This is a genomic window from Streptomyces sp. PKA51, assembly GCF_057552455.1.
On the sequence record NZ_BAAJPZ010000013.1, the window covers coordinates 54,824 to 112,494 of the forward strand.

Genomic DNA, 57,671 nt, shown 5'->3' on the forward strand with positions numbered 1-57,671 from the left:
CGGCGTGGTGCTCGCCATCGAGCAGGACGTGCCGCTCTCGGCGCTGCTGCTGGTGATCGTCCCCGTCCTGGCCGCCATCGTGGGGCTGATCGTCTGGCGCATGCGGCCGATCTTCCGCGGCGTCCAGGAGCGCATCGACACGGTCAACCGGGTGCTGCGCGAGCAGATCACCGGTATTCGCGTCATCCGCGCCTTCGTGCGGGACGAGCACGAGCGGAAACGATTCACGGGCGCCAACACCGAGCTGATGGACGTCTCGCTGCGCGCCGGCCGGCTGATGTCGCTGATGTTCCCGTCCGTGATGCTCGTCGTGAACCTCTCCTCCGTCGCCGTCGTGTGGTTCGGCGGACACCGCATTGCGGACAACGGCATGGAGATCGGTGCGCTGACGGCGTTCCTCAGCTACCTCATGCAGATCCTGATGGCCATCATGATGGCCACCTTCATGTTCATGATGGTGCCGCGCGCCGAGGTCTGCGCCGAGCGCGTCCAGGAGGTCCTGGCCACCGACTCCAGCGTGGTGCCCCCCGTCGCACCGGTCACCGAGCTGCACCGTCACGGCCACCTGGAACTGCGCGGCGTCGCCTTCGGCTACCCCGGCGCCGAGGAGCCCGTCCTCAAGGACGTCTCCCTCGTCGCCCGCCCCGGCGAGGTCACCGCCGTGATCGGCTCCACCGGCAGCGGCAAGTCGACGCTGCTCGGGCTCATACCCCGGCTGTTCGACGCCACGGCGGGCACGGTGTACGTCGACGGTGTCGACGTGCGCGAGCTGGACCCGGTCGTGATGAGCGAGGCCGTGGGCCTCGTCCCGCAGAAGCCGTACCTCTTCTCCGGCACCGTCGCCTCCAACCTGCGCTACGGGCGTCCCGACGCCACCGACGAGGAGCTGTGGCAGGCGCTGGAGACCGCGCAGGCCCGCGAGTTCGTCGAGGCCCTGGACGGCGGCCTGGAGGCCCCCATCGCCCAGGGCGGCACCAACGTCTCCGGCGGTCAGCGCCAGCGCCTGGCGATCGCCCGGGCCCTGGTGCGCAAGCCCGGCATCTACCTCTTCGACGACTCCTTCTCCGCCCTCGACTACGCCACCGACGCCCGGCTGCGCGCCGCGCTGGCGCGCGAGACGGAGGAGGCGACCGTGGTGATCGTCGCCCAGCGGGTGTCGACCATCCGCGACGCCGACCGCATCGTGGTCCTCGACGGCGGCCGGGTCGTCGGCACCGGCACCCACACCGAACTCATGGCGACGAACGAGACCTACCGGGAGATCGTGCTCTCCCAGCTCACCGAGGAGGAGGCGGCGTGACGTCCCTCGAGAAACCCACGCCTCCCGCAGCCGCCGGCGGCGGCGAGGACGGCGGCAAACCGGCCGCCCCCGCCGGCGCCCCGGCCCGCAGAGGCCCGGCCCCGGCCACCGGCATGGCCCGCTTCATGGGCGGCCAGCCCACCGAGAAGTCCATGAACTTCGGCCCCTCCGCCCGCCGGCTGCTGGGGCAGCTGCGGCCCGAGCGGGGCATCATCTACGTCGCGCTGGCGCTCGGCGTGGCCAGCGTGGCGCTGGCCGTCGTCGGCCCCAAGATCCTGGGCCGGGCCACCGACCTGCTCTTCGCCGGCGTCGTCGGCGCGCAGATGCAGCCGGGCGTCACCAAGGCCGAGGTCCTGGCGCACATGCGGCAGCAGGGCAACGGCAAGATCGCCGACGTGCTCTCCGCCGTCGACTTCACGCCCGGCCAGGGCATCGACTTCGGCGCGGTGGGCACCGTCCTGCTGTGGGTGGCGCTGATCTACCTCGGCTCCTCCCTCTTCGGCCTGGTGCAGGCGCGCATCGCCACCACCGTGGTGCAGCGGGCCGTCTTCCGGCTGCGCCAGCAGGTGGAGGAGAAGCTGGGCCGGCTGCCGCTGAGCTACTTCGACAAGCAGCAGCGCGGCGAGGTGCTCTCCCGTGCCACCAACGACATCGACAACATCGCCCAGACGCTCCAGCAGACCCTCAGCCAGATCATCGCCTCCCTGCTGACGATCGTCGGCGTGCTGGCGATGATGTTCTGGATCTCCTGGCTGCTGGCGCTGGTCGCGCTGGTCACCGTGCCGGTGTCGATCCTGGTCGCCACCCGGATCGGCAAGCGGGCGCAGCCGCAGTTCGTCGCGCAGTGGAAGTCCACGGGTAAGCTCAACGCCCACATCGAGGAGATGTACACCGGCCACTCGCTGGTGAAGGTCTTCGGCCGCCAGAAGGAGTCCGCGGAGGTCTTCCGCAAGGAGAACGAGAACCTCTACGAGGCCGGCTTCAAGGCACAGTTCATCTCCGGCATCATCCAGCCGGCGATGATGTTCATCGGCAACCTGAACTACGTCCTGGTCGCCGTCGTCGGCGGTCTGCGGGTGGCCACCGGCGCGCTGTCCATCGGTGACGTCCAGGCGTTCGTGCAGTACTCGCGGCAGTTCAGCCAGCCGCTCACCCAGGTGGCCTCCATGGCCAACCTCGTCCAGTCGGGCGTGGCCTCCGCCGAGCGGGTCTTCGAGCTGCTCGACGCCGAGGAGCAGCGCCCGGACGCGGCGGACGCGCCCGTGGTCGGCCCCGTGCGCGGCGAGGTCGTCTTCGAGAAGGTCTCCTTCCGCTACGAGCCGGACAAGCCCCTCATCGAGGACCTCTCGCTGACCGTGCGCCCCGGCCAGACCGTGGCCATCGTCGGCCCCACCGGCGCCGGCAAGACCACCCTGGTCAACCTGCTCATGCGCTTCTACGAGGTGGGCGGCGGCCGCATCACCCTCGACGGCACCGACATCGCCGCGATGTCCCGCGAGGAGCTGCGCTCCCACATCGGCATGGTGCTGCAGGACACCTGGCTCTTCGGCGGCACCATCGCCGAGAACATCGCCTACGGGGCGGCCGAGGGCACCTCCATGGACAAGATCGTGGAGGCGGCGAGGGCCACCCACGTCGACCGCTTCGTGCGCACGCTGCCCGACGGCTACGAGACGGTGATCGACGAGGAGGGCTCCAACGTCAGCGTCGGCGAGAAGCAGCTGATCACGATCGCCCGGGCGTTCCTGGCCGAGCCGGAGATCCTCGTCCTCGACGAGGCGACGAGCTCGGTCGACACCCGTACGGAGGTACTCATCCAGCAGGCGATGGGCCGTCTGCGGGCGGGCCGGACGAGCTTCGTGATCGCGCACCGGCTCTCCACCATCCGGGACGCGGACGTGATCCTGGTGATGGAGTCGGGGCGCATCGTGGAGCAGGGCACCCACGAGTCGCTGCTGGCCGCGGACGGCGCGTACGCCCGTCTGTACGACGCGCAGTTCGCGCAGCCGGTCGCGGAAGCCTGACGGAGCCTTGACGCAGGTTCCGGGGGCATCGCGCCCCCGGAACCCCCGTCGAGGCGGCAGACTGGTGGCGGGGTGCGGCCGGCGGCCGTCAAGGATGCGCGGCGACGACCACTCGAAGTGACCGACGAAACACAAGGTCGTGCAAAGTCATCCGGGCCCCGGAAAGTCTCGTGGGTTATTCTGCTGCGCAGGAAGGATCCGGGCAGCGTGGCCCCCGGGTCCTTTTGTGCATTCGGACGACGAGCAGTGCCCCCCACCGTCCTCGCAGGGACCGAGGAGGAACCGACGCAATGGGCGAGCGAAGCGCACGAGAGACGAGCAAGCGCGAGAGCGACACGACGACGACCGGGGCGGGTGGCGGCCGATGAGTTCCCTGCTGCTGCTGACGAACGCGCTCCAGCCGTCCACCGAGGTCCTGCCCGCGCTGGGGCTGCTGCTGCACAGCGTGCGCGTGGCCCCCGCCGAGGGGCCGGCCCTGGTGGAGACCCCCGGCGCCGACGTCATACTGATCGACGGCCGGCGCGACCTGCCCCACGTGCGCAGCCTGTGCCAGCTGCTGCGCTCCACCGGACCGGGCTGCCCGCTGCTCCTCGTCGTCACCGAGGGCGGCCTGGCCGCCGTCACCGCCGACTGGGGCGTGGACGACGTACTGCTCGACACCGCGGGCCCCGCCGAGGTCGAGGCCCGGCTGCGGCTGGCGATGGGCCGCCAGCAGATCTCCACGGACGACAGCCCCATGGAGATCCGCACCGGCGACCTCTCCGTCGACGAGGCCACCTACAGCGCCAAGCTCAAGGGCCGGGTCCTTGACCTGACCTTCAAGGAGTTCGAGCTGCTCAAGTACCTCGCCCAGCATCCGGGCCGGGTCTTCACCCGCGCCCAGCTGCTGCAAGAGGTCTGGGGCTACGACTACTTCGGCGGCACCCGCACGGTCGACGTGCACGTGCGGCGGCTGCGGGCCAAGCTGGGCCCCGAGCACGAGTCGCTGATCGGCACCGTGCGCAACGTCGGCTACCGCTTCGTCCTGCCGGAGAAGCCGGAGAAACCGGAGAAGACGGCGAAGCCGGACAGGCCCGGCACGCCCGCGGAGACGGAGGGCGCCCCGAAGGGGCGCGACGCCGGCCGGCAGCGTGGGGCGGAACACACCCAGGGCGCCGGATCCGAGGCCGCTCGCCCGGTGAAACGGTAGGTGGACCCGCGTAGACTGCCGCGCGTGGCCAAGGTGACGCGGGACGATGTGGCACGGCTTGCGGGAACGTCTACCGCGGTCGTCAGCTACGTCATCAACAATGGACCGCGCCCGGTGGCACCGGCGACGCGGGAGCGGGTGCTGGCCGCGATCAAGGAGCTGGGCTACCGGCCCGACCGGGTCGCCCAGGCCATGGCCTCCCGCCGCACCGACCTCATAGGCCTGATCGTCCCGGACGCGCGGCAGCCCTTCTTCGCCGAGATGGCGCACGCGGTCGAGCAGGCCGCGGCCGAGCGCGGCAAGATGGTCCTCGTCGGGAACTCCGACTACCTCGACGAGCGCGAAGTGCACTACCTGCGCGCCTTCTTGGGCATGCGGGTCTCCGGGCTCATCCTGATCAGCCAGGGCCCCAGCGAGACCGCTGCCCTGGAGATCGACGCGTGGGACGCCCGCGTGGTCCTGATGCACCGCAGGCCCGACGCGATCGACGACGTCGCCGTCGTCACCGACGACGTCGGCGGCGCCCAGCTCGCCACCCGGCACCTGCTGGAGCACGGCCACCCCTACGTGGCCTGCCTCGGCGGCACCGAGGAGACCCCGACCATCGGCGACCCCGTCACCGACCACGTCGAGGGCTGGCGCCGCGCCATGCGGGAGGCCGGCCGCAGCACCGAGGGCCGCCTCTTCCCGGCCCCCTACAACCGCTACGACGCCTACAAGGTCGCCCTGCAGCTGCTGGCCGGCCCCGACCGGCCGCCGGCGCTGCTGTGCGCCACCGACGACCAGGCCATCGGCGTGCTGCGGGCGGCCCGCGAGCTGGACATCGACGTGCCGGGGGAGCTGGCGGTGGCCGGCTTCGACGACGTCAAGGAGGCGGCGCTGACCGACCCGCCCCTGACCACGGTGGCCTCCGACCGGCAGGCGATGGCCCGCTCGGCCGTCGACCTCGTCCTCGACGACGGCCTGCGGGTGGCCGGCTCGCGCCGGGAGCGCCTGAAGCAGTTCCCCTCCCGTCTGGTGATCCGCCGCAGCTGCGGCTGCGGCTGACCCCAAGGCCCGCCCGGCGGATCTTCGCCATGCGGCCACCACGGCGCCCCGTAGGGGCGCAGGGGCGATCCGTCGGACACGGTTTGGCAGCGACCCGGCCGGGTTCTGTGCCGGATCTCAGCGCCTCCTCAGACTGTTCTCATCTGCGCGGAGCACAGTCATGGGCATGGACGAGCACACGAACCCGCAGCAGTACCCGGCGCCCCCCGCGACCCCGCCGTACGCGGGCTTCGACCCGGTGCCCCAGGCCCACCGCCGGCCGAAGGGCAGGCGCCCCGGTGCGCTGCTCGCCGCCTGCGCGCTCGTCGCCGCCGTCGTCGGCGGCGGCTCCGCCGCCCTCGTGGGCGAGCTGACCGGCGGCGGCGCCGGCAGCGCCGCCCGCTCCACGCCCGTGCAGAACGCCTCCCTCAAGGGCAGCGGCGTCTCGGCCGTCGCCTCCGCCGTCAGCCCCAGCATCGTGGAGATCAAGGCCAGCACCGGTGCGGGACAGTCCACCGGCTCGGGCGTGATCATCACCGGTGACGGCGAGGTCGTCACCAACAACCACGTCGTCGCGGGCGCCGACACCGTCCAGGTCTCGCTCAAGGACGGCAGCACCAGGACCGGCACCGTCGTCGGCACCGACCCCGGCAAGGACCTGGCACTGGTCAAGCTCAAGGACGCCAAGGGCCTCAAGGCCGCCACCCTCGGCGATTCCGGCAAGCTCGTCGTCGGCGACCAGGTCGTGGCCATCGGCTCCCCCGAGGGCCTGACCGGCACCGTGACCAGCGGCATCGTCTCCGCCCTCAACCGCGACGTGACCGTCTCCAAGGAACAGGGCCGCGGCCAGGGCCAGCGGCAGCAGCAGCGCGGGCTGCCGCAGTGGCCGTTCGAGTTCGGCGGCAACCAGTACAACGGCGACACCGGCTCCGACAAGACCACGTACAAGGCCATCCAGACCGACGCCGCCCTCAACCCCGGCAACTCCGGCGGCGCGCTGATCAACATGAACGGCGAGATCATCGGCATCAACTCCGCCATGTACGCCCCCGGCGGGCAGGGCGGCGGCTCCGGCGAATCCGCCGGCAGCGTCGGCCTCGGCTTCGCCATCCCGGTCAACACCCTCAAGGCCGACCTGGCCAAGCTGCGGGCGGGCGGCACCAACGCCTGAGCGCCCCCGCCACCCGGTCGCGTGGCAGGCTGGGAACGCCCCGGCCACCGCCGCCGACCGACCGAATCCATGAGGTACCGCAGATGAGCCCCGCCGAGCACGGCGAGACGCCCGCCCGCATCCTGATCGTGGACGACGAGCCCGCCGTCCGCGAGGCGCTGCGCCGCAGCCTGGTCTTCGAGGGCTACGCCACCGAGACGGCCGTCGACGGGCTGGACGCCGTGGAGAAGGTCGCCGCGTACGACCCCGAGCTGATCGTGCTCGACGTGCTGATGCCGCGCATGGACGGCCTGACCGCCGCCCGCCGCCTGCGTGCCTCCGGGGTACGGGTGCCCATCCTGATGCTGACCGCCCGCGACACCGTGGGCGACCGGGTCACCGGCCTGGACGCCGGCGCCGACGACTACCTGGTCAAGCCGTTCGAGCTCGACGAGCTGCTGGCCCGCATCCGCGCCCTGCTGCGCCGCAGCGCGTACGCCGCCCCGGCGGCCCCCGCGGCCGCCGAGGAGCAGACGCTCTCCTTCGCCGACCTGACCATGAACCTCGCCACCCGCGAGGTCACCCGCGGCAGCCGGCACGTGGAACTGACGCGCACGGAGTTCACCCTGCTGGAGCTGTTCCTGACCCACCCGCGGCAGGTGCTCACGCGCGAGCAGATCCTGAAGTCCGTGTGGGGCTTCGCCTTCGAGCCGTCCTCGAACTCCCTGGACGTGTACGTGATGTACCTGCGGCGCAAGACCGAGGCCCACGGCGAGCCCCGCCTGGTGCACACCGTCCGCGGGGTGGGGTACGTCCTGCGCAGCGGCGGCACCGAATGAAACGGCTGATCCGCCGGTTCCGCGTGCTGCCCCTGCGCTCCCGGCTCGCCCTGCTGACGGCCGCCGCCGTCGCCGTGGCCGTCGCTCTCGCGGCCGGCGCCTGCTGGGTCGTCACCAAGGAACAGCTCGGCCACCAGCGGGACACCACCCTGTCCAACCAGCAGGTGGACGAGCGGGCGGTCCTGCAGCTCGTGCGCAGTTGCGGCACCAACCCCTCCGGCCTGCCGCCGGCCCCCGGCTCGTACACCATCCAGGTCGTCACCGCGGGCGGACTGGTGTGCACCACCCCCGGCAAACCCGCGATCAAGGTCGTCGGGGCCGACCTGGCCGTCGCCGCCGGCCAGGCCGGAGAGGTCCTGCACGACGCCGTGGCCACCGACGGGCAGCACATGCGCGTGGCGACCTACCGCTTCCCCAACCAGCAGGTGCTGCCCAACACCGCCGTCTCCATCGCCCAGCCGCTGAGCGACCTCGACAAGCCCCTCGGCTCCCTGGCCGTGGTGCTCGTCCTCACCGCCGGCGTGGGCGTCGTGCTCGCGGCGACCGCCGGCCTGTGGATCGCCCGGGCCGCCCTGCGCCCCGTCGACCGGCTCACCGGCGCCGTCGAACACATCGCCCGCACCCAGGACCTCGCCGTCCGCATCCCCGTCGAGGGCGACGACGAGATCGCACGCCTGTCCAGCTCCTTCAACGCCATGACCGCCGCCCTGTCCTCCTCCCGGGACCGCCAGCAGCAGCTCATCGCCGACGCCGGACACGAGCTGCGCACCCCGCTCACCTCGCTGCGCACCAACATCGACCTCCTCGTCCGCAGCGAGGAGACCGGCCGGGCCATCCCGGCCGACGACCGCAAGGAACTCCTCGCCAGCGTCCGCGCCCAGATGGCCGAGCTCGCCGCGCTCATCGGCGACCTGCAGGAACTCTCCCGCCCCGACGGCCCCGAGGGCAGCGGACCCCTGCAGGTGGTGCCCCTCCACGAGGCCGTCGACCGCGCCCTGACCCGCGCCCGCCTGCGGGCCGCCGGCGCCGGGCTCACGATCGACGCGCACGTCGGCCCCTGGTACGTGCGCGCCGAGGCGGGCGCACTGGAACGCGCGGTGGTCAACCTCCTCGACAACGCGGTCAAGTTCAGCCCGGCGGGCGGCGTGGTCGAGGTACGGCTGGAGGACGGCGAACTGACCGTCCGCGACCACGGACCGGGCATCCCCGCCGACGAACTCCCGCACGTCTTCGACCGCTTCTGGCGCTCACCCTCCGCCCGCAGCCTGCCCGGCAGCGGCCTGGGCCTGTCGATCGTCGCCCGCACCGTGCGGCAGGCGGGCGGCGAGGTCACGCTGCGCCCGGCGGACGGCGGCGGCACGGTGGCGACCGTCCGGCTCCCGGGGGCGGCGGTGGAACCGCCGCCGCTTTAAGGCGTGGCCGGCGGATCTTCGACTGCGGGCCGTCGGTGGCCGATCGTGCAGTTCCCCGCGCCCCTACGGGGCGTCGGCCCCTACGGGCAGGGCATCCGCCGACAGGTCCGCTTGGATGCCGTCGCGCTCGACCGTGACGTCCTGCAGGCGTAGGCCGTACTCCTTCGCCTCCTTCGGCAGCCGGAAGGACAGCGACAGCCGGTCGGCGAGCTCCGGCGGTTGCAGCTCCGACAGCGCGGTGAGCAGCTTCGGGTCGACGCCGAGTTTCTCCAGCAGCCACGGGTGCTCGGCGAGGACGTCGACGAGGTTCAGCCGGGTCAGCTCCTCGACGAACCGGGGCGTGCCCGCCACCTCGTGCAGGCGCTCCTCGCTGCGCAGTGCCTGCGCCGCCACCTCCGCCGGTACGCCCAGGCGCTCGGCGATCGCGGGAACGGACAGCAGCGCCTTCACCCGCGCGGCGTCCTTGCCGATGCGTTCGGCGGCCTCGCGGTGCAGTACGAGGCGCTTGTCCGTGCCGCCGGGGTGGTAGGTCGCGACGCGCGGGATGTCCAGGCTCATGCCGTCGATCTCGGTGTTGATCCCGTCGTCGCCGGTGCGGCGCAGGTGCGCCCGGGCCCGTACGACGAGCTCCTGGCCGGCGACGGCCAGCCGGCCCCGGGCGCCGATCGCGTTGCCGCCGAGGTCGCTGAACGTGACCTGGGAGGCGCCCAGTTCGCGGTTCATGTCGTCGAACGCGAGCAGGACGTTGCCCTCCAGGCGCCCGATGACCGCGCCGCGGACGTCCGCGGGCAGATCGCCGTGCAACCGGATGTCGCGGGCACTGGCATGGACACGAGCGAGGGAGACGCGGTCGGCGGCGACGTGCGGCACGGTGACGTCCACCTGGCGCAGACGCTTGCCCACCACCTGGGTCAGGAAGGGGAAACCGCGGATGTCGACCTGCGGCTGCGCCTGCAGGTGCAACGCCTTCTGCAGCTGCTGCTGCGCCTTCTTCTCCGCGTACATCGCGGCACACCGGTCGGCCAGCAACAGGATGGCGACGCCGGCGAGCGCGGCGAACAGCAGCTTGGTCGCCGTACGGTACGGCTTGCCCGCCGGCCGGCGCCGCCTGTGCCGCATGCGGCCCCTGCGGTGCGAACGGGGCCCGCCGCGACGGTGGTTGGGGGGAGACCACGGCTCGTCGTCGGCGACGATGCGGGCGGGGGTGATGCGCAAGGAGCTTTCGGGGTCACTGGTGTCAGGGGGACTGGAAGGTATGCGTGTGGGGGTGCGCATCACCTCATCCCACCACGCGGGGACCCCTCGAACGCAAGCCCTACCGGCAGTAGTGACGCATTATTGGCGTGGCTGCCGCGCAGCGCCCCGTCAGGGGCGCGGGGAACTGCGCGACAAGCCACGGCGCGCCCGCAGATCGCCGGAACCCCGGGGCGGTGCGCCGGCTGCGGGCCGTCGCGGGCCGATCGCGCAGTTCCCCGCGCCCCTTCGGGGCGCCGTGGTGCCCCGCGACGAAAAGTGGTGTCCGCGACGAAGGTCCGCCGGAGGGGGCTAGCGCATCCAGATTGTCGACGTTGCCACGACCCGTGCCTTCTTCGGCTGGTCGGGGTTGCCGTAGCGGACCTCGAAGCGGGGGTGGGTGCGGGTGAACTCGCTGTCGACGATCCGCACCTGGGACGCCTTCTTCACCGTGCGGGTGGCGATGTCGCCGTCGAGGAAGAAGCCGAAGTCGCCCTTGGCCGGGGCGTAGACGAAGAACTCGCCGCCCGCGTAGCGCTTGTGGGCCACCTCGTCCGTCAGGACCAGCGACCAGTAGCCGACGCAGTGGCCCGCCGGGCACATGAACCGGTACTCCGCGCGCAGCCCGTCGAGGTCCATGACGGCGAACGGGTTGTCGTCGCCCTGGGTGGCCTTCGCCGTGGCGACGGCAGGGGCGCCGGCCGTGGCGGCCGTGGCGGCCGTCGCGGCCTGGGTCGCCGTCAGGGCGAGGGCGGCGGTCGCGACGGCGGTGGTGAGGGCGCGGAGGGCGGGGCGGCGTATCAAGGGGATCTCCTATCCGGCGGATGCGTGATCGCACGGTGACCATGCGTGATCTTGGTGCGTGTCCGCCGGGCCCGCAACGCCGCGGGGGGAAAACCGGCCAACCGGGTGTCAGACGATGCCTTCCAGCGGGTTGGCGAGGTGGAGTAGCCGGGTGCTCAGCGCCGATGCGTCGACGGTGCCGTTCGTATGGCCGGTCGCGGTGCCGCCCAGCAGGTTCGCGTCCACGTCCGCCTCAGCCGGGGCCGCGAGGGCCGCGCCCAGGCCGCACAGCAGAAGCGTTGCGGCGAGCGTGGTCATGGCGCGACGGCGCAGGGCCTTCATCGTGAACTCCCCTTCCATGGTGACCGTTCCGGCTCCCTGCCTACCGCCGGCCGGTCCCGCCCATGCCCGTCGCGCTCCCGCGCGCCCCCTGGTGCGCGCGGGAGCCGGGTGATCGGTTACTTCACGATCGTGATGCGGCCGGCCGCCGGCGGGGCCAGCGGGGCGGTCTTCGACGAGTGGGCCGTCAGGTAGGCGACGAAGGCGTCGAGGTCGGAGAGGCCGACGCGCTTGTTCGTGCCCTCCTTGAAGGCCGGGAAGCCGTCACCGCCGCCCATCAGGAACTCGTTGGCGGCGACGTGGTAGGTCCTGCCGGGCTCGATCGGGGCGCCGTCGAGCTTGACCGAGGAGGCGACGATGCGGTCGGCGCCCTTCTTTGTCAGGTCCAGCGTGTAGGTCAGGCCCTTGCTGACCTGCAGGATCTTCGGCTGGGCCTCGTTCGGGCCGCTGACCTGCTGCTGCAGGGCGGCGATGACCTGGGCGCCGGTGAGGTCCTTGACCTGCATCATGTTGGTGAACGGCTGGACGGTGAACGCCTCGCCGTAGGTCACCACGCCGTCGCCCTCGGCGCCGGATGCCTTGTAGGCGAGGTCGGAGCGGATGCCGCCGGGGTTCATGAACGCGATCTGGGCGCCGCCCTTGTCGGCGGGGGCGAGGGCTTCGAGCTGGGCGTCGGTGATGACGTCGCCGAGGGGCTGCTCGTACGCCTCGGAGCCGCGGCCGTTGATGTCGGCGGAGATGTAGCCGACCGGCTTGTTGGCGACCGGCGCGGCCAGCGCCTTCCAGCGGTCGATGAGCGCGGTCATGTCCGCGGCCTTGGGCTGGTTGCGGTCGACGACGTGGTTGCCGGTGCGCGGGTTCTTCGCCTCGGAGGCGGGGGCGGCGGCCTTGACCGGCTTGCGGACGATGTCCTTGGTGCGGCGGTCGTAGGTCAGCGTGGTGTCGGTGTACAGGCGGCCGAAGGAGGCGGCCGAGGTCACCGTGCGGGGCGCGCCGGAGGGGTCGGGGATGGTGCACGCGTACGCCTGGTGGGTGTGGCCCGTGACGAGGGCGTCGACCTTCGGCGTGACCTTCTTGGCGATGTCGACGATGGCGCCGGAGATGCCGGCGCCCGCACCCGGGGTGTCGCAGTTGTAGTTGTACGCCCCGGAGGCCGGCATGCCGCCCTCGTGGACGAGCGCGACGATGGACTTCACGCCCTGGCGGTCGAGCTCCTTGGCGTACTTGTTGATCGTCTCGACCTCGTCGGCGAACTTCAGGCCCTTGACGCCCTCGGCGGTGACGACGTTCGGGGTGTCCTTCGTCGTGACGCCGATGAAGCCGACCTTCACGCCCTTGTGCTGCCAGATGGTGTAGGGCTTGAGGATGGGCTTGCCGGTCTTCTCGTCGGTGACGTTGGCGGCGAGGTAGGGGAAGTCCGCGCCCTGGAACTTCTTGCCCTTCTCGTAGCAGCCCTCCTTGGGGTGGCAGCCGCCGCGCTGCATGCGCGTCAGCTCGGTGCGGCCCTCGTCGAACTCGTGGTTGCCGACGGAGGTGACGTCGAGCTTCAGCTTGTTGAGCGCCTCGATGGTGGGCTCGTCGTGGAAGAGGCCGGTCATCAGCGGACTGGCGCCGATCATGTCGCCGGCCGCGGCGGTGATGGAGTACTCGTGGCCCTTGCGGGCGGTGCGCAGGGAGTTGGCCAGGTACTCGACACCGCCCGCGGGTATGACCTTCTTCGTGCCGTCGGCCTGGGTCTCGGTGACGGTGCCGGAGGAGCCCTGCGGCGGTTCGAGGTTGCCGTGCAGGTCGTTGAAGGACAGCAGCTGGACGTCCACCGTGCGGCCGTGGTCGTGCCGCGCGGAGGCCGCCCCGGCGGGGGCGGCGGTGGACAGGACACCGGCGGTGGCGGCGAGCGCGGCTGCTGCGGTGGTCAGCCGTCGTGCGAGGCGCTTTTTCGGCGGCGTCGCGTGCATGTGTTCCCCTTTGTGCAGTTGTGCAGTGGGTGCATGGGAAGTGGTCGGCGGCAGCCTACGGTCAACGCGCGTAGCCGCACAGGAGGGGCGGAGTGACGAAAGGGTTACGCCGCTTGACCGGACGTGGCGTGCTGTGGCGTATTAAGGGCCGCAGTTTTACTTAGGGAAGCCTTCCCTTGCTGTCTGCGACCGCCCGTACGACCTACCCGTACGACCGACCCGTACGACCTACCTGCACGACCTGCCTGTACGACAAGGAACACCGCCACCGTGACCACCCCGGCCACCCCCGCCGCCGTCCCCGCCCCTCCGGTGGCCCCGGCCCTGCGCACCATCGCCGCGAGCCTGGGCGTGTGCGCGCTGTGGGCGGCCGCGGTGTGGACCGCGGTGCACCTGCGGGCGGATCCGCTGCTGCACGATGTGGCGCTGTTCGTGCACCTCGCCTGCCTGGTCGTCGGCTTCGGCGCCGTGCTGACCGTGGACTGGCTGGGGTTGCTGTGGCTGGCGGGGAAGCGGCCGCTCGACGAGGTGCTGCGCACCTCGGCGGCCGTCCACGTCCCCATCTGGCTGGGGCTGGCGGGGCTCGTGGGCAGCGGTGTCCTGCTGCAGCCGTCCCTCTCGGCGCCCCTGACCCAGGTCAAGCTCGCCCTCGTGCTCCTCGTCGCGCTCAACGGGATCCACGCCCATGTCCTGCAGGGGAGGCTGACCGCCACGGCGGTGGCCGGCCGGGCGCTGCTCGTACGCTGCGGCGTCACCGTTCTGCTCTCCCAGCTCGGTTGGTGGGGCGCCACCCTCATCGGCTTCCTCAACAGCCGCCGCTGACCCGGCCCCCGCGGGCGCCCGTCGTAGGCTCGCCCCATGAGCGACGTGGTGAATGACGCGAGCGGGCAGCGGCGCATCGAGGTGCTGGAGGAGCTCCCGGCCGAGCAGGTGACGCGGGTACGGCAACTGATCGCCGACGCGGCCGCCCTCGACGGGCAGCCGGCCGTCTCGGAGCAGGGGCGCCTGCAGCTGGAGGGGCGACGCGCGGGCGTACGGCACGTCCTGCTGCACGAGCGCGACGGCGAGCAGCGGCTGCTGGGGTACGGCCAGCTGGAGGAGGGCGACCCCGTGGAGGCGCCGGCGGGCGAGTTCGTGGTGCACCCCGATCACCGGGGGCGCGGGCACGGCCGCGTGCTGGGCGGTGCGCTGCTCGCCGAGTCCGGCAAGCGGCTGCGGGTGTGGGCGCACGGGGGTCATCCGGCGGCGCGGCACCTGGCCCAGGTGCTGGGCCTGAGCCTGTTCCGCGAACTGCGGCAGATGCGCCGCCCGCTGGGCGGCCTGCAGCTGGGGGAGCCGGTGCTGCCGGACGGTGTGAGCCTGCGGACGTTCCGGCCGGGGGCCGACGACGCGGCGTGGCTGGCGGTGAACGCGGAGGCGTTCGCGCACCACCCCGAGCAGGGGGCACTCACCCAGCGGGACCTGGACGACCGCAAGGCGCAGCCCTGGTTCGACCCGGAGGGCTTCTTCCTCGCCGAGAAGGGCGGGGAGATCGTGGGCTTCCACTGGACGAAGGTGCACGAGGAGGAGGGGGGCCTGGGCGAGGTGTACGTCCTGGGCGTCCGGCCCGGGGCGCAGGGCGGCGGGCTCGGCAAGGCCCTGACGGCCGTGGGCCTGCGCCACCTCGCGGGCCTGGGCCTGCCGACGGCGATGCTGTACGTGGACGCGGACAACACGGCGGCCGTGCGGGTGTACGAGGGCATGGGGTTCGTGACGCACGAGGTGGACCTGATGTACCGCACGGAGGCGTAGGGCGCCCCTGACGGGGCGCCCCCGGCCGGGCGCCACCCCGTCCCGGCCGTGGTGCGGATTGACAGGGCCCGGGCCCGTCCAGCACCCTTTCACTAATGAAGTAGTGAAAGGGTGGAAGGCGTGGTCGAGTTTCGTATCGACCGGCGCAGCGGCGTCGCCACGTACCTGCAGATCGTCCAGCAGGTCCGGCAGGCACTGCGGCTCGGGCTCCTCGCGCCGGGGGACAAGCTGCCCACGGCCAAGGAGGTCGTCGCGGCCACCGCCATCAACCCCAACACCGTCCTGAAGGCCTACCGCGAGCTGGACCGCGAGGGCCTGGTCGAGGCGCGCCCCGGACTGGGGACGTTCGTACGGCGGTCCCTGGCCCGGCCGGGAGCCGCCGCCGACTCGCCGCTGCGCGCCGAGCTGGCCGACTGGACGGCCCGCGCCCGCGCGGCCGGGCTGGACCGGGAGGACGTGGCGGCCCTGCTCGCGTCCGTCCTGGAGGAGACGTTCCACGACGTGCGCGAGGGGACCGCATGACCGATCTGACCTTCGCGCCCGGCGGGACCGCCCTGGAGGCGGTCGGCCTGGGCGCGCGCTATCGCCGGCACCGCTGGGCGCTGCGCGAGTGCAGCTTCCGGGTGCCCGCCGGGCGCGTGTGCGCCCTCGTCGGCCCCAACGGGGCCGGCAAGTCCACGCTGCTGTCGCTGGCGGCCGGGCTGATGCGCCCGGCCGAGGGGCGGCTGCAGGTGTTCGGCGGCGCGGCGGGCGACGCCGGGGTGCGCCCCCGGGTCGCGTACGTCGCACAGGACAAGCCGCTCTACCCCGACTTCACGGTGGCGGACACGCTGCGCATGGGCCGGCACCTCAATCCCGGCCGCTGGGACGCGGCCACCGCCGAGCGGATCGTGCGCGGCGGCGACCTGCCGTCCGGCGCCCGGGTGGGTGCGCTCTCCGGCGGCCAGCGCACCCGGGTTGCGCTCGCGCTGGCCCTGGGCAAGCGGCCCGAACTGCTGCTGCTCGACGAGCCGATGAGCGACCTCGACCCGCTGGTGCGCCACGAGATGATGGCCCTGCTGATGGCCGAGGCGGCCGAGCACGGCACGACCGTCGTCATCGCCTCGCACATCCTCGCCGAGCTGGAGGGGGCGTGCGACTACCTGCTGCTGGTGGCCGGCGGCCGGGTGCGCCTGGCCGGCGAGGTGGAGGACCTTCTCTCCGCGCACCGGCTGGTCATGGGGCGCCACGAGGAGGCGGGCACGCCGCGCGCGTTCGCCCCGCACACGGTGGTGGAGTCGCGGACGACGGGCCGTCAGCTGACCGCGCTGCTGCGGACGGACGGTCCGGTGGCCGGCGGCTGGCAGGTGAGCGAGCCGACCCTGGAGGAGCTGATCCTGGCCCACCTGCGCTCGCCCGGGGCGCCACCGCTGCTCGCGCCGAGCGCGGAGCCGCGTACGCCCTCGTACCGCACGGCATCGGGACGCAAGGAGGCGGCGTGACGACGATCGACGCAGGAACGTTCCTGCAGAAGGGCCGCACCCGCGGCGCGACCTGGCTCGTCCTGCGCCGGCACCGCGTCGCCGCCTGGTCGGCCCTCGGCCTGCTGGCCGCACTCCTGGGGACGCTGGTGTGGCTGCGCTCGGGCATCACCGGCTACACGGCCGGTCACGATGTGTCCGGTCCCGAGGCGTTCCGGCACCTCAACGATGCGTACGGCGACCCGCTGCACTACATCGGCCGGTTCCTGGAGTTCCTGCCGCTGCTGGTCGGCGCGTTCGTCGCGGGCCCGGTGATCGCCCGGGAGCTGGAGAGCGGCACGTACCGGGTGGCCTGGACGCAGTCGATCTCGCCCATGCGGTGGTTCGCGGCCAAGCTCGCCCTGCCGGCCGTGGCCCTCCTGGCCGGGGTGTCCGTGCTGTCGGCCGCCTACGCCTGGACCTGGCGCAGCCTGCCCCTGGAGCACCTGCCGGGCCAGTGGTGGTGGCGCAACACCGACATGCTCGGCCCCGTGCCCGTCGCCCACGCCCTGCTCGGGCTCGCGGTGGGCGCCCTGGCCGGCCTGCTGCTGCGGCGGGCGCTGCCCGCCCTGGGCGTGACGATCCTCGCGCTCCAGGTGCTGCTGCTGCCGGTCCAGTGGCTGCGCGACCGCCTGGTCGCCCCGGCGACCGAGCTCTCCCGGGACATGCCGGGCCTGATCAGGGGCAACAGCGACTGGATCGTCGGCCGCGGCATGGTCGACGGCTCCGGCGGCCACCTTCCCGAGCCGGACTGCGGCATCGGCGTGGGGCCCGCGGACTGCCTCGCCCGGCACCATGCGGTCGGTTGGTACCTGGAGTACCATCCCGGCTCCCACATGCAGCCCCTGCTGTGGGCCGAGGCGGGGATCTGCACGGCGCTGGCGCTGCTGGTGGCCGGCGCGGCCGTGTGGCTGATGCGCCGCACCCACCCCTGAGCCGCCGCACCCACCCCTGAGCCGGGGCGGGGCGCGGTGCCGGAGATCCCCTGGACGCCATGTGGACGTTACCCGTGCTTAAACCACGGTTGCGAGCCTTGGCGAATGCAGCCCGCCCCGACCCGCGCCCCAGGACGACGGCTCCGCGCCGCCCCCGCCCCGGCCCCGGACGCGCCCGACCGGCCCGAGGCGCGGAACAATGAAGGTATGAGCCAGCCGTCGAGGATTCCGGCCCCGGACACCACGACCGACTCGGTGGGCTTCATCGCCGCCCACCGGCCGAACGCGGCCGTCGTCGCAGGCGTGCCCCAGGTGGGGGCCGATCTCGACGCCTTCGGGATCAAGGAGCTGGCGGCCACCGGCGAGGACGGCGCCGAGCCGCTGCCCGAGGGCCGCTTCCTGGACCGCGAGCGCAGCTGGCTCGCCTTCAACGAACGGGTGCTGGAGCTCGCCGAGGACCCGGCCACGCCCCTGCTGGAACGCGCCAACTTCCTGGCGATCTTCGCCGGCAACCTCGACGAGTTCTTCATGGTGCGCGTCGCCGGCCTCAAGCGCCGCATCGCCACCGGCGTGGCCACCCGCTCCGCCTCCGGGCTGCAGCCGCGCGAGGTGCTGGAGCTGATCTGGACCCGCTCGCGCGAGCTCATGGCCCGGCACGCCGCCTGCTTCCAGCAGGACGTCGCCCCCGAGCTCGCCGACCAGGGCATCCACCTCATCCGCTGGCCCGACCTGACCGACAAGGAGCAGGGCCGGCTCTTCACCCTCTTCCGGCAGCAGATCTTCCCCGTTCTCACCCCGCTCGCCGTCGACCCCGCGCACCCCTTCCCGTACATCTCCGGGCTCTCGCTCAACCTCGCCGTCGTCGTGCGCAACCCCGTCAGCGGCCACGACCACTTCGCCCGCGTGAAGGTGCCGCCGCTGCTGCCGCGCTTCCTGGAGGCGTCCCCGCAGCGGTTCGTGCCGCTGGAGGACGTCATCGCGGCCCACCTGGAGGAGCTCTTCCCCGGCATGGAGGTGCTCGCGCACCACATGTTCCGGGTCACGCGCAACGAGGACCTGGAGGTCGAGGAGGACGACGCCGAGAACCTGCTGCAGGCGCTGGAGAAGGAGCTCATGCGCCGCCGCTTCGGCCCGCCGGTGCGCCTGGAGGTCGAGGAGACCATCGACCCCTACGTCCTCGACCTGCTGGTGCGCGAGCTGAAGATCTCCGACGCCGAGGTCTACCCGCTGCCCGGCCCGCTCGACCTGACCGCGCTGTTCGCCATCGGCGCCCTGGACCGACCGGAGCTGAAGTACCCCAAGTTCGTCGCCGGCACCCACCGCGACCTCGCCGAGGTGGAGTCCGCCTCCCCACCCGACATCTTCGCCGCCCTGCGCGAGCGCGACGTCCTGCTGCACCACCCGTACGACTCCTTCTCCACCTCCGTCCAGGCGTTCCTGGAACAGGCCGCCGCCGACCCCGACGTGCTCGCCATCAAGCAGACGCTCTACCGCACCTCCGGCGACTCGCCCATCGTCGACGCCCTCATAGACGCCGCCGAATCCGGCAAGCAGGTGCTCGTCCTCGTCGAGATCAAGGCCCGCTTCGACGAGCAGGCCAACATCAAATGGGCCCGCAAGCTCGAAGAGGCCGGCTGCCACGTCGTCTACGGCCTCGTGGGCCTCAAGACCCACTGCAAGCTCTCCCTCGTCGTCCGGCAGGAGGGCGACACGCTGCGCCGCTACTCCCACGTCGGCACCGGCAACTACCACCCCAAGACCGCCCGGCTCTACGAGGACTTCGGCCTGCTGACCGCCGACCCCCAGGTCGGCGCCGACCTGTCCGACCTGTTCAACCGGCTCTCCGGCTACTCGCGCCGCGAGACCTACCGGCGCCTGCTCGTCGCCCCCCGCTCCCTGCGCGACGGGCTGGTCCAGCGCATCGCCAGAGAAGTCGCCCACCACCGCGCCGGCCGGCCCGCCTCCATCCGCATCAAGGTCAACTCCATGGTCGACGAGGCCGTCATCGACGCCCTCTACCGCGCCTCGCGCGCCGGTGTCCCCGTCGACATCTGGGTACGCGGCATCTGCGCCCTGCGCCCCGGCGTCCCCGGACTGTCCGAGAACATCCGCGTCCGCAGCGTCCTCGGCCGCTTCCTCGAACACTCCCGCGTCTTCGCCTTCGCCAACGCCGGCGACACCGAAGTCTGGCTCGGCAGCGCCGACATGATGCACCGCAACCTCGACCGGCGCATCGAGGCCCTGGTCCGCGTCACCGACCCCGCCCACCGGACCTCCCTCGGCAAACTGCTGGAACTCGGCGTCTCCGACCACACCGCCTCCTGGCACCTGGGCCCCGACGGCGAATGGACGCGGCACGCCACCGACACCGACGGCCGGCCGCTGCGCAGCGTGCAGGAGATCCTCATCGACGCACGGAGGCGCCGGCGTGGCTCAGCTACCGCATGACGCACCGGCGCCCCTCGCGGCAGGCGCCGACACGACGACGAGCGCGGGCGAGGTCCTCTCCGGCTACCTCCAGGCCCAGGCCGTGGAATTCCTGCGCAGCCTGCGCCTGCACGCCGACAGCGGCGTCGACGCCGAGGACGCCGGCGAAGCCGCCCGCCTGCTGCGCCGCTCCGCCCGGCGCATCGCCGGCACCCTGCACGTCTACCGGCCCCTGACCGACCCCACCTGGACCGACCAGCTGCGCGGCGAACTCGGCTGGCTCTGCGACGTCATCGGCCGCGAACACACCCACGCCGCACGGCTCGCCCGGCTGCGCGGCGCACTGCACCGGCTCGCCGGCGCCGGCGGCCCCGCCACCGTCGGCGCCGCCCGCGCCGGGGCGCTCCTCGACCGGCAACTCACCCTCGCCCGCACCCGCGCCCACTCCGCCGCCCTCCAGGCGCTCGGCTCCGCCCGCTTCCACGCCGTCGCCGACGCGGTCGCCGTCCTCGCCTCCGAAGTGCCGCTCGACGCCGTCGCGCGCGAGACACCCGCCGCGGCCGTTCTGCCACGCCTGGCCGACCAGGCCCACCGGCGGCTCACCGACGCCGTCGAAGCCCTGCCGCTCGCCACCGCCGGCCGCCCCTACAACGCCGAAGCCCTGCTGCACGGCCTCGCCGCCACCACCGCCGCGGACGCACCACCCGCCGAGACCCGGCAGGACGCGCCCTGGCACCAGGTACGGCGCCTGGTGCGGCTGCGGCGGTACGCGCAGGAAGTCCTCGACGAACAGGAACAGACCGAGGCCGAACCCTCCCTGTCCGTACGGCTCCTCGGCGCCGGCCAGGCCCTCGACCGGCACCGCGACGCCGCCGACGCCGCGGCGGCCGCCGCGTCCGCCGCCCGCACGCCGCGCATCGCCCCCGCCACGGCGTACGCGCTCGGCGTCCTCCACGCCGACCAGCGGCACGAGGTGGAAGCCGCGCGCTACGCCTTCGGACGCATGTGGCAGAGGATCGTGCCGTGACGGCGCCCGTGGTGCGGGCGGCGGGATGCGTGCTGTGGCGGCGCGCGACCTCGCCCGGACCGGTGGAACTGGCTCTGGTGCACCGGCCCAAGTACGACGACTGGTCACTGCCCAAGGGCAAGCTCAAGCGCGGCGAGGACCCGCTGAGCGGTGCGCTGCGGGAAGTACTGGAGGAAACCGGGATGCGGTGCGAGCCGGGGGCCCGGCTGCCGGTGTCCCGCTACCTGGTCGACGGGCGGCCCAAGGAAGTCCACTGGTGGGCGGCGGAGGCGGTGGGGGGCCGCTTCGTGCCGAGCCGCGAGGTCGACCGGCTGCTGTGGCTGGGGCCGGAGGCCGCGCGCTGGCGCCTGACGCACGACCGCGACAGGCCGCTGGTGGATGCGCTGCTGTCCGTGCTGGGGCTGCGGCCCTGAGCGCTACCGCGCCGGGGCCAGCGCGTCCCAGCGCAGCGTGAGCTCGCCCTGGCGCCAGCGCACCGGGCCGTCCGTCACCGGCCAGTCGGCCCGTAGCGTGGTCGCCGTGCGGATCCAGCGCTGGCGGGCGCTGAGCGCGCCGTAGGGGGCCGCCGCCGCCCACGCGCGGTCGAAGTCGCGCAGGAAGGCGTACACCGCCTCCCCCGGCACGTTGCGGTGGATGAGCGCCTTCGGCAGGCGTTCGGCCAGGTCGGAGGGTGTGCCGAGGGATCCGAGGCGGGCCGCGAAGGTGATGGTGCGGGGCCCTTCGGGCCCGAGGGCCACCCATACGTGCCGGCGTCCGATCTCGTCGCACGTGCCCTCGACGAGCAGTCCGTCCGGTGCGAGCCGCCCGCACAGGCGTTGCCAGACGGCGGTGACCTCGTCCTCGTCGTACTGCCGCAGCACGTTGGCCGCGCGGATGAGGAGGGCGCGCCGGCCGGCGGGCAGGGGGACTTCGAAGCCGCCGTGGGCGAAGCCGAGGCCGTCGCGTTCGTAGGGTTTGGCCGCGGCGACGCGGGCGGGGTCGATCTCGATGCCGACGACTTCCGCGTCGGGGCGGACGGTGCGCAGGCGTCCGAGGAGTTCGACGGCGGTCCAGGGGGCGGCGCCGTAGCCGAGGTCGACGGCGACGGGGTCGGTGCTGCGGCGCAGTGCGGGGGCGTGGGCGGCGGTGATCCAGCGGTCCATGCGGCGCAGCCGGTTGGGGTTGGTGGTGCCGCGGGTGGCGGAGCCGACGGGGCGGGTGGGCCTAGCCATGGCAGGTACCGCCGTCCAGGGCCCGGCGGCCGGCCTCGGCGGGGTCGCCGGCGCGCAGGGCGGCGAGCAGGGTTTCGTGGCCGGCGGGGTCGGCGCCGTGGAAGCCGGGGGCGGCCCAGGCGTCGGCCGCGGCGGTGCGCAGGGGGCCGGTGAGGTTGCGGTGGAGTTCTGCGAGGAGGGGGTTGCCGGAGGCGTCGGCGATGCCGCAGTGGAAGGCCCGGTCGGCGTCGCACCAGGCATCGAAGTCGCGGGCGTGCCAGGCGGCGGCGCGTCGGCCGAGGGCGTCGTGCAGGGCGTCGAGGGCCGGTCCGTCGGCACGTACGGCGGCGAGGCGGGCGGCCTGGGCGTGGAGGCCCGCGCGGACTTCGCGGAGCTGGCCGAGGTCGCCGTCGCCGTAGAGGCGGGCGACGGCGCCGGAGAGTTCGCTGGTGGCGCGCACGTACGTGCCGTCGCCGCGCCGGACCTCCAGGAGCCCGGTGTGGGTCAGGGCGCGCACGGCCTCGCGGACGGTGCCGCGGGCGACCTGGAGCCGGCGCATCAGTTCGGGCTCGGGCGGGATGCGGGTGCCGACGGGCCAGTCGCCGGAGGCGATGCGGGCCCGGATGCGGTGGATGACCTCGTCGGAGAGGGCGGGGCGGCGCACCGGTCGGAGGGCCGGTTCCTTGCTCATGCGGTCACGGTACCTTGACATCGGACGTCGGATGTTTGGTGGCCCGTGGATCGTGAGGCGGCGAGCCGCTTACGTCACTCTTTGGTAAACCGGGAAGGGGAACCTGCCTTCGGGACGTTGCCACCAGTCGACGGGGCGAGCAGCCGCAGGGGGAAAGAACCCCGCGGCGGACGGAGGAACACACGGTGAGCCAGTACGCAGCCAGGCTCGGTGCGCGGCGCGGACGTACGCTCGGTTCCTTCGCGAAGCCGCCGCTGCGCCGCCTCGGCGGGCGGCGCCCGCGGCGGGTGGCCATGCTGAGTGTGCACACCTCGCCCCTGCACCAGCCCGGGACGGGCGATGCGGGCGGCATGAACGTGTACATCGTCGAGCTGGCCAAGCGGCTGGCCGACCAGGGCATCGAGGTCGAGGTCTTCACCCGGGCCACCACCGCGGCCCTGCCGCCCACCGTGGAGCTCGCGCCCGGCGTGCTCGTCCGGCACATCGACGCCGGGCCGTACGAGGGTCTGGCCAAGGAGGAGCTGCCCGCCCAGCTGTGCGCCTTCACCCACGGGGTGATGCAGGCGTGGGCCGGGCACCGGCCCGGTTACTACGACCTCGTCCACTCGCACTACTGGCTCTCCGGCCACGTCGGCTGGCTCGCCGCCCAGCGCTGGGGCGTCCCGCTCGTGCACGCCATGCACACCATGGCCAAGGTCAAGAACGCCGCCCTCGCCGAGGGGGACACCCCCGAGCCCGCCGCCCGTGTGATCGGCGAGACGCAGATCGTGCGGGCCGCGGACCGGCTGATCGCCAACACCGAGGGCGAGGCCGGCGAGCTCGTCCACCACTACGACGCCGATCCCGCGAAGGTCGCCGTCGTGCACCCCGGCGTGAATCTCGAACGCTTCCGTCCCGCCCCGGGCGGCCGGGCCGCCGCCCGCGAGCGCCTGGGGCTGCCCGCCGACGCCCTCGTGCCGCTGTTCGCCGGCCGCATCCAGCCGCTGAAGGCCCCGGACGTCCTGCTGCGGGCGGTGGCCGAGCTGCTGGACCGGGCGCCGGGGCTGCGCCGCCGGATCGTCGTGCCCGTCGTCGGCGGGCCCAGCGGCAGCGGCCTGGCCAAGCCGGAGGGCCTGCAGAAGCTCGCGGCCCGGCTCGGCATCGCCGACGTCGTCCGCTTCCACCCGCCGGTCGGCCAGGACAGCCTCGCCGACTGGTACCGGGCCGCCTCCGTCCTCGTCATGCCGTCCTACAGCGAGTCCTTCGGGCTGGTGGCCGTCGAGGCTCAGGCGTGCGGCACGCCGGTGGTCGCGGCCGCGGTCGGCGGCCTGCCGGTGGCCGTCGCGGACGGCCGCAGCGGCATCCTCGTCGAGGGCCACGACCCGGCCGACTACGCCAGTGCGCTCGCCCGCTTCGCCGACGACCCGGGGCTGACCGAGCGGATGGGGCAGGCCGCGGCCCGCCATGCGCAGTCCTTCGGCTGGGACGCGGCGGCCGCCGCCACGGCCGAGGTGTACACCGCGGCGATGGGCGAGCGCAGGCGTCGCCTACGCTCGGCACATGTCTGATCGGACCACGCCCGCAGCGAAGGCCGTCATCGAGCGCACGCTGCGCGAGGCGGACCTGGAGTGGGAGAGCCCTGCCGACGGCACGTACGTCGTCAAGCTCCCCGGTACGCGCAAGCTGTCGACGACCGTCTCGCTGAAGGTCGGCCGGCACTCCCTGTCGGTCAACGCCTTCGTCGTGCGCTGCCCCGACGAGAACCACGCGGCCGTGCACCGGTGGCTGCTGGAGCGCAACACCCGGCTGTACGGGGTCGCCTACGCGATCGACCGGCTCGGCGACGTCTACCTGGTGGGCCGGCTGCCGCTGGCGGCGGTGACCCCGGAGGAGATCGACCGGATCCTGGGCACCGTCCTGGAGCACGCGGACGGCAGCTTCAACACGCTGCTGGAGATGGGGTTCGCGGAGGCGATCCGCAAGGAGTACGCGTGGCGCACGGCGCGCGGGGAGTCCACGCGCAACCTGGAGGCGTTCTCGCGCCTGACGCGGGACGAGCCGACGTCAGGCTGACGCCGCCTCCGTCTCCGTCTTCGTGTCCGTCTCCGCCTTCGCCTTCGGTGCCTGCCGGGTGGCCGGCTCCGGCGCGGCCGCACCGGCGGCGGTGTCCTGCGCCGGCAGCCCGCACATCAGCAGCCAGTACCCGGCGGCGGCGAGCGCGCCGACCACCGCGCAGACCCCCCACAGCACGTCCGCCCCGTAGTGGTCGATCAGCGTGCCGCCCACCAGCGGGGCGACCAGCGCGGCCACCGACCACGACAGCGAGTAGACGCCCTGGTAGCGCCCGCGCCCCTGGGCGGGGGAGAGCCGCACGACGAGGCCCATCTGGGTCGGCGAGTTGATGATCTCGGCGAACGTCCAGACGACGACGGTCAGCATGTAGACGCCGACCGAGCCGGCGAAGGCGGTCAGCCCGAAGCCGCAGCCGGCGAGCAGCGCGGAGACGGTCAGCAGCCGCCGCGGGTCGCCGTGCTCGATGAAGCGGGTGACGGGGATCTGCAGGGCCACGATCAGGACGCCGTTGACCGCGATGACCGCGCCGTAGTCGCCGGGGGAGAAGCCGTCGGCGCCCATGGCCACCGGCAGGGCGACCGAGTGCTGCATGAAGATGAAAGCCATCAGGAAGGACAGCCCGACCACTCCCATGAACCGGCCGTCGCGCAGCACGGTGCCCAGGCTCACCGGGCGCTCGTCCGGCGCGGCGCCGGTGCCGGCGGCGGCCTGCTCGGGCCGGGACTCGGGCAGCTTCCAGAACACCAGCAGGGCGCACACGAGGGTCAGCGCGGCCTCGCCCAGGAAGCCGATGAGGTAGCTGTAGGAGGCGACGACGCCGGCGGCCAGCGAGGAGAAGGCGAAGCCGAGGTTGATGGCCCAGTAGTTGAGCGCGAAGGCGCGGACGCGGTCCTCGGCCGGGACGATGTCGGCCATCATCGCCTGCACCGCCGGGCGGGAGGCGTTGGAGGCCATGCCGACGAGGAAGGCGACGGCGGCGATGGCCAGCGGGTGCTGCACGAAGCCGAGCAGGGCGACGGAGGCGGCGGTGGACAGCTGGGCCACCAGCAGGGTGGGGCGCCGGCCGAGCCGGTCGGCCATCACGCCGGCGACGAGGGAGGAGATCACCCCGCCGAGGCCGTGCAGGGCGGCGACGAGGCCGGCGTACGAGGCGGAGTAGCCGCGGTCGATCGTCAGATACAGGGACAAAAAGGTCGCGACGAAGGCGCCCAGCCGGTTGATCAGGGTCGACGTCCACAGCCACCAGAACTGCCGCGGCAGCCCCGAGACGCTCCTGCGAGCGGCCCTTCCGATCCGTGCTACCGACATGCGCGCCCCCGATGTAAGTGGTATCAACCGGGCTCGCACGTTACTGAAATGATCGTGTCCACGCCATTCAATTGACGATCGGCGTCAAACGTCCGGGGCGCGAGGCGCTCGGCCCGTCGATTACGCTCAAGGGCATGGCCGACGCACCGTACAAGCTGATCCTCCTCCGCCACGGCGAGAGCGAGTGGAACGCGAAGAACCTGTTCACCGGCTGGGTGGACGTCAACCTCAACGAGAAGGGCGAGAAGGAGGCACTCCGCGGCGGTGAGCTGCTGAAGGACGCCGGCCTGCTGCCCGACGTGGTCCACACCTCCCTGCAGAAGCGCGCCATCCGCACCGCGCAGATCGCCCTGGAGGCCGCCGACCGCCACTGGATCCCCGTGCACCGCTCCTGGCGGCTGAACGAGCGCCACTACGGCGCGCTGCAGGGCAAGGACAAGGCCCAGACCCTGGCGGAGTTCGGCGAGGAGCAGTTCATGCTCTGGCGCCGCTCCTACGACACCCCGCCGCCGGCCCTCAAGGACGGCTCGGAGTTCTCCCAGAGCGACGACCCGCGCTACGCCTCCATCCCCGGCGAGCTGCGCCCGCGCACCGAGTGCCTCAAGGACGTCGTCACCCGCATGCTGCCGTACTGGTACGACGGCATCGTCCCGGACCTGATCGCCGGCCGCACCGTCCTGGTCGCCGCGCACGGCAACTCGCTGCGCGCCCTGGTCAAGCACCTGGACGGCATCTCCGACGCCGACATCGCGGGCCTGAACATCCCCACCGGCATCCCGCTCGCCTACGAGCTCGACGCCGACTTCCGCCCGGTCACCCCCGGTGGCCGCTACCTCGACCCGGAGGCCGCCAAGGCCGCCATCGAGGCCGTGAAGAACCAGGGCAAGAAGAAGTAGCCCGCAGGATCACGCACGCACACGGCCACCGGTGAGCCCCTGCGGGGGGCTCACCGGTGGCCGAGTTCGTGCAGCAGGTAGCCGGCGCGCACCCGGGTGCGGGCGCCCAGGCGGTTCATGATCTCGGTGATGTGCCGCTGACAGGTCCGCACCGACATGCCCATGCGGCGGGCGATGGCCTTGTCGTCCTCCCCGGCGATCAGCAGCCGGACGATGTCGGACTTCACGGCGTCCGACGCGGCGATGGCCGGGCCGCGGCCCAGCTTCGCCGGGAAGGGCGTGGCCTGCGGCCACAGCCGTTCGAAGGTGCCGGTCATGAAGTCGACGGTGCTGAGGTCCCGGACGAGCACCGCGCCGCGCGGGTCGTCGCGCAGCGGGATGACGGCGGTGTTCCGGTCGACGACCAGGACCGGTTCGATCCGGTCGCCCACGGTGCGCACCTCGGCGCCCAGGGCGGTCACCCGCTCGACGCGGGCGACCGCCGGCAGGCTGAACTGCGCGGTGTGCTGGCAGATGACCCGCAGCCGCACGCCGCGCGCGAGCGCCGCCTCGACGCGCTCGGGGCACTCCCACGGCACGTCCTCCTGGCGTGCCCCGCCCGGCCGGGCGACGAGGATCTCCCCGGTCGCCCGGTCGATGAGGTGCTCGACGCGGCCGCGGACGTCCGCCGGGCCGGTGACGATCTCCGTGCTCTCCCCGCGCAGCCGGTGCACGATCCCGTCGTGGTACAGCTCGGAGAGGGCGGAGAGCTCGCCGCGGACCTGGACCAGCGCCTCCTGCAGTTCGGCGACCTTCCGTGCGGCGGGCTCCAGGACGTGCAGCTCGGCACTGTCCGGGGAGATGGCGGTCAGCCGGGTGGGCTCGCCCTCCGCCCACCGCAGCAGGCGCAGCCGCAGCAGGACCCGGACGGATTCCGCGACGGCGTCCTCCGGGCGGCCGGTCAGCCGGACCAGGTCGCCCAGCGAGACGCTCGTGGTGCGCGTGGTGTGCTCGTAGATCTCCACGGCGCCCGGGTCCAGGGGCGCGAGCGCCGCGAGCTGCTGGATGTCCATCCTGGGGACCAGCACGTCGATGTCCTGCGGATTGGTCGTCACCCCTGTCCCTCCTGCCGTTGTTCCTGCCCGGCGGGCTACCAGCGCCTGGTCTCGCCGATGAAGTCCGGGATCTCGACGGCGGTCCCCCGGCGGCGGGCCTCGTGCAGGACGTGGTGGCCGACGGCGAGGTCGAGGATGCCCAGACCGAACGGGGAGAAGACGGTCGGCCTGTCCGCATCGAGGGTGACGTTCCCCCGGAGCAGCGCGCCGAGGGTGCCGGTGATGAAGTCGCGGCCACCGGTGAGCTGTTCGGCCAGGTGGGGCGAGGTCTGCGCCTTGAGGCAGTGGTCGACGTCGTCGACGACGTTGTTGGCGCGCAGCAGCAGTTCGGGGGCGAGGTCGCGCAGGGAGACGTTCAGCAGGACCTGCCCGGGCCGCAGGGGGGTGTCCGCGGGCACGTAGGGCGTCGCCGCCGTGGTGGCGAAGACCACCAGGTCGCGGGCGAGGACCTCGTCGAGCGTGCCGGTGCCGGCGGGCACGCCCATGCGGGCCGTCGCGTGGGCGCTCAGGTGGCCGGCGCTGGTGGGGTCCAGGTCGTGCACCAGCACGTCGGCGACCTTCACGCCGCGGGCGTGGAGGTAGTCGACGATGGTGCGGGCGATGACGCCGGCGCCCACGACACCGAGCCGTACGGGCCCGGTCGCGGGGAGCAGTTCGGCGGCCGCGACGGCGGCGGAGGCGGCGGTGCGCACGGCGCTGATGCCGGCCGCCTCCAGGCAGGCGACCGGGTAGCCGGTGGCGTAGTCGTTGATCAGCAGCGTCGCGGAGGCACGCGGCAGCCCCTGCAGGGTGTTGTCGGGGAAGCTGGCGATCCACTTCATGCCGATGGCGTCCACGTCGCCGCCGAGGTAGGAGGGCAGGGCGATGACGCGGGCGTTGGGCTTGTCCGGGAAGCGCAGGAAGTAGCTGTCGGGGTTCACCGAGAGCCCCTGCTCGTGGGCGACGTAGGTGTCGGCGACGATGCGCAGGACGTCCTGGTGGGCGTCGGCGAGGATCGCGGAGACGGCCGCGCCGGGCACGACGGAGAAGTCGGGCATGGGGCTCATTTCTTTCATCGAGTGCAGTTTTCTCGGGTGGTGCTTTATCGGCTGCTGCTGGTGGTGGTGGGGCCGAGGCCGGCCAGTTCGGGGATGCCGGTGTAGCGCTCGGCGACCCAGGCGTCGGAGTAGACGGTGTCGATGTACTTGTCGCCCAGGTCCGGGGAGATGACGGCCACGCGGGAGCCGGTGGCCAGGGTGGGCGCGAGCTGCTGCACGGCGGCGAGCACGGTTCCGGTGGAGCCGCCCACCAGCAGGCCGTACGTCTCGGCGACGCGCCGGCACATCGCCACCGTGTCGGGCTCCGCGACGAGCAGCTTCTCGAAGCCGCCGTCGTCGGTGAACAGCTCGGGCCGCCGGCTGGTGCCGAGGCCGGGGATGAAGCGGGGCGCGGCGGGGCCGCCGAAGGTGACCGAGCCGACGGCGTCCACGGCGACGACCCGGGTGCCGGGGCTGTGCTCGGCGAAGTACTCGACGCAGCCCATCAGCGTGCCCGTGGTCCCGGCGCCGACGAACAGCGCGTCCACCGTGCCCAGCCCCTTGTGGACGGAGGCGGCGGTGCGGTCGCGGTGGGCCCGTACGCCGGCGGGGTTGGCGTACTGGTTGAGCCACACCAGCGTCGGGTCCTCGGCGATGCGGCGGTGGATGTAGGTGATCCGGGTGTTCAGGAAGCCGCCCTGCGCGTCCCGGGTGGTCACCTCGACCACCTCGGTGCTCAGGCTGCGCATGACGCGCAGCGAGTGGCGGGAGGCGTTGGGGTCCGTCACCACCGTCAGCGGGTAGCCCTTGGCCGCGCACACCACCGACAGGGCGACGCCGAGGTTGCCGGAGGAGGACTCGATGACGCGGGAGCCGGGGCGCAGGGTGCCGTCCCGTTCCATCGACTCGACGAGGGCGACGGCGGTCTTGAGCTTCACGGAGCCGGCGGGGTTGAGCCCCTCCAGCTTCAGGAACACCTCGCCGCCGGGCAGGAAGCCGGGCAGCCGCAGGAAGATGTCGTCGAGGACGACGTCGGACGCCTTCTCGTAGATCACTGCGCCGGCCCCTCTCCGCTGCCGGCGAGGCGTTCGGCGAGGACGGCCGCGATCGCGCCGAGCGGCCCGGGAGCGAGCATCTCCAGGTGCCGGCAGTCGACGACGTGCTCCTCGACCCGGCCGGTCACGTACGGCTTCCACAGCTCGGCCAGGGAGGACGCCTGCGGTGCGTCGCGCCCCGCGGCGAAGAACAGCACGTCCCCGTCGTAGGGCTCCGCGGGCGGCTCCAGGCCGATGCGGGCCTCGTTGCGGAAGGTGTCGTACACCGCCCGGAGCGTGTCCTCCTCCAGGCCGGCGAGCGGCCCGGCCCCCGGGCCCGCCGCGTCGAGGGCCCGCCGCAGCCCGGCGAGCGTCGGCGGACCCTCCCCGAGCGCCCCGCGGTCGAGGTCCGCCTCGTGCACCAGGTGGGAGACGAACTCCTCCTCGCCGGGCACCCGGACGTCCGTGGTGGACGGCTCGGAGTCCAGGACGGCCAGCAGGGCCACCTCGTGGCCGAGCCCCCGCAGCCGCACCGCCACCTCGTGGGCGAGGCGCCCGCCCCACGACCAGCCGAGCAGGTGGAAGGGGCCCTGCGCCTGGACGGTGAGGATCTGCGCCACGTAGTCCGCGGCCATCTCCCCGGTCGTGGCGGGGGCCCGATCGGGCCGGGTGAGGGCGCGCGCCTGCAGGCCGTACACGGGCCGCCCGGGCTCCAGCAGCCCCACCAGCCGGGCGTACGTCCAGGCCAGGCCGCTGGCCGGGTGGACGCAGAACAGCGGGGGCAGCTCGCCGGTGCGGCGCAGCGGCAGCAGGACGCCCAGGCCCGCCGCGCGGTCCTCGGTGCCCAGCCGGGCGGCCAGGGCGGCGACCGTCGGGGCCTCGAAGAGCAGCCGGACCGGCAGCCGGGTCCCCAGCTCCGTGCGGACCCGGGTGGCCACCCGGGTGGCCAGCAGCGAGTGGCCGCCGAGCTGGAAGAAGTCGTCGTCCACGCCGACGGACGGCACGCCGAGCACGTCGGCGAAGATGCCGCACAGCACCTTCTCCCGCTCGGTGGCGGGCGGGCGTCCGGCGCCCGCGGCTGGCAGCTCGGGTTCCGGCAGCCGCTTGCGGTCGACCTTGCCGTTGTCGCTCAGCGGCAGGGCGGCCATCGGCACCAGCACCGAGGGCACCATGGCCGGGGTGAGGACGCCGGTGAGCAGCGCCGCCACCTCGTCCGCCACGGCGGTGCCGGTGTAGTAGCCGACCAGGCGGTCGTGCCCGGCGGCGTCCGCGCGGACGACCACGACGGCGTCCCGGACGCCGTCCACCGCGCGCAGGGCGCTCTCCACCTCGGCGAGCTCGATGCGCTGGCCGCGGATCTTGACCTGGTGGTCGTTGCGGCCGAGGAACTCCAGCTGCCCGTCCGGCCGGTACCGCGCCTGGTCCCCGGTCCGGTACAGCCGCGCGCCGGGCACCTCGGAGAACGGGTCGGGCACGAACGCGTCCGCCGTCCTCGCGGGGTCGCCGAGATAGCCGTAGCCGACGCCGGTGCCGCCCACGTACAGCTCGCCGACGGCGCCCAGCGGGACCGGCCGCATCGCCTCGTCCAGCACGTACAGCCGCGTGTTGCGGATGACGCGGCCGATCGGCACGCGCTGCCCGGCCCCGGGCGCGGTCCGCGGGGTCAGCCACGCGTGCGTGACGTCGTCCGAACACTCCGTCGGGCCGTAGGCGTTGACCAGCGGGATGTCCGGGTAGCGGGCGAACCAGCGGGCGCACAGGTCTGGCGGCAGGGCCTCGCCGGTGACCATCAGCCAGCGCAGGGCGGGGAGTTCCGGCGCGTCGCCGGTGACGTCCCAGCCGTCGAGGGCGGTGCGCAGCAGCGAGGGCACCACCTCGACGCCGGTGAGCCGCTCGGCGGCGACCATGCCGAACAGCAGGTCGGGGTCGGCCGCCAGGTCGTCGCCGGCGACGCGGGTGCGCCCGCCGGTCACGAAGGCGGCCAGCATCTGCCACACCGAGATGTCGAAGCTCAGCGGCGCGTTCTGCAGCACGCTGTCGTCGGCGGTCAGTTCCAGGTCCTCCACCTTGGCGAGCAGGTGGTTGACCATGCCCCGGCGGTGCACCATCGCGCCCTTGGGGCGGCCGGTGGTCCCGGAGGTGAACAGGACGTACGCCAGGTCGTCCGGCTGTCCGACGGGCGCGGCCAGCTCGTCCGGGGCGTCGCACTCCTCGCCGAGCACCAGCACCAGCACCGCTGCCGCGTCGGCGCCCGCCGCAGCGGCGAGCTCCCCGGCCCGTTCCGCGTGCGCGGCGTCGGCGAGCACGACGCGGGCGCCGCTGCGGGCGAGCATGTCGGCGTTGCGGGCGACGGGGCCCGAGGGGTCCAGCGGGAGGTACGCGGCGCCCGCGCCGAGGATGCCGAGCAGCGCGACGGGCACCGCCACCGAGCGGGCCGCGCACACGGCCACCACGGTGCCCGGGCCGGCTCCGGCGGCGGTCAGCCGGCGGGAGAGCGCGGAGGCCCGGCCCGCCAGGGTGGCGTAGTCGAGCTCCGTGCGGCCGTCGCCGAGTGCGACCGCCCGCGGCCGCTCGGCGGCGATCCGCTGGACGTGGGCCACCAGGTCGTCGAGGTCCGTTTCCCGCTCGCTGCGGTTGAACTCGGTGAGCAGCAGCTCGCGTTCGGCCTCGCCGAGGACGTCCAGCCGGCTCACCGGCAGGGAGGGGTCCGCAGCGACCTGCCGCAGCACCCCGAGCAGGCGCTCGACGAGAGCGCGCGCGGTCGCCGGGTCGAACAGCTCGGTGCTGTAGTCGAGCCGGCCGGCCACCCCGGCGGGGCCCGAGGCATCCGTCCGGGCGGTGAGCTCGAAGGACAGGTCGAAGGGGACGGCGGCGGCGCCGACCGGCAGCACCGTGGCGGTCAGCCCGGGGAGGTCGAGCTCCTCCACGGCGCTTTCCATCACGCCCAGCTCGACCTGGAACAGCGGGTTGCGGCCGGGCACGCGCGGCGGGCCCAGCACCTCCACCAGCCGTTCGAACGGCACGTCCTGGTGCGCGTACGCCGCGAGGTCGCCCTCGCGCACCCGCTCCAGCAGGTCGGCGAAGGACGGGTCGCCGGAGACGTCGGTGCGCAGCACCAGCGAGTTGACGAAGAACCCGACCAGGTCGTCCAGCGCCTCGTCGGCGCGCCCGGCGACCGGGGCCCCGATCGGTATGTCGGTCCCGGCGCCGAGCCGGTGCAGCAGGGCCGCCAGCGCGGCCTGGACCACCATGAACAGGCTGGCCCGCCGCTCCGCGGCCAGGGCGGCGAGGGCGGCGTGCAGATCGGCGTCCACCGTGAACGGCTCGACGCCGCCCCGGTGGGTGCCGGCGGCCGGGCGCGGCCGGTCGGCCGGCAGGGCCAGCTCCTCGGGCAGATCGGCCAGGGCCGAGCGCCAGAAGTCCACCTGCCGGGCCATCAGGCTGCCGGGCGTCCCCTCGGACCCGGTCGTCTCCAGCTGCCAGGCGGCGTAGTCCGTGTACTGCACGGGCAGCGGCTCCCAGCCGGGCGCCGTGCCGCGCAGGCGCGCCGCGTAGGCCCGGGACAGGTCCCGGGCCAGCGGGCCCATCGACCAGCCGTCCGCGGCGATGTGGTGCACCACGAGCAGCAGGACGTGTGCACGCTCGCCGAGCCTGAAGAGCGTCGCCCGCAGCGGCGGCTCGACCTGCAGGCGGAACGGCCGGGAGACCTCCGCCAGCAGCGCCTCGTCCAGGCCGGCCTCGGTGGTCTCCCGCACCGCGAGGGCGGGCGCGGCCTGCGCCACGGGCAGTACGTGCTGGTACGGCTCGCCGTCGCGCTCCGGGTAGACGGTGCGCAGCACCTCGTGCCGCTCCACGACGTCGGCGAGGGCGTGTTCGAGGGCGTCGCGGTCCGGCTCGCCGTCCAGCCGCACGGCCAGCGGGATCTTGTAGGGCGAGTGCTCGGGGTCCATCGTGTCGAGGAACCACAGCCGGCGCTGCCCGGACGAGGCCGGCGCCGCCGCACCGCGCGGCCGGGGCCGCAGCGGCGGGCGGGCGGCCGGGGCGCCGCCCAGGCGGCCGGCGAGACCGGCGACGGTGGACGCCTCGAAGACCGTACGGACCGGGAGCTCGACGTCCAGGACGGTGCGCACCCGGGAGGCCAGGCGCATGGCCAGCAGCGAGTTGCCGCCGAGGTCGAAGAAGCTGTCGTCGATGCCGATGCCCTCGCCGCCGAGCGTCTCGGCGAACAGGCGGCACAGGGTCTCCTCCAGCTCGGTGCGCGGCGCCCGGCCGGCCGCCCGGCCGGTCAGCTCGGGTGCCGGGAGACCGGCGCGGTCCAGCTTGCCGTTGGGGGTCAGCGGGAGCTCGTCCAGCAGGACGACGGCGACCGGCACCATGTAGTCCGGCAGCCGCTGTGCCGCGTGGGCGCGCAGCTCGGCGGGGAGCGTGCCGGCGGCAGGGTGCGCCGCCGGTACCGCGTAGGCGACCAGCTGCTTGCCGCCGCCCGCGGCGTCGCGGGCGACGACGACGGTCTGCGCCACGGCGGGGTGCTGCTGCAGCACCGCCTCGATCTCGCCGAGCTCCACCCGGAAGCCGCGGATCTTGACCTGCTCGTCGGCGCGGCCGACGTACTCGATCTCCCCGGTCGGCAGCCAGCGGGCCAGGTCGCCGGTGCGGTACATCCGCTCGCCCGTGCCGAACGGGCAGGGCAGGAACCGGTCCGCGGTCAGCCCGGGCCGCTTGAGGTAGCCCCGGGAGACGCCGGCGCCCGCGATGTACAGCTCGCCGACCACCCCCACCGGGACGGGGGCCAGATCCGCGTCCAGCACGTAGGCACGGCCGTTCCACACCGGTCGGCCAATGTTCTGCCCGCTGGTGCCGCGCAGGCGCTGCGGGCTGGTCGCGTCGGCGGTGCACTCGGTGGGGCCGTAGCAGTTGTACGTCTCCATGTCGTCCGCCGCGCCGATCTCGGCGAGCAGCGCCTCGCCGATGGCCTCGCCGCCCATGACGAGCACCGCGGGCCGGCGGCCCTCCAGCAGCCCGGCGAGCAGCAGTTGCTCGGCGAAGGAGGGGGTGACGTCCACGACGTCGATGCGGTGCTCGTCGACGAAGCGCACGAACGCCGCCGGGTCGTACCGGCACACCTCGTCGACCAGGTGCAGCTCGTGCCCGTCGAGCATCCACAGCATCCCGGCCACCGACGCGTCGAAGGAGATCGACGAGGCCAGCGCCATGCGCAGCCGCTCCGCACCGGCCCCCCGGGCGGCGGGCCCGAAGTAGGCGGCGCGGTGGTTGTGGAAGAGGTTGACGGCGTTGCGGTGCTCGACCACCACGCCCTTGGGGACGCCGGTCGAGCCGGAGGTGTAGATGACGTAGGCGGCGTGCGCCGGGTCGAGCGGGGCGGCCCGCTCGGCGTCGGTGAGGTTCGTCCCCGGGTGGGCGGCGGCCTCCTTCGCGACCTGCGGGTCGTCCAGGAGGAGCAGCTCGGTGCCCTCCGGCAGGGCCGCGGCGTGCTCGGCGGAGGTGACGACGAGCACGGGCGCCGCGTCGGACACGAGGTGGGCGATGCGGGAGGCGGGGTAGTCCGGGTCGACGGGCACATAGGCCGCGCCGGTCTTCTGGATCGCGAGGACGGCGGCCATCATCCCGGGGGAGTGCCGCAGCGAGAGGCCGACCAGGCGCTCGGCGCCGGCGCCCCGGGCGACCAGCACCCGGGCCAGCCGGTTGGCCCGCTCGTTGAGCTCGGCGAAGGTCAGCGCCTCGCCGGCGAACACGGTGGCCACGGCGTCCGGTGTGCGGGCCGCCTGCGCCTCGAACAGCTCCGGCAGCGTGGTGGCGGGCACCGGGTGGGCGGTGTCGTTCCACTCCACCAGGACGCGGTGCCGCTCGGCCGGCCCCAGCAGGTCGACGGACGACAGCGGCCGGGCGGGGTCCTCGGCGAACGCCTCCAGCAGCCGCACCAGCCAGGCCAGGATGCGTGCGGCGGTCTCCGCGTCGAACGCGTCGGTGCGGTACTCCAGCCGCAGCCGCAGGTCCGCGCCGGGGAGCACGGTCAGGCTCAGCGGGTAGTGGGTGGCGTCGATGTCGTACGCGTCGACGATCCGCAGGTCCCCGCTCGCGTCCCGGGCCCGCTCGGGGTAGTTCTGGAACACCATCAGGGTGTCGAACAGCGGGCCGGAGCCGACGAGTTGCTGGATCTCGGTCAGGCCGAGGTTGTGGTGCGGCAGCAGGTCCGCCTGCTCGTCCTGCAGGCCGCGCAGCAGCTCGGCCAGCGGGAGCGAGGAGTCGACCCGCAGGCGGGCCGGCAGGGTGTTGATCAGCAGGCCGATGATCCGGTCGACGCCCTCGACCGCCTCCGGGCGGCTGGAGACGGTGACGCCGAAGAGCACGTCGTCCCGGCCGGTGAGGCGGGAGAGCACCGTCCCCCACGCGCCCTGGACGACGGTGTTCAGGGTGAGCCTGCTGCCGCGCGCCCGGGCGGTCAGCGCCGCCGTCACCTCCTCGCCCAGGCCCGTCTCCAGGGTGCGGGGCGGCGTGGTCTGCTCTCCGGTCGCCGCGGGGGCGAGCAGGGTGGGGCCCTCCACGCCGGCGAGCGAGCGCCGCCAGGCGTCGCGCGCGACGTCGCGGTCCTGGGCGGCCAGCCAGCGCAGGTAGTTCTCGTACGGCACGACCGGGGGTAAGCCGGCGGGATCCCCCTGCTGCCGGTAGAGGGTGAGCAGCTCGTCGAGCAGCGGCGGGACGGACCAGCCGTCCAGCAGGATGTGGTGGTGCGTCATCACCAGGCGCCAGCGCGTGGCGGTGCGCCGGATCAGCGTGAACCGCAGCAGCGGCGGCCGGGCCAGGTCGAAGGGGACCGCCCGGTCCTCGGCCATCAGCCGGTCGAGCTCGGCCTCGCGCGCGTCCTTAGGCAGCCCGGACAGGTCGAACTCCCGCAGCGGCACCTCCACCGCGGGCGGGATCAGCTGCACCGGCGTGCCCTGCTTCTTCGCCGTACGGAAGCACGCGCGCAGATTGGCGTGCCGCCCGGTCAGGGCGCGGACGGCGGATTCCAGGACCGGCGTCTCGACGTGTCCTTCGAGCTCGACCACCATCTGCGGCATGTAGACACCGGCACCGGCGGCCTGCCGGTCGAACAGGGAGAGGAACAGCATCCCCTCCTGCAGCGGGGCCAGCGGCAGGATGGCCGGCTTCCGGCTGTCAGAGTTCATCTGTCCATTCCCCTGTGAGATCGTCGATGTCGTCCTGGCTCAGCTCCAGCAGCGGTGCCCCGCCGGTGGCGTCGCCCCCGGTCGCACCGGCCGGCTGCGGCTGCGGTGCCGGTACGAGGAGCCCGGCCAGCGCCTCGGCCCGCTGGTGGGTGAACACGTCCTTGGGGGAGAGCACCCAGCCCGCCTCGCGGACCTTCGCCGCGAGCCGGATGGCCAGCACGCTGTCGCCGCCCAGGTCGAAGAACGCGTCGTCGGGGCCGACCCGGTCCAGGCCCAGGACCTCGGCGAACAGGCCGCACAGCAGGTCCTCGTGGGGGGTGCGCGGCGCCCGCGCGGAGACGGTGGCGGACAGGTCGGGCGCGGGCAGGGCGGCGCGGTCCAGCTTGCCGTTGCGGTTCAGCGGGAAGGCGTCCAGGACGACGACCGCGCTGGGCACGAGGTGGTCGGGCAGCAGCCCGGCCAGGTGGCGGCGCAGCGCGGCGGGCTCCGGCGCGGCCCCCTCCCGGGGGACGACGTACGCGACCAGGCGCTTGCCGCCCGGCTGGTCCTCGCGGGCGACGACCACGCTGTCGGAGACCTCCGGGTGGGCGCCGAGCGCGGCCTCGACCTCGCCGGGCTCGATACGGAATCCGCGGATCTTGACCTGCTCGTCGACCCGGCCGCGGAACTCCAGGTTCCCGTCCGGCCGCCACACGGCCAGGTCGCCCGTGCGGTACATCCGTTCACCCGGCTCCCCGAAGGGACAGGGCACGAACCGCTCGGCGGTCAGGCCGGGTTGGCGCAGGTAGCCCCGGGCCAGCCCGGCGCCGGCGAGGAACAGCTCGCCCTCCTCACCGACCGGAACCGGCCGCAGGTCCTCGTCGAGCACGTACGCCCGGGTGTTGACCACGGGCCGGCCGATCGGCGGGACGGCAGTGCCCGCCGTGACCTCCGTGGCCACCGCGTCCACGGTGGCCTCGGTGGGACCGTAGGCGTTGAACATCCGCCGGCCCGGGGCCCATTGGTCCACGAGCCTGCCGGAGCACACGTCACCGGCGGTGGCGATGGTCCGCAGCGTCGGGTACGCGGCGGGCGGCAGGGCGGCGAGCACCTGGGGCGGGATGGTCACATGGGTGGCGCCGGCCCGGTCGATCAGCGCGCCCAGCTCCTCCCCGGACAGGCAGTCCTCCGGGCGGACGACGAGGGCCGCACCGGAGGCCAGCGCCATCAGCATGTCGCCGACCGAGCAGTCGAAGCTGAACGAGGCGAACTGCAGCACGCCGTCGCCCTCGGTGATCCCGAAGCGCTCGATGTGGTCGATCGCCAGGCTCGCCAGACCGGCATGCGTCACCACCACGCCCTTGGGCCTGCCCGTCGATCCCGAGGTGTGGATGACGTACGCCGCGTGGTCCGCGTCGAGCGGGGCGAGCCGTTCGGCGTCGGTCAGGTCGTGGGCGTCCTGCCCGGCGATCAGCGCGGCGACGTCCGGGTCGTCGAGGACGATCCGCCCGGGGCCCTCCGGCAGCCCGTCCGCCACGGCGGCGGTGGTCAGGACGAGGTGGGGCGCCGCGGAATCCAGCAGCGCGGCGATGCGGGCCGGCGGGTACTGCGGGTCGACCGGCACCCAGGCCGCGCCGGCCTTCGCCACCGCCAGGTTCGCCACGAGCGTCCCGGCGGAGCGCGGCGTCGCCACGGCCACCAGCCGCTCGGGCCCGGCGCCGCGGGCCACCAGGACCCGCGCCAGCCGGTTGGCGCGCTCGTTGAGCTCCCGGTAGGTCAGGGCCGTGCGGTCGTGGACGACGGCCGTGCGGTCGGGCACGCGCCGGACCTGCGTTTCGAAAAGCTCGGGAAGGGTCGTGCGCAGCCCCTTGCGGGCGGTGTCGTTCCATTCCGCCCGGACGGCCGTGGGCTCGGTGGCGGACATCGTGTTCACGTGTGCGTTTCCCCCGCTGTGGTGTGGTCCCCCGGCGCCCGGCGCCGGATCGTCAGCGCGCGCCGGCGCACCATTCCAGGACGGCCATCGCCGCGTACATCTTGTTCTCGGACTGGTCGAAGGCCAGGCTCTTCGGGCCGTCCAGGACCTCGGCGGTGACGTCCTCGCCGCGGTGGGCGGGCAGGTCGTGCAGGAACACCGCGTCGGGGCTCGCGTCCCACAGCGCGGTGGTCACCTGGAACGGCGCGAAGACCGCGCGCCAGCCGGGGTCCGCCTTGCTGGTGCCCGTCGTCTGCCACCGGGTCGTGTAGATGACGTCGAAGCCGGCCGGTGCGGTGTCCATGGAGTGCAGTTCGGTCACCCGCGCCCCACTGGCCTCCGCGTTCGCCAGCGCCTGCCGCATCGTCGCGGGCGCCAGGCCGTAGCCGGGCGGCGTCCGCAGCTCCAGGTGGACGCCCTTGAAGCGGCTGAGCGTCAGCGCCAGGGCGGCGGCGGTGTTGTTGCCCTCGCCCACGTAACAGACCCGCAGACCCTCCAGGCTGCCGAAGCGGCACAGCAGGGTGGTCAGGTCGGCGATCGCCTGGGTCGGGTGCTCGTCGGCGGTCATCGCGTTGATCACGGCCATCCGCGACTGCGCGGCGAACGCCCGCAGGTCGGCGGGGTCCCCCGCGCTGCGCACCACGAGCAGGTCCAGCATCCGGGAGAGCACCTCGGCGGTGTCCTCCAGGGTCTCCCCGCTGTTGGTCTGCAGGTCGTCGGGGCCGTAGGAGATGAGCTTCGCGCCGAGCCGGAGGGCCGCGGCGGAGAAGGACGTACGGGTGCGCGTCGACGTCTTCAGGAAGAGGACGCCGGCGACCAGCCCGGAGAGCTGGTCCCCCGAACGGACGGAGCCACGGGAGAACGCGGCACCCCGCTCGACGAGGGAGCGCAGATCGGAGTCGGTCAGGTCCCTCGTGGAGATCAGGTGACGCACGGCGGGGCTGCTCACAATGTCCTTTCACGACGGGACGCCGGAAGGCGGCGCTCCCGTCACTCGTGTCGCTGTCGACTCCGCGGCCGCGCGCAGGCCGGGGCCCGGGGCGCACGCTGCGGGATCAGGTGGTGCCGTAGGGGGCGGTGCGGGATCGGGCGGTGGCGTACGGGGCGGGCCGCATCAAGAGGCGGACGCCGCGGTGCGGCGGCGCAGGCTCGCCGGGCGCATGTCGGTCCACACGGTGTCGATGTGGGCCAGGCACTCCTGCTTGGGGCCCTCGAAGCCCTCGGCCCGCCAGCCCGCCGGAAGGTCGCCGTCCGCGGGCCAGACGGAGTACTGCTCCTCGTCGTTGATCACCACGCGAAAACGCCGGTCGTCGTTCATGGGGCTCCCCCGAGCGGAAGGCGGGCGGTCCCGGAGCGGGGGCCCGCTGGATGTCTCGTCGTGCGATGACCGGCGAACGCCGGTGCAGGACTTGCTCGTTGTGCTGAGGAAACAGGGCATGACGCGGCGCGGCACGCCGGAGGTGCCGCCACTGTGGCCGGGCCGGCGTCGCTGCCGCCGCGCCAGGTTGCCACGCTGTTACAGGGCCTCGATATGACACGGATCACACGCGGGACGGGTGTGTCGCGCTCGAGCGCCGCTCGATGGCCGGAATCCACTGCATCTACCAGGTATTTCTTCGCCGGGGTGCCGTTCCCCGGCCAACTCCGGTGCGCGCAAAGGAATTCGGGAGAATGGCCGGAAGGAAACACCGGCCCGGCACGGGCCGTCCGTTCAGCGATTCTCCGCCACCGGCCGGAAAGGGCAGGTCCACCCCGGTTCGGCCGTGCGCCCCGAGTACTGCCGGGCCTCCGACGACAGGCCGAACTCGTCCAGATTCGGATTGACCGACTGCTGCAGGCGCATCTCGCGCTGGCGTATGCGGCGCTGGAGGCCGCTGTATACACCGTTCTGCTTCAACCGCTCGAACTGGTGGTGGGAGTTGAAGGCCAGGGCGGTGAGCGGGGAGCGGCGCGTGATCCGCGAGGCCCCGTCGTGCATGCCGACGACGAAGAAGGGGTGTCCGGCGACGCTGAAGGCGAAGCGCGGGGACTGCGGGTCGGGGTCCGCGTCCGGCGCCCACGCGTACCGCTGCCGGTCGATCGTGTGAAGATCCGACAACTGCTGCCACAGGATGGCCTCGAACTGCTCCTCCGAGAGCCCGGCGGGCCCGTCGAAGACGGCGATGAAGGTGGCGAAGTTCTCGTCCGGCCCGAGTCGTTCGGCGACGTACTCCTCAAGTGCCCGGTGCAGCCCGGCAGTCGTCTCCTCGGCCCCCAGGGGGCCGAGCACCGCATAGGTGATCAAGTCCCTGCGCAGGGCGGCCTTTCCCGCCAGACAGCTGAACCGGTCGCTGCGTAACCAGTCGCCGATCTGCGCGCGGATCTCGTCCTCTCGTTGACCGAGGTGCTCGGACACGCCAGTCTCCCCCTGTGGTCATGACGGTGTATGCGGCCATGGTGTGCGCGTATCGCCATGCGCCCGGCCGCATGCATTCCTCGGGATGTGCCGCGACAGGATCGGTCGAGTGAACAAAGCTCGCCAAGTGGAGGGAACCGCATGCAACTTCTCGTCTCGCCGGACGCCCGCGCCCTGGGCCTGCACCACTCCCGCGCCTGGCGGCTGACCGCCGACGCGCCGCTGCTCGGCGGCGACGGGCTCACCGCCGAGCAGGTCGCCGCCGCGTACGACGCGCAGGCCCCGCTGCCCGAGGGGTACCGCAAGCTCCTCGCGGGCCTCGGCCACCCCGAGGTCGTCCCGGCCGGCGAGCGCCTGCGGACCCTGCTCGCCACGCGCGGCTGGCGCTCCCACGGCGCCGTCGTCGACGCGGTGAGCGTGGCGACGCTGCGGCACGGCGCCGGAATCGGCCTGCACCGGCTGCTGCCCGAGGACGACGGCCGCGACCTCGTCGTCGCCCGCGCCACCGGCGGCGAACGGATCGTGCCGGCCTTCTCCTCCCGCTCCCGGCCCGTCCCGGCCGGCGACCTGGTCTACGGCGTGCCGGGCCCCGGCGGGGAGCTGGAACCCTTCGCCTGGCTGGGCCGCCGCGACTGCGACTCCGCCGAACGCCAGGTCGGCGAGGGCGACCACGAGGCACTCCTCGTCGTCCTCGGCTGCCCCGGCGAGGGCGCGGAGCACACGGAGGAGATCGGCGCGACCGTCGCCACCACCCTGGCCGCGATGCGGCCCGACATCACCCTCACGCCCCTCCCGTAGGGGCGCGGGGAACTGCGCGATCGGCCACCGACGGCCCGCAGTCGACACACCACCCCGGGCGCCGGGGCGCAGCACGGCACCCCGTCTGCGGGCGCGTCGTGGCTTGTCGCGCAGTTCCCCGCGCCCCTACGGGGCGCCCCGCACGCCCACGTGGCGGCAACTGCAGGCCGGTGCGGGACCGCGCCCCCACGGGGCGCACCGCATCCGGTCGATCGGGCCGTCGTGCCTTGTGCGCCTCCGTGGGCTGTGCCTATCTTTCTGTCCGTCATACAGGGCCGCGGAGAGGCCTGCCGATCAGCCTTTGCGACCTCCGGCCGGGTGTGGGCCGGGCGGCCGCCGACGTCGTCGGCGGAGGGTGACGGGCGGGATCGACGAGCGATCCCCCTCCCCGGGTCCCGGACCGGCCGTACGCGCGCGTGCGCCCCGCCGGCGTCGTCCGGCGAGCGGGCCGCGTCCCGCCGGGCCGTGCCCGTACTCCAGCCCACCCCCGGACACCTCGCCGTGCGCGCGCCGGAACGGCGCACCGCCGAGCACCCGCGCCCGCGCGGCCCGAAGGAGCAACGTGTTAAAGGACCTGATCCCGCCCCCCGGCCCGCCCCGCGGCCTGGCCCTGGCCCAGCTGGTGTGCCGCATGGGGGACGGGGCCTACAACATCTGTGCGGCGCTGTTCTTCACCCGGATCGTCGGGCTGTCCCCGTTCCAGATGAGCCTCGGCCTGACCATCGGCTGGTCGGCGGCGCTCGTGCTGAGCGTGCCGCTGGGACACCTGGCCGACCGCATGGGCCCCCGTGGCACGGCGGTCGTGCTGTTCGTGTGCGCGGCCCTGTCCGTCGCCTCCTTCACCTTCATCACCTCCTTCGTGCCCTTCGTCATCGCCTCGTGCGCCTACGCGGTGAGCCAGCGCGGCGGTTCGGCGGCCGAACAGGCCCTGCTCGCCGGGCTGGTGCCCAAGGAGCAGGTCACGCGCGTGCGCGCGTACGTCCAGTCCAGCTTCAACGCGGGCATGACGATCGGCGCCGGCCTCGGCGGCCTCGTGCTGCTCTTCGACCGGCGCGGGGCGTACTACGCCGCGTTCGTGCTGAACGCCCTCGCTTTCCTCGTCGCCGCGTTCGTCCTGAGCCGGCTGCCGGCCGTGCCGCCCGTTCCCGCGGCCCCCCGGGCCGCCGCCGGGGCGACGGCGAAGCCGGGCGGCACCTCGGTCTTCCGGGACGGCCCGTACGTCCTGATCAGCGTGCTGAACACCGTCCTGCTGCTGTACGTCCCGCTGGTCAGCGTCGCGCTGCCGCTGTGGATCAGCGAGCACACCGCGGCCCCGGTGTCGCTGTTGTCCGTGATGCTGATGCTCAACACCGTGGTGGTGGCCCTCTTCCAGGTCCGGGTCTCGGACGGCGTCAAGGACCTCGCCTCCGCCGCGCGCTATCTGCTGCTCGGCAGCGTCCTGCTGGGCGCGGCGTGCCTGGCGTTCGCCTTCTCCGCCGCCGGGGACTCCGCCTGGACGGCGGGGGCGCTGCTCGTCCTCGCCGCCGGGCTGATGGTCGCCGGCGAGATGATGCAGGCGGCCGGGGAGTGGGAGGTCAGCTTCGGCCTTGCCCCCAAGGGCAAGACCGGCCAGTACCAGGCGTTCTTCGGCAACGGCATCACCGTCGCCGAGATGCTCGGCCCGCTGGCCCTGACGGGCCTCATCGTCTACTGGGGCGCCCCCGGCTGGATCTTCCTCGGCGTGCTGTTCGTGGTGACCTCCGCCGCGATGGCCCCCGTCATCCGCTGGGGCGGCCGGCGGCGCGCCGAGCTCGACGGGTCGGCAGCGGGCCCCGAGCCGGCCGTCGCCGACCGGGTGTGACCCCTCGGCGGACGCAGTGGAGCCCCCGTCCCACCGGACGGGGGCCCTTTCCGCTGAGTGTGAGTGACGTACGGAGCGAGAGACCTTCAGATGCCTCTCAGCTGCAGCTGCCGCCGCACTGGCAGGAGCCGCCCTGCTGGCAGCCGCACGAGCACCCGGGTCCACACTGACAGCCGCTCATTCGGAATCCTCCTCGAAGGGTGTCTGCCTTCCCCCTCAGTCAAGGGCCGTCCGTTGCGACCGTCAATGCCCGTCGCGTACGTATGTGCGGGCACGAGGGGCGCGCAGGGGCATGACGGAGCGCGCGTGATGCCGACGTGCGCCGCGCAAGAGGACTACGGTGAGCGCACTACGGCGAGCGGACTACGGCGCTTCGAGGGCGCCCTGCTGGCCGCCCGGCTGGGTGAGCTCGTCGGCGTGCTCACCGGTCACCAGGTACACCACGCGCTTGGCCACCGAGACCGCGTGGTCCGCGAAGCGCTCGTAGTAGCGGCCCAGCAGGGTGACGTCCACCGCCGTCTCGATGCCGTGCCGCCAGCGGTCGTCCATCAGGTGCTGGAAGAGCGCGCGGTGCAGCAGGTCCATCGCGTCGTCGTCGTGCTCCAGCTGCAGCGCCAGGTCCACGTCCTTGGTGATGATCACCTCGCCCGCCTTGGCCATCAGCCGCTGCGCGAGCTGGCCCATCTCCAGGATCGTCGCGTGCAGGTCGCGCGGCACGGCCGACTCCGGGAAGCGCAGCCGGGCCAGCTTGGCCACGTGCTGGGCCAGGTCGCCCGAGCGCTCCAGGTCCGCGCTCATGCGCAGCGACGTGACGACGATCCGCAGGTCCGTGGCCACCGGCTGCTGGCGGGCCAGCAGGGCGATCGCCCGGGCCTCCAGGTCCCGCTGCAGATCGTCGACCTTGGCGTCCGCCGCGATGACGGACTCCGCCAGCTTCAGGTCCGCGTCGAGGATCGCCGTGGTGGCGCGCCCGATCGCGGAGCCCACCAGCCGGGCCATCTCGACCAGGCCCTCGCCGATCGAATCCAGCTCCTCGTGGTACGCGTCCCGCATCTGTCGACCTTCTCTCGCTCGAGTACTGCCCTGACCGCCGGGAACCGCATCCGGTGCCCCTCGGACGGCCAACGCTCCCCACGGTCCGGCCGCAACGCGACGGCTGCCGTCCCCCGGAGTGAACCACTTCTGACCTGAAGGTGAACTCTCGGCAACGGGTGTTCGAGACGCCCCCCATTCGGCTGTGGGAGGGCCCTTTTTCCCGCATAACCTGGAGACATGAACCTGGACGCGGCCGTCGCCGCAGCGGCAGCGATCGCCGGAGTGTGCACCGGCGTCATCGCCATGCTGGCGTTCCGCTGGAGCGAGCGCGACCAGGCCAGGCCCACCCGCACCTCCCTGCACACCGACGCCGTCCTGCCGCCCGGCGTGGACACCGTCCTGTCCGTCCTGCGCTCCTCCGCCGTCGTCCTCGACGAGGCCGACACCGTGGTCAAGGCCAGCTCCGCCGCCTACGCCCTCGGGCTGGTGCGCGGCGGCAAGCTCGCCGTCGAACCGATGCTGCAGATGGCCCGCGACACCCGCCGCGACGGCGAGATACGCCAGGTCGAGCTCGACCTGCCGCGCCGCGGCACCGGCCGCGGCGATGCGCTGGCCGTCTCCGCCCGCGTCGCCCCGCTCGGCTCCCGGCTCGTCCTGCTCCTCGTCGAGGACCTCACCGAGGCCCGGCGCATCGAGGCTGTCCGCCGCGACTTCGTCGCCAACGTCAGCCACGAGCTCAAGACCCCCGTCGGCGCGCTGTCCCTGCTCTCGGAGGCCGTCATGGACGCGAGCGACGACCCCGAGGCCGTCACCCGCTTCGCCGGCCGCATGCAGATCGAGGCCACCCGCCTGACCAACCTCGTCCAGGAGCTCATCGACCTCTCCCGGGTCCAGAACGACGACCCGCTGGAGGACGCCGAGCCCGTCCGCGTCGACGAACTCGTCGCCGAGGCCATCGACCGCTGCCGCCACCAGGCGGGCACCAAGCAGATCACCATGGCCACCGGCGGCACCGCCGGCCTGTACGTCTGGGGCAACCGCGGCCAGCTCGCGGCCGCCCTCGGCAACCTCGTCGAGAACGCCGTCAACTACAGCCCCGCCCGCACCCGCGTCGGCATCGCCGCCCGCAAGGTGGCCGCCCCCGGCGGCGACCTGATCGAGCTCGCCGTCACCGACCAGGGCATCGGCATCTCCGAGAAGGACCGCGAACGCGTCTTCGAACGCTTCTACCGCGTCGACCCCGCCCGCTCCCGCGCCACCGGCGGCACGGGCCTGGGCCTGTCGATCGTCAAGCACGTCGCCGCCTCCCACGGCGGCGAGGTGACCGTCTGGAGCGCCGAGGGCCAGGGCTCCACGTTCACCCTGCGCCTGCCGGAGGCCGGCGCGAGCCGCGAGCGCGACCGCGCAGGTCAGGGCGCCCGGGCCACGCGTGAGCGCAACCGCCCGCTCATCGGCCCCGACGCGGCGGACTTCGTCCACCACGCGCCCCACGATCCCCTGCCCGCGCCGGGGGTGCACCGGTGACCACCGGCGCCGCCTCCCCGTTCCATCCCACGCCGTCTGGGCCGCAGGCCCGACCGGAGGTCGAACTGTGACACGAGTGCTCGTCGTAGAGGACGAGGAATCCTTCAGCGACGCGTTGTCCTACATGCTCCGCAAGGAGGGCTTCGAGGTCGCCGTCGCGGCCACGGGGCCGGACGGGCTGGACGAGTTCGAGCGCAACGGCGCCGACCTCGTCCTGCTGGACCTGATGCTGCCGGGCCTGCCCGGCACCGAGGTCTGCCGGCAGCTGCGCAGTCGCTCGAACGTTCCCGTGATCATGGTGACGGCCAAGGACAGCGAGATCGACAAGGTCGTCGGCCTGGAAATAGGCGCGGACGACTACGTCACCAAGCCGTTCTCCTCACGCGAGCTCGTCGCCCGCATCCGCGCCGTCCTGCGCCGCCGCGGAGAACCGGAGGAGGTCGCCCCGGCCGCCCTGGAGGCCGGCCCCGTCCGCATGGACGTCGACCGGCACGTGGTGACGGTCGCGGGCGCGAAGGTCGACCTGCCGCTGAAGGAGTTTGACCTCCTCGAGATGCTGCTGCGCAACGCGGGCCGCGTCCTGACCCGCATGCAGCTGATCGACCGCGTGTGGGGCGCGGACTACGTGGGCGACACGAAGACGCTCGACGTGCACGTCAAGCGCCTCCGAGCCAAGATCGAGCCGGACCCTGGCGCCCCCCGCTACCTGGTGACGGTGCGAGGCCTGGGCTACAAGTTCGAGCCGTAACCGGCCCGGCCCGCGCCGGCGGCCTGCACCCCGGGCCGGCAGCACGGCGCCCCGCCAGGGGCGCGGGGAACTGCGCGACAAGCCACCGACGGCCCGCAGTCGAACGCGCCACCCCGGGGCCCGGGGCACGGCACCGCACCTGCGGGCGCGTCGTGGCTGATCGCGCAGTTCCCCGCGCCCCTACGGGGCGCCGTGGTGCGGCGCGACGAAGGGGCGCCGGACACCCCGAGGGTGAGCTCGTACGCAACGGGCCGGGCCCGGAAGCTGGTCGCTTCCGGGCCCGGCCCGTTCGTGTCAGTGGCCCGCGTGCTGCGGCTGCGCGGCAGCGCCCGGCTTGGGCTGCCCCGAGGGGCTCGCGGAGGCGGACGCGGGCGCCGACGCGGGCGCGGACGCCGACGCCGGCGCACCCGAGGGCGCCCCGGGCTCGCCGGAGGCGCCCGGCTTGGCCTGGGCGGGGGCCTGCTCCGGGCCCCACTCCTTGAAGTAGCTCGTCGCCGGGACGACGAACGCGCCGATCTTGACGTCGCCCGTGGAGCTGAGGTTGAAGGTCAGCGGCTGGCTCGCGCCGTCCTTGATGCCTTCGCGGCCCTTGGGCAGCACCGCGGACGCGTTGCCCTTGCCGCCGAGCAGCACCGAGCCGCCGGCCGGGACGACGACGTCGCCGGCGCCCTTGGCGGGCGTGAGCTTCACGGTCACGTCCTTGCCGGGCAGCTTGATCGAGCGCAGCGTCTGGTCCTTGCGGCCGTTGTTGAAGATCTGGCCGGTGATCACGGCGGGGCCGGCCGTGTCCTGGTTGGGCTGCGTGATGACGGTGATGTTCTGCAGCTTGATGTCGCCGACCGAGGTGGCGGCGTTGTCCGGCTTGACCTCCAGCGTCTGCGCGTCGTTGCCCGCCGCGCAGGCGGAGAGCGAGGCGATCGAGAGCACGAGGGCGGAAGCGGCGAGTGCGCCGCGTCGAAGGCTGCTGCTCACGGCGGCGGCATCTCCTTGGACGAGGTACGCGTACGGGGTACGCACGAGATAAGGGTTGTGTCAGCGGGGTTAGGTTACCGAGCCGTCCGACGGCCGCTGCACCCGACCCGCCCCCATGGTCAACTCGCGCCCCGGCCGGGTGCGCGACCGAATATCGGCGGTCGGCCGATCTCGCGACATGGGTGAACGCGGGGATCACCGATGCGGGTGTTTATCGGCAATGAATGGGAGGCGTATGGGGAAGGAGTTCCGCAATTGATCAAGTTCGGTGTGATCAATTCCGGGCGGCGGAGCACAGAAGACCCGTGCGCCCCGAACGGAGTACGCGAAGTCCGCCGACCGGACCCCGGCAAAACGGGACGATCGGCTGCCCGTGGAGCCCGTCCGACGGGCGTAACGTCCGCGTTTCGCCCTGCCCGCAGATGCGCTCCCACCTGCGAATACCTGCTTCCGGAAGGGCCCCGCAGCACGTCCCGGTCTCTGTTGTCAAGCCCCGAGATATGCCCTGACCTGCGGAAACGCCATTCAGAACGGGCGGGCCCCGTGTTAGACTGGATAGCCACGGAAGGGGTACCTGTCACATGACGTTCAAGGTTGGCGACACCGTGGTCTATCCCCATCACGGGGCCGCGCTGATCGAGGCCATCGAAACTCGCCAGATCAAAGGCGTGGACAAGACCTACTTGGTGCTGAAGGTCGCCCAGGGTGACCTGACGGTTCGAGTGCCGGCGGACAATGCGGAGTTCGTCGGCGTTCGCGATGTGGTCGGCCAGGACGGGCTCGACCGGGTCTTCGAGGTGCTGCGTGCGCCCTATGCGGAAGAGCCGACCAACTGGTCCCGGCGCTACAAGGCAAATCTCGAGAAGCTCGCGTCCGGCGACGTGATCAAGGTCGCCGAGGTCGTCCGCGACCTGTGGCGGCGCGAGCGTGAGCGCGGCCTGTCCGCGGGTGAGAAGCGCATGCTCGCCAAGGCCCGCCAGATCCTGGTGAGCGAGCTCGCCCTCGCGGAGAACACCAACGAGGACAAGGCCGAGGCCCTGCTCGACGAGGTCCTCGCCTCCTGACGCACAGGTGCCGGTGGCCTCGCCGCCGCCCGGACCGGATGTGAAGAAGTGCCGCGGTGCCCGCGTGACGACGTCGTGTCGTCCGACGGGCGCTGCGGCATCTTCGGCTCCGGTCGCATCCAGTGGAACCAGTGGCTCGAAGGCGTGCCGGGCCCGGGCAGTCGACCGGCCAGTCGTCACGGAAGGGGCTGGTCGGGGCATCGTGCCCGGCAGGCACGCTGAGGCCATACCCAAATCGGCCGAGGAAGCAAACCTGAACGCCAACGCAATGTCCGAGCGACAGCCCGCGCCCGCCCCCGCCGTGCCGGGGCGTACCGCCGCCGTCATCCCCGCCGCCGGCCGTGGCGTACGCCTGGGCCCCGGCGCGCCGAAGGCCCTGCGTGCCCTGAGCGGCACGCCCATGCTCGTGCACGCGGTGCGTGCGATGGCGGCCTCCCGGGCCGTCTCGCTCGTCGTCGTGGTCGCCCCGCCGGACGGGGCCGCCGAGGTCCGCAACCTCCTGGACGCCCATCCCCTCGCCGACCGCGACAGCACCCGTACGGACGTCGTCGTCGTGCCCGGCGGCGCCACCCGCCAGGAGTCGGTGCGGCTCGGCCTGGCCGCGCTGCCCGACGACGTCACCGCCGTCCTCGTCCACGACGCCGCCCGGCCGCTGGTGCCCGTCGACACCGTCGACGCGGTGGCCGCCGCCGTGCGTGAAGGGGCGCCGGCCGTGGTGCCGGCGCTGCCGCTGGCCGACACGGTCAAGCAGGTCGAGCCGCGTACGGGCGAGCGGGCCGGGGAGCCCGAGCCCGTGGTCGGCACGCCCGAGCGCGCGCTGCTGCGGGCCGTGCAGACCCCCCAGGGCTTCGCCCGGGCCGTGCTGGCCGAGGCCCACGAGAAGGTCGCCGTGGACGGCGAGGGTGCCACCGACGACGCCGGCATGGTCGAGCGCCTCGGCGTGCCGGTCGTGGTGGTGCCCGGGCACGAGGAGGCGTTCAAGGTGACGCGGCCGCTGGACCTGGTCCTGGCCGAGGCCGTGCTGGCGCGCAGGAGGGCGAACGATGGCTTCTGAGGTGAGGCCGCTGCTGCCGCTGGTCGGCATCGGCACCGATGTGCACGCCTTCGAGGAGGGCCGCGAGCTGTGGTGCGCGGGCCTGCTGTGGGAGGGCGCGAGCCACGGGCTGGCCGGCCACTCCGACGGCGACGTGGCCGCGCACGCGGCCTGTGACGCGCTGTTCTCGGCGGCGGGCCTGGGCGACCTGGGCGCGCACTTCGGCACGGACCGGCCCGAGTGGTCGGGGGCGTCCGGGGTGACGCTGCTGGCCGAGGCGGCACGGATCGTGCGGGAGGCCGGCTTCGGCATCGGCAATGTGGCGATCCAGGTGATCGGCGTGCGGCCGAAGATCGGCAAGCGGCGCGAGGAGGCGCAGAAGGCGCTGTCGGCGGCGGTCGGCGCGCCGGTGTCCGTCTCCGGCACGACGACGGACGGGCTCGGCCTGACCGGCCGTGCGGAGGGCCTGGCGGCCGTGGCGACGGCCCTCGTGTACCGCAGCGCCCCGTAAGGGGCGCGGGGAACTGCGCGACCAGCCACGACGCGCCCGCAGACGCACTGCTCTGCTTCGCCCGGGCCTTGGGATGGCGCGTTCGGCTGCGGGCCGTCGGTGGCTGGTCGCGCAGTTCCCCGCGCCCCTGCGGTGCGCCCCCTTGCGGGGCGCGCGGTTTCGGGGAGGGGGTCGGTGGGGGAGGGATCCACGGACAAACCACCCCCACCGCACCGCCCCCCGGGAGGGCCGCCGTGTCCGCCGTACTGTCCGACGACCTCAAGAAGTACATCGACGACAACCCCGTCTTCGCCAGCATCGCCACCGTGCAGCCGGACGGCAGCCCGCAGCTGTCCGTCACCTGGATCAAGCGCGACGGCGACGATCTGCTGCTCTCCACCACCGTGGGGCGTCGCAAGGAGAAGAACCTGCGCCGCGACCCGCGGATCACGGTGCTGATCAACCCGCCGAACGCGCCGTACACCTACGCGGAGATCCGCGGCACCGTCGAGATCACGACCGAGGGCGGCGACGAGCTCATCGACGAGCTGGCGCGGAAATACACCGGTAAGGACTACGCGGACTTCAACCCCGCGGCCAAGGACGACGCCCAGCGCGTCGTCGTGCGCATCGTGCCGCGCAAGGTCGTGGGCTCGCTCTGAGCCGCGCCCGGCCCGTCCGTCAGGCGCCGTCCGCCGTGGCGGCGCCGACGGGGTCGGGCCCGGGGGCCGCCGGCCGGTCGAAGCGGCGCGGCTCCTTCAGCAGCGGCAGCCCGGCCTGCTGTGCGGGGGCGGCGGGCCGCTCGGTGCGGCGCAGTTCCTCCAGGCCGGTGCGCAGGGCGGCCCGCATCCGCCGGCCCAGCGGCTTCTCCACGAAGCGGTGCATCAGCCAGGCGGCGCCCAGCATCACCACGATCAGCCCGGCGACCAGCAGCGGTGCCGGCACCGTCGTGCGCAGCGCATAGATGACGGTCATGCCGATGTACTGGTGCAGCAGGTACAGCGGGTACGTCAGGGCTCCCGCCGTGCCCAGCCAGTTCCAGCGCACCCGGTCGAAGGCGCCCAGCGCGACGAGGGCCATGACCGCGAAGATGACGAAGACGCCGATCTGGGCGGGCAGGAGCGCCGTGGCGTGGTTGGCGTTGTCGTGCACGCGCTTGGCCACGTGGTGGTTGGCGATCAGGTAGGAGATGCCGACGATGCCCCACAGCAGGGCCGTGGGCTTGAAGCGGCGCATCAGGTAGAAGGAGATGCCGGCGACGAAGTACGGCTCGGCGAACGGCATGGCCCACATCGTGAGCAGCTTGCTGTCCGCTGTGGGGCTGACGGCGGCGGCCACCGTCCACACCCCGCAGAAGACCACGCACCGGCGGTAGGTGACCCCGCGGGCGACGACGAGGGCGAAGAGCAGGTAGAACTTCAGCTCCACCCACAGCGTCCAGTAGACGCCGTCGACGTCCCACACGCCGAGCCCGGTCTGGAGCATAGTGAAGTTGGTGAAGACCGTCTCCGGGCCCGCCACCGAGCGCACCTGCGGCCACAGCAGGACGACGCCGCCGGTGAGCACGATGGCCACCCAGTAGGCCGGGTAGATCCGCGCGGCGCGGGAGACCAGGAACTCCCCGGCGGTGCGGCCCCATGTGCTCATGCAGATGACGAAGCCGCTGATCAGGAAGAAGGTCTCGACGCCGAGCCAGCCGTAGCGGGTGAGGGGTTCGAGCGCGGGGAACAGCTGTCGCGGATCTCGGTGCCAGCCGCCGCTCAGGCTCGTGTAGTGGTACAGCACGACCATGAGGGCCGCGAGGAGCCGCAGTCCGTCCAGGATGTGGAGCCGGGGGGCGTGCCCGCGGCCCGTGCCATCCGTCCGGACGCCCGCGGTCGCGCCGCCGCTGGCGAAACGCATGTCGTCCTCTCCCGTCGGCGTGGAGCCCGTCGGTGTCTGGGTCACGCAGCATGCTGGCACAACCACGGTGCGTGCCGAGTGACTGTTGGAGGGGAGGACTCCGGGTGGACGGCGGGTTTTCGCCCGTAGGACACGCCGCGTCCGCCGAACGGACGTACCACCGGCGCGGTGCTGACAGCCGGATGCACGACGGCGCCCGGCCGCGGGGCCGGGCGCCGGTGGGGACGAGGGGTTCGGGGGTCAGATGCGCTCGCGCGCCGTGCGCATGTCGGCCAGGGCGCGGTTCATGCCGCGCTTGACCAGGCGGGCCAGCGGCCGCTCCCAGAAGCGGTGCAGCAGCCAGGCGGCGCCGAGCATGGCCGCGATCAGCGCGGGCACCAGCACGTACTGCGACACGTACGGCTCGGTGTGCTGGATGACGACCCAGCCGATCCGCTCGTGCAGCAGGTACAGCGGGTACGTCAGGGCGCCCGCGGTCGACAGCCAGCCCCAGCGGATGCGGCGCGTCCAGCCCAGGGCCACCGCGGCCATGGCCAGGAAGAAGAGGGTGAGCAGCAGGGTGGTCGGCCACTCGGGGACGTTGCGGCCGATGTACTTCTCGGCGTGCGTCTGCGCCTGCATCAGGAAGTGCTGGCTGATCAGGTAGCAGGAGGCCACGACGAGCCACAGCACCAGGTTGGGGCCGTAGCGGTACATCAGGTAGAAGGCGATGCCCGCGATGAAGTACCAGCAGTCGTCCGGCAGCAGCAGGGCGTCGAGCACCGGCACGTTCACCGTCGTCGCGAAGGCCGCGGCCAGGCCCCACACCACGCAGAAGCCCAGGGCGCGCCGGTAGGTCAGGCCCTTCCAGATCACCAGGGCGAAGAGCAGGTAGAACTTCAGCTCCACCCACAGCGTCCAGTACACGCCGTCGACGGGCGTCACCTTCAGCGGCTCGTGCAGCATGGTGAGGTTCACCGTGATGTCGCCGAGCTTGGGCACGTTGTTGATCCCCGGCCAGGTCACGGAGACCAGTGCGGTGGCGATCACGGCGAACCAGTACGCCGGGTAGAGCCGGGTCACGCGGGAGGAGGCGAATTCACCGACCGTGCGGCCCCAGGCACTCATGCAGATGACGAAGCCGCTGATCAGGAAGAACAGCTCCACGCCCGCCCAGCCGTAGGAGGCGGGCCACGACCCGATCGTGAAGATCTGGGCGACCGGTTTGGACCAGGCGCCGGCGTTGAAGGCCATGTAGTGGTAGAGGACGACCATGAGGGCCGCGAGCAGCCGCAGCCCGTCGAGGGCCGCCAGTCTTTCCTTGGCAGCTGCCGGTCGAGCGGGCGCCGGGACAGGGCGCTGTTCCTGCTGCCGTTGCTGCACCGTCACAGAGGACTGCAACGTCCCTCCTGAGTCCCGTGGCCGGGTTCCGCTGGTCGTACCACCGGTCAATGCGCCGGTGAGCTCGCCGTCCCGCCGGGTGGCGTGACGCCCGGCGAAGCTACCATGCGGCTCTTTATCATGTGCAGATAGTAAAGAGACGTCAAAGAAGGCGGGCAGGTTCCGCGGAATCTGTCCCTCCGCTGCAGCAGGCCCGCAAACCCGGGCTTTCCGGCCTTTCGGCGTGGCGAGGCACTGCCCACGGCCCACTACCCTGGTTCCGTGACCATTCGCCTGTATGACACCAGCGCCCGGCAGATCCGTGACTTCTCCCCGCTGCGGCCGGGCTGCGTCTCGATCTACCTGTGCGGCGCGACCGTGCAGGCTGCGCCCCACATCGGACACATCCGGTCGGGTCTGAACTTCGACATCATGCGCCGCTGGTTCACCTACCGCGGCTACGACGTCACCTTCGTGCGCAATGTCACGGACATCGACGACAAGATCCTCGCCAAGGGCGCCGAGCAGGGCCGCCCCTGGTGGGCGATCGGCTACGAGAACGAGCGCGCCTTCAACGACGGCTACGCCGCCCTCGGCTGCCTGCCGCCCACCGTCGAGCCCCGCGCCACCGGCCACGTCACCGAGATGGTCGAGATGATGCGCGGCCTGATCGAGCGCGGTCACGCCTACGTCGCCGACGGCAACGTCTACTTCGACGTGCGCTCCTTCCCCGGCTACCTGGAGCTGTCCAACCAGGAGCTGGACAACCTCCTGCAGCCCTCCGGCGAGGGCGAGACCGGCAAGCGCGACCCCCGCGACTTCGCCATGTGGAAGGCCGCCAAGCCCGGCGAGCCGTCCTGGGAGACCCCCTGGGGCCGCGGCCGTCCCGGCTGGCACCTGGAGTGCTCGGCGATGGCCCACAAGTACTTGGGCGAGTCCTTCGACATCCACGGCGGCGGCCTGGACCTGATCTTCCCGCACCACGAGAACGAGATCGCCCAGGCCAAGGCCTTCGGCGACGCCTTCGCCTCGTACTGGCTGCACAACGCCTGGGTCACCATGAGCGGCGAGAAGATGTCGAAGTCCCTCGGCAACTCCGTCCTCGTCTCCGAGATGGTCAAGCAGTGGCGGCCCATCGTCCTGCGCTACTACCTCGGCACCCCGCACTACCGCTCGATGATCGAGTACAGCCCGGAGGCGCTGCGCGAGGCCGAGGCGGCCTTCGCCCGCATCGAGGGCTTCATGCAGCGCGTCGTGGAGCTCGCCGGCCCGGTCGAGCCCGCCGCCGAGGTGCCCTTGGCCTTCGCCGAGGCCATGGACGACGACTTCGGCGTGCCCCAGGCCCTGGCCGTGGTCCACACCGCCGTCCGCCAGGGCAACTCCGCCCTGACCGCCGACGACAAGGACACCGCCGTCGCCCGCCTGGCCGAGGTCCGCGCCATGCTGGGCGTCCTCGGCCTCGACCCGCTGGACGCGCCCTGGGCCGGCGCCGACGGCGGCAAGGGCGAGGAGCTGCACGGCGTGGTGGACTCCCTGGTCCGCCTGGTGCTCGACCAGCGCGAGGCCGCCCGCACCCGCAAGGACTACGCCACCGCCGACGCCATCCGCGACAGCCTCAAGCAGTCCGGCCTGGTGATCGAGGACACTCCCTCCGGCCCGCGCTGGACCCTGTCCTGAGGGACACTTTCGTACGTACGTCTAGTAGGAGCCGCCTCCCACGCGGCTCCGAGCAGTGAAGAAACAGGTGACCCCCATGGCCGGCAACAGCCAGCGCAGGAACCGCCGCACGTCCAACAAGAAGGGCGCGACGGTCGGCAGCGGCGGCCAGCGGCGCCGGGGGCTGGAGGGCAAGGGCCCGACCCCGCCCGCGCACATGCGCAAGGGACACAAGAAGAACCGCGTGGCCAACGCCCAGGCCAAGCACGCCGCCCGCCGCCCGGCCCCGCGTCGCGGCGGCCCCAAGGGCACCAACGAGCTGGTCGTCGGCCGCAACTCCGTCGTCGAGGCGCTGCGCGAGGGCGTGCCGGCCAACACCCTGTACGTCCAGCAGTTCGTCGACAGCGACGAGCGCGTGCGCGAGGCGCTGCAGCTGGCCACCGAGCGCGGCATGAACCTCATGGAGGCGCCGCGCCCGGAGCTCGACCGCATGACCAACGGGCTCAACCACCAGGGCCTGGTCCTGTCGGTGCCGCCGTACGACTACGCGTACCCCGAGGACCTCTCCGCCGCCGCCCTCGACGACGGCGAGGACCCGCTGATCGTCGCCCTCGACGGCATCACCGACCCGCGCAACCTCGGCGCCGTCGTGCGCTCCGTCTCCGCCTTCGGCGGCCACGGTGTCGTCGTCCCCGAGCGCCGCGCGGCCGGCATGACCGCCAGCGCCTGGAAGACCTCCGCCGGCACCGCCGCGCGCACCCCCGTCGCCCGCGCCACCAACATGACGCGCGCCCTGGAGGGGTACCAGAAGGAGGGCCTGATGGTCGTCGGCCTCGCCGCCGACGGCGACGTCGAGCTGCACGAGCTCGACGTCCTCGACGGCCCCGTCGTGATCGTCGTGGGCAGCGAGGGCAAGGGCCTGTCCCGCCTCGTCGGCGAGACCTGCGACTACCGCGTGCGCATCCCGATGCCGGGCGGCGCCGAGTCGCTCAACGCCGGTGTCGCCGCGGGCGTGGTGCTCTACGAGGCCGCGCGCCGGCGCGCACAGCGCTGACACCCTCGTCGGCCACCACCGACGACGCACATCGACGACCTTTCGGGCGGCCGGGGACGATCTCCCCGGCCGTCGTGCGTTTGGCTGATGATGTTGACGGGTCTCGGACACATCCAACCGGTCAAGGCAGTGTCCTAACCTCCGGTCACTCGGTTAGATGAGTGTGGACACCAGAACACCCCGCACACCTACGGGGGGAAGCTCTTCCGGGTACGACGACCAGCCCGCGCTGAGTACGGTGAAGGTGCCGTCGGATCCGGCGCAGGTCATCGTCAACCACATGAGCTTCCGGGTGCAGCTCGCCCGCCCCCCACGCACCACACGGCCCTTCGCCGGGGGAGCGGATTCGGCGCTGCCCACCGCCAAGAGCGCGGCCAGGCGCCGCGCCCCCGTGGTGTGGAGCGGGCGGACGGGGCCGGGCGACGCCTCCACCCAGCTCCTGGAGGCCGTCAG

Annotated in this window: 48 protein-coding genes (2 of these 48 running past the window's edge); 29 read left to right on the forward strand and 19 right to left on the reverse strand. The window is 73.1% G+C overall.

Annotated elements, in window-relative coordinates:
* From AC27L3_RS19950 to AC27L3_RS19980, 7 genes are all read left to right on the forward strand, one after another.
* Positions 1-1,300, forward strand: partial view of an ABC transporter ATP-binding protein gene (locus AC27L3_RS19950; protein ID WP_487235399.1) — the 3' portion only. The gene continues 434 nt to the left of window position 1, outside the view; the window shows 1,300 of its 1,734 coding nt (coding positions 435-1,734); its start codon lies beyond the left edge, outside the window; its stop codon occupies positions 1,298-1,300.
* Positions 1,301-1,425: 125 nt separating this feature from the next.
* Entirely contained in the window at positions 1,426-3,324 is a 1,899-nt protein-coding gene (locus tag AC27L3_RS19955) for an ABC transporter ATP-binding protein (RefSeq protein WP_487235507.1), read from the forward strand.
* 364 nt (positions 3,325-3,688) lie between these two features.
* The gene (locus AC27L3_RS19960) at positions 3,689-4,513 is read left to right on the forward strand and encodes a response regulator transcription factor (protein ID WP_487235400.1); all 825 of its coding nucleotides are present in this window, start codon (positions 3,689-3,691) and stop codon (positions 4,511-4,513) included.
* Between the two features lie 24 nt (positions 4,514-4,537).
* Positions 4,538-5,560, forward strand: coding sequence for a LacI family DNA-binding transcriptional regulator (locus tag AC27L3_RS19965; RefSeq protein WP_487235401.1), 1,023 nt, complete (start codon positions 4,538-4,540; stop codon positions 5,558-5,560).
* Between the two features lie 166 nt (positions 5,561-5,726).
* On the forward strand, positions 5,727-6,710 hold the full coding sequence (locus AC27L3_RS19970; RefSeq protein ID WP_487235402.1) for a S1C family serine protease: 984 nt from the start codon (positions 5,727-5,729) through the stop codon (positions 6,708-6,710).
* An 83-nt stretch (positions 6,711-6,793) separates the two neighbouring features.
* A complete protein-coding gene (locus tag AC27L3_RS19975) occupies positions 6,794-7,528 on the forward strand; it encodes a response regulator transcription factor (RefSeq protein WP_487235403.1) in 735 nt (244 codons plus the stop codon).
* Positions 7,525-8,940: a sensor histidine kinase gene (locus tag AC27L3_RS19980; protein WP_487235404.1), complete on the forward strand. Its 1,416-nt coding sequence runs from the start codon at positions 7,525-7,527 to the stop codon at positions 8,938-8,940. Before AC27L3_RS19975 ends, AC27L3_RS19980 begins: the two co-directional genes overlap by 4 nt.
* A 63-nt stretch (positions 8,941-9,003) precedes the next feature.
* Here the strand turns inward: AC27L3_RS19980 and AC27L3_RS19985 are convergent, their stop codons facing one another.
* From AC27L3_RS19985 to AC27L3_RS20000, 4 genes are all read right to left on the reverse strand, one after another.
* Positions 9,004-10,059 (reverse strand): LmeA family phospholipid-binding protein, encoded by a 1,056-nt coding sequence (locus AC27L3_RS19985; protein ID WP_487235405.1) that lies wholly within the window; start codon positions 10,057-10,059, stop codon positions 9,004-9,006.
* A gap of 426 nt (positions 10,060-10,485) precedes the next feature.
* Complete coding sequence (locus AC27L3_RS19990) at positions 10,486-10,977, reverse strand: hypothetical protein (protein WP_487235406.1); 492 nt, start codon at positions 10,975-10,977, stop codon at positions 10,486-10,488.
* A 108-nt stretch (positions 10,978-11,085) separates the two neighbouring features.
* Entirely contained in the window at positions 11,086-11,316 is a 231-nt protein-coding gene (locus tag AC27L3_RS19995; RefSeq protein WP_487235407.1) for a hypothetical protein, read from the reverse strand.
* Positions 11,317-11,414: 98 nt separating this feature from the next.
* Positions 11,415-13,250 carry a bifunctional metallophosphatase/5'-nucleotidase gene (locus tag AC27L3_RS20000; protein ID WP_487235408.1) on the reverse strand — a complete coding sequence of 612 codons (1,836 nt, stop codon included), beginning with the start codon at positions 13,248-13,250 and terminating at the stop codon, positions 11,415-11,417.
* Positions 13,251-13,520: 270 nt separating this feature from the next.
* Between AC27L3_RS20000 and AC27L3_RS20005 the strand changes: the two genes are divergently transcribed.
* From AC27L3_RS20005 to AC27L3_RS20040, 8 genes are all read left to right on the forward strand, one after another.
* Positions 13,521-14,072, forward strand: coding sequence for a hypothetical protein (locus AC27L3_RS20005; RefSeq protein WP_487235409.1), 552 nt, complete (start codon positions 13,521-13,523; stop codon positions 14,070-14,072).
* Positions 14,073-14,108: 36 nt separating this feature from the next.
* Complete coding sequence (gene mshD / locus AC27L3_RS20010; protein ID WP_487235410.1) at positions 14,109-15,041, forward strand: mycothiol synthase; 933 nt, start codon at positions 14,109-14,111, stop codon at positions 15,039-15,041.
* Between the two features lie 120 nt (positions 15,042-15,161).
* Positions 15,162-15,563 carry a GntR family transcriptional regulator gene (locus AC27L3_RS20015; protein ID WP_487235411.1) on the forward strand — a complete coding sequence of 134 codons (402 nt, stop codon included), beginning with the start codon at positions 15,162-15,164 and terminating at the stop codon, positions 15,561-15,563.
* Positions 15,560-16,522 (forward strand): ABC transporter ATP-binding protein, encoded by a 963-nt coding sequence (locus AC27L3_RS20020; RefSeq protein WP_487235412.1) that lies wholly within the window; start codon positions 15,560-15,562, stop codon positions 16,520-16,522. Before AC27L3_RS20015 ends, AC27L3_RS20020 begins: the two co-directional genes overlap by 4 nt.
* Positions 16,519-17,475 (forward strand): hypothetical protein, encoded by a 957-nt coding sequence (locus tag AC27L3_RS20025; RefSeq protein WP_487235413.1) that lies wholly within the window; start codon positions 16,519-16,521, stop codon positions 17,473-17,475. Before AC27L3_RS20020 ends, AC27L3_RS20025 begins: the two co-directional genes overlap by 4 nt.
* A gap of 207 nt (positions 17,476-17,682) precedes the next feature.
* Positions 17,683-19,923 (forward strand): RNA degradosome polyphosphate kinase, encoded by a 2,241-nt coding sequence (locus AC27L3_RS20030; RefSeq protein ID WP_487235414.1) that lies wholly within the window; start codon positions 17,683-17,685, stop codon positions 19,921-19,923.
* Positions 19,904-20,929: a CHAD domain-containing protein gene (locus AC27L3_RS20035; protein WP_487235415.1), complete on the forward strand. Its 1,026-nt coding sequence runs from the start codon at positions 19,904-19,906 to the stop codon at positions 20,927-20,929. Before AC27L3_RS20030 ends, AC27L3_RS20035 begins: the two co-directional genes overlap by 20 nt.
* On the forward strand, positions 20,926-21,342 hold the full coding sequence (locus AC27L3_RS20040; protein ID WP_487235416.1) for an NUDIX hydrolase: 417 nt from the start codon (positions 20,926-20,928) through the stop codon (positions 21,340-21,342). Before AC27L3_RS20035 ends, AC27L3_RS20040 begins: the two co-directional genes overlap by 4 nt.
* A 3-nt stretch (positions 21,343-21,345) precedes the next feature.
* Here the strand turns inward: AC27L3_RS20040 and AC27L3_RS20045 are convergent, their stop codons facing one another.
* A complete protein-coding gene (locus AC27L3_RS20045; RefSeq protein WP_487235417.1) occupies positions 21,346-22,140 on the reverse strand; it encodes a class I SAM-dependent methyltransferase in 795 nt (264 codons plus the stop codon).
* Positions 22,133-22,810, reverse strand: a complete 678-nt coding sequence (locus AC27L3_RS20050; protein ID WP_487235418.1) for a FadR/GntR family transcriptional regulator — start codon at positions 22,808-22,810, stop codon at positions 22,133-22,135. Before AC27L3_RS20050 ends, AC27L3_RS20045 begins: the two co-directional genes overlap by 8 nt.
* A gap of 185 nt (positions 22,811-22,995) precedes the next feature.
* Here AC27L3_RS20050 and mshA point away from each other — a divergent pair, with 185 nt between their 5' ends.
* Entirely contained in the window at positions 22,996-24,357 is a 1,362-nt protein-coding gene (gene mshA, locus AC27L3_RS20055) for a D-inositol-3-phosphate glycosyltransferase (RefSeq protein WP_487235419.1), read from the forward strand.
* A complete protein-coding gene (locus AC27L3_RS20060; protein ID WP_487235420.1) occupies positions 24,350-24,862 on the forward strand; it encodes a type III secretion system chaperone family protein in 513 nt (170 codons plus the stop codon). Before mshA ends, AC27L3_RS20060 begins: the two co-directional genes overlap by 8 nt.
* On the opposite strand, the gene AC27L3_RS20065 is transcribed toward AC27L3_RS20060, so the two are convergent.
* On the reverse strand, positions 24,854-26,170 hold the full coding sequence (locus AC27L3_RS20065) for an MDR family MFS transporter (RefSeq protein WP_487235421.1): 1,317 nt from the start codon (positions 26,168-26,170) through the stop codon (positions 24,854-24,856). The two genes, AC27L3_RS20060 and AC27L3_RS20065, sit on opposite strands and share 9 nt — an antisense overlap.
* A 134-nt stretch (positions 26,171-26,304) precedes the next feature.
* Here AC27L3_RS20065 and AC27L3_RS20070 point away from each other — a divergent pair, with 134 nt between their 5' ends.
* The gene (locus AC27L3_RS20070; RefSeq protein ID WP_487235422.1) at positions 26,305-27,066 is read left to right on the forward strand and encodes a phosphoglyceromutase; all 762 of its coding nucleotides are present in this window, start codon (positions 26,305-26,307) and stop codon (positions 27,064-27,066) included.
* 50 nt (positions 27,067-27,116) lie between these two features.
* Here the strand turns inward: AC27L3_RS20070 and AC27L3_RS20075 are convergent, their stop codons facing one another.
* The 8 genes from AC27L3_RS20075 to gntA all read right to left on the reverse strand — a co-directional run bounded on the left by AC27L3_RS20075 (position 27,117) and on the right by gntA (position 41,743).
* Complete coding sequence (locus tag AC27L3_RS20075; RefSeq protein WP_487235423.1) at positions 27,117-28,160, reverse strand: LuxR C-terminal-related transcriptional regulator; 1,044 nt, start codon at positions 28,158-28,160, stop codon at positions 27,117-27,119.
* Positions 28,161-28,195: 35 nt separating this feature from the next.
* The gene (gene sbnB / locus AC27L3_RS20080) at positions 28,196-29,215 is read right to left on the reverse strand and encodes a 2,3-diaminopropionate biosynthesis protein SbnB (RefSeq protein ID WP_487235424.1); all 1,020 of its coding nucleotides are present in this window, start codon (positions 29,213-29,215) and stop codon (positions 28,196-28,198) included.
* 26 nt (positions 29,216-29,241) lie between these two features.
* Entirely contained in the window at positions 29,242-30,231 is a 990-nt protein-coding gene (sbnA, locus tag AC27L3_RS20085; protein WP_487235425.1) for a 2,3-diaminopropionate biosynthesis protein SbnA, read from the reverse strand.
* On the reverse strand, positions 30,228-37,397 hold the full coding sequence (locus AC27L3_RS20090) for an amino acid adenylation domain-containing protein (protein WP_487235426.1): 7,170 nt from the start codon (positions 37,395-37,397) through the stop codon (positions 30,228-30,230). The genes sbnA and AC27L3_RS20090 overlap by 4 nt, the downstream gene beginning before the upstream one ends.
* On the reverse strand, positions 37,387-39,300 hold the full coding sequence (locus tag AC27L3_RS20095) for a non-ribosomal peptide synthetase (RefSeq protein ID WP_487235508.1): 1,914 nt from the start codon (positions 39,298-39,300) through the stop codon (positions 37,387-37,389). Before AC27L3_RS20095 ends, AC27L3_RS20090 begins: the two co-directional genes overlap by 11 nt.
* A gap of 61 nt (positions 39,301-39,361) precedes the next feature.
* Positions 39,362-40,297 (reverse strand): ornithine carbamoyltransferase, encoded by a 936-nt coding sequence (locus AC27L3_RS20100; protein WP_487235427.1) that lies wholly within the window; start codon positions 40,295-40,297, stop codon positions 39,362-39,364.
* A gap of 165 nt (positions 40,298-40,462) precedes the next feature.
* Positions 40,463-40,666, reverse strand: a complete 204-nt coding sequence (locus tag AC27L3_RS20105) for an MbtH family protein (RefSeq protein WP_487235428.1) — start codon at positions 40,664-40,666, stop codon at positions 40,463-40,465.
* Between the two features lie 393 nt (positions 40,667-41,059).
* The gene (gene gntA / locus AC27L3_RS20110; RefSeq protein ID WP_487235429.1) at positions 41,060-41,743 is read right to left on the reverse strand and encodes a guanitoxin biosynthesis heme-dependent pre-guanitoxin N-hydroxylase GntA; all 684 of its coding nucleotides are present in this window, start codon (positions 41,741-41,743) and stop codon (positions 41,060-41,062) included.
* Between the two features lie 141 nt (positions 41,744-41,884).
* Here gntA and AC27L3_RS20115 point away from each other — a divergent pair, with 141 nt between their 5' ends.
* Positions 41,885-42,541: a hypothetical protein gene (locus tag AC27L3_RS20115; RefSeq protein WP_487235430.1), complete on the forward strand. Its 657-nt coding sequence runs from the start codon at positions 41,885-41,887 to the stop codon at positions 42,539-42,541.
* Between the two features lie 562 nt (positions 42,542-43,103).
* Positions 43,104-44,381: an MFS transporter gene (locus tag AC27L3_RS20120; RefSeq protein ID WP_487235431.1), complete on the forward strand. Its 1,278-nt coding sequence runs from the start codon at positions 43,104-43,106 to the stop codon at positions 44,379-44,381.
* Positions 44,382-44,744: 363 nt separating this feature from the next.
* On the opposite strand, the gene phoU is transcribed toward AC27L3_RS20120, so the two are convergent.
* Positions 44,745-45,434: a phosphate signaling complex protein PhoU gene (phoU, locus tag AC27L3_RS20125; protein WP_487235432.1), complete on the reverse strand. Its 690-nt coding sequence runs from the start codon at positions 45,432-45,434 to the stop codon at positions 44,745-44,747.
* Between the two features lie 219 nt (positions 45,435-45,653).
* Between phoU and phoR the strand changes: the two genes are divergently transcribed.
* Both phoR and phoP read left to right on the forward strand, forming a co-directional pair.
* On the forward strand, positions 45,654-46,940 hold the full coding sequence (gene phoR / locus AC27L3_RS20130; RefSeq protein ID WP_487235433.1) for a two-component system sensor histidine kinase PhoR: 1,287 nt from the start codon (positions 45,654-45,656) through the stop codon (positions 46,938-46,940).
* A 67-nt stretch (positions 46,941-47,007) separates the two neighbouring features.
* Positions 47,008-47,688, forward strand: coding sequence for a two-component system response regulator PhoP (gene phoP, locus AC27L3_RS20135; RefSeq protein WP_365966232.1), 681 nt, complete (start codon positions 47,008-47,010; stop codon positions 47,686-47,688).
* Between the two features lie 294 nt (positions 47,689-47,982).
* Here phoP and AC27L3_RS20140 read toward each other — a convergent pair whose 3' ends face one another.
* Positions 47,983-48,660, reverse strand: a complete 678-nt coding sequence (locus AC27L3_RS20140; protein WP_487235434.1) for a copper chaperone PCu(A)C domain-containing protein — start codon at positions 48,658-48,660, stop codon at positions 47,983-47,985.
* A gap of 581 nt (positions 48,661-49,241) precedes the next feature.
* Here AC27L3_RS20140 and AC27L3_RS20145 point away from each other — a divergent pair.
* The 4 genes from AC27L3_RS20145 (at position 49,242) to AC27L3_RS20160 (ending at position 51,909) form a co-directional block, all read left to right on the forward strand.
* Entirely contained in the window at positions 49,242-49,724 is a 483-nt protein-coding gene (locus tag AC27L3_RS20145) for a CarD family transcriptional regulator (protein WP_003953493.1), read from the forward strand.
* A 268-nt stretch (positions 49,725-49,992) separates the two neighbouring features.
* The gene (gene ispD, locus AC27L3_RS20150) at positions 49,993-50,778 is read left to right on the forward strand and encodes a 2-C-methyl-D-erythritol 4-phosphate cytidylyltransferase (RefSeq protein ID WP_487235435.1); all 786 of its coding nucleotides are present in this window, start codon (positions 49,993-49,995) and stop codon (positions 50,776-50,778) included.
* The gene (gene ispF, locus AC27L3_RS20155; RefSeq protein ID WP_487235436.1) at positions 50,768-51,268 is read left to right on the forward strand and encodes a 2-C-methyl-D-erythritol 2,4-cyclodiphosphate synthase; all 501 of its coding nucleotides are present in this window, start codon (positions 50,768-50,770) and stop codon (positions 51,266-51,268) included. Before ispD ends, ispF begins: the two co-directional genes overlap by 11 nt.
* Before the next feature lie 233 nt (positions 51,269-51,501).
* The gene (locus AC27L3_RS20160; protein WP_487235437.1) at positions 51,502-51,909 is read left to right on the forward strand and encodes a PPOX class F420-dependent oxidoreductase; all 408 of its coding nucleotides are present in this window, start codon (positions 51,502-51,504) and stop codon (positions 51,907-51,909) included.
* 19 nt (positions 51,910-51,928) lie between these two features.
* On the opposite strand, the gene AC27L3_RS20165 is transcribed toward AC27L3_RS20160, so the two are convergent.
* Together AC27L3_RS20165 and AC27L3_RS20170 are read right to left on the reverse strand one after the other, a co-directional pair.
* Entirely contained in the window at positions 51,929-53,149 is a 1,221-nt protein-coding gene (locus AC27L3_RS20165) for an acyltransferase family protein (protein WP_487235438.1), read from the reverse strand.
* Between the two features lie 240 nt (positions 53,150-53,389).
* Positions 53,390-54,529 (reverse strand): acyltransferase family protein, encoded by a 1,140-nt coding sequence (locus tag AC27L3_RS20170; RefSeq protein ID WP_487235439.1) that lies wholly within the window; start codon positions 54,527-54,529, stop codon positions 53,390-53,392.
* 261 nt (positions 54,530-54,790) lie between these two features.
* On the opposite strand from AC27L3_RS20170, the gene cysS reads away from it, so the two are divergent.
* The 3 genes from cysS to AC27L3_RS20185 form a co-directional block, all read left to right on the forward strand.
* Complete coding sequence (gene cysS / locus AC27L3_RS20175) at positions 54,791-56,185, forward strand: cysteine--tRNA ligase (protein ID WP_487235440.1); 1,395 nt, start codon at positions 54,791-54,793, stop codon at positions 56,183-56,185.
* Positions 56,186-56,261: 76 nt separating this feature from the next.
* Complete coding sequence (rlmB, locus tag AC27L3_RS20180) at positions 56,262-57,218, forward strand: 23S rRNA (guanosine(2251)-2'-O)-methyltransferase RlmB (protein WP_365966240.1); 957 nt, start codon at positions 56,262-56,264, stop codon at positions 57,216-57,218.
* Between the two features lie 157 nt (positions 57,219-57,375).
* On the forward strand, positions 57,376-57,671 hold the 5' portion of the coding sequence (locus tag AC27L3_RS20185) for a DoxX family protein (protein ID WP_487235441.1). 1,297 nt of this gene lie beyond the right edge of the window; 296 of the gene's 1,593 nt are visible here — the first part of the coding sequence; it begins with the start codon at positions 57,376-57,378; the stop codon falls past the right edge of the window.

Coding starts and splice junctions, on each gene's coding strand:
- AC27L3_RS19955 (WP_487235507.1), top strand. CDS start 1,426: ATGGGCGGCCAGCCCACCGAGAAGTCCATGAACTTCGGCCCCTCCGCC.
- AC27L3_RS19960 (WP_487235400.1), top strand. CDS start 3,689: ATGAGTTCCCTGCTGCTGCTGACGAACGCGCTCCAGCCGTCCACCGAG.
- AC27L3_RS19970 (WP_487235402.1), top strand. CDS start 5,727: ATGGACGAGCACACGAACCCGCAGCAGTACCCGGCGCCCCCCGCGACC.
- AC27L3_RS19975 (WP_487235403.1), top strand. CDS start 6,794: ATGAGCCCCGCCGAGCACGGCGAGACGCCCGCCCGCATCCTGATCGTG.
- AC27L3_RS19980 (WP_487235404.1), top strand. CDS start 7,525: ATGAAACGGCTGATCCGCCGGTTCCGCGTGCTGCCCCTGCGCTCCCGG.
- AC27L3_RS19985 (WP_487235405.1), bottom strand. CDS start 10,059: ATGCGGCACAGGCGGCGCCGGCCGGCGGGCAAGCCGTACCGTACGGCG.
- AC27L3_RS19995 (WP_487235407.1), bottom strand. CDS start 11,316: ATGGAAGGGGAGTTCACGATGAAGGCCCTGCGCCGTCGCGCCATGACC.
- AC27L3_RS20000 (WP_487235408.1), bottom strand. CDS start 13,250: ATGCACGCGACGCCGCCGAAAAAGCGCCTCGCACGACGGCTGACCACC.
- mshD (WP_487235410.1), top strand. CDS start 14,109: ATGAGCGACGTGGTGAATGACGCGAGCGGGCAGCGGCGCATCGAGGTG.
- AC27L3_RS20020 (WP_487235412.1), top strand. CDS start 15,560: ATGACCGATCTGACCTTCGCGCCCGGCGGGACCGCCCTGGAGGCGGTC.
- AC27L3_RS20030 (WP_487235414.1), top strand. CDS start 17,683: ATGAGCCAGCCGTCGAGGATTCCGGCCCCGGACACCACGACCGACTCG.
- AC27L3_RS20045 (WP_487235417.1), bottom strand. CDS start 22,140: ATGGCTAGGCCCACCCGCCCCGTCGGCTCCGCCACCCGCGGCACCACC.
- AC27L3_RS20050 (WP_487235418.1), bottom strand. CDS start 22,810: ATGAGCAAGGAACCGGCCCTCCGACCGGTGCGCCGCCCCGCCCTCTCC.
- AC27L3_RS20060 (WP_487235420.1), top strand. CDS start 24,350: ATGTCTGATCGGACCACGCCCGCAGCGAAGGCCGTCATCGAGCGCACG.
- AC27L3_RS20065 (WP_487235421.1), bottom strand. CDS start 26,170: ATGTCGGTAGCACGGATCGGAAGGGCCGCTCGCAGGAGCGTCTCGGGG.
- AC27L3_RS20070 (WP_487235422.1), top strand. CDS start 26,305: ATGGCCGACGCACCGTACAAGCTGATCCTCCTCCGCCACGGCGAGAGC.
- sbnB (WP_487235424.1), bottom strand. CDS start 29,215: ATGAAAGAAATGAGCCCCATGCCCGACTTCTCCGTCGTGCCCGGCGCG.
- AC27L3_RS20090 (WP_487235426.1), bottom strand. CDS start 37,397: ATGAACTCTGACAGCCGGAAGCCGGCCATCCTGCCGCTGGCCCCGCTG.
- AC27L3_RS20095 (WP_487235508.1), bottom strand. CDS start 39,300: ATGTCCGCCACCGAGCCCACGGCCGTCCGGGCGGAATGGAACGACACC.
- AC27L3_RS20105 (WP_487235428.1), bottom strand. CDS start 40,666: ATGAACGACGACCGGCGTTTTCGCGTGGTGATCAACGACGAGGAGCAG.
- AC27L3_RS20115 (WP_487235430.1), top strand. CDS start 41,885: ATGCAACTTCTCGTCTCGCCGGACGCCCGCGCCCTGGGCCTGCACCAC.
- phoU (WP_487235432.1), bottom strand. CDS start 45,434: ATGCGGGACGCGTACCACGAGGAGCTGGATTCGATCGGCGAGGGCCTG.
- phoR (WP_487235433.1), top strand. CDS start 45,654: ATGAACCTGGACGCGGCCGTCGCCGCAGCGGCAGCGATCGCCGGAGTG.
- AC27L3_RS20145 (WP_003953493.1), top strand. CDS start 49,242: ATGACGTTCAAGGTTGGCGACACCGTGGTCTATCCCCATCACGGGGCC.
- ispD (WP_487235435.1), top strand. CDS start 49,993: ATGTCCGAGCGACAGCCCGCGCCCGCCCCCGCCGTGCCGGGGCGTACC.
- ispF (WP_487235436.1), top strand. CDS start 50,768: ATGGCTTCTGAGGTGAGGCCGCTGCTGCCGCTGGTCGGCATCGGCACC.
- AC27L3_RS20165 (WP_487235438.1), bottom strand. CDS start 53,149: ATGCGTTTCGCCAGCGGCGGCGCGACCGCGGGCGTCCGGACGGATGGC.
- rlmB (WP_365966240.1), top strand. CDS start 56,262: ATGGCCGGCAACAGCCAGCGCAGGAACCGCCGCACGTCCAACAAGAAG.